Here is a 57,671-nt window from a genome sequence, read left to right as displayed (position 1 = left end):
TTGCTTTGCAGGGTTCATTCTACCCCTCCTCTTGTTAATGTTACTTTTCATTACATTTTCAGATTTTTCAACAATTCATGTTACGTTATATGCCATATCATATCGAAATAATCGATCAATCACCCCATCCACCTCACGTGTTTTTTTGCCATCCACCGCTATCCTCCTCATCCATCCACTAATTAAGCCTTCAGAAAAGTATTGATACATACGATTATGTGAGTTAATATGACACATATAAGAGTTGTTTGGAGGTGTATGATGAGTTGGTTACCAAACAAATCAAACGGAATTCCTGTTTATAAGCAAATCTCGAACTATATGGAATCCCGAATTATGAACGGCGAATACCCTTCTGGCAGCACCTTACCCTCTGAACGTCATTTGGCTGCAGAACTTCACGTTAACCGCAGTACGATCGTTTCTTCTTACGATGAACTGCACGCGATCGGACTCGTTAAACGGGTCAAGGGGATTGGCACCGTTGTTAGTAGCGACAATAAAGCGGGAGCTTCCTTTAAACGCATTCCAAACTGGGAAGAGTATGTGAAAAGCGGGGTATTTCAATCGAATAATCCTTTAAATCAGCAAATATACAAGATTATCCAGTCAAACGAACATTATATTAACTTTGCCATTGGCGAGCTAAGCCCCGATTTACTGCCGATTCGATTACTGCAAGAGGTTCACAAATCCATGGAAATTAGTGAATTTTTGGGCTATGAACATTTGCAAGGCAATATTAAATTGCGGGAAGCGATCTCGTCTCATCTCAAGTCCTATAGAAACGTGGAAACGAATGCCTCTTCCATTTTAATTACCTCCGGTGCCCAACAAGCTCTGCACTTGATTATCCAGTGTCTTCTAAAGCCAGGAGATTCTGTTGCTATAGAAGACCCTTCATATGCCTATTCTCTGCCTATTTTCCAATCTGCTGGTCTTAAAACATTTCTGCTGCCGACCGAACAAGAAGGAATAGATCCCGAGCAAATTGTTTCTTTATACAAAAAACACAGAATTAAGATGGTCTTCCTAAATCCCATTTTCCAGAATCCAACAGGGACTACGATGTCTTATGAAAGACGGAAAAAAGTGTTGGAAATTTCCACCCAATACGGAATTCCAATTGTTGAAGATGATCCCTATAGTGTAACTGGGTATGACAATGAGCCCATAAGCTCGCTAAAATCCATGGATCAAGACGGGTCTGTTCTCTATATCAGTTCATTGTCCAAAATTATCTCCTCAGGACTGCGAATCGGCTGGATTGTAGGACCCCAAGCCGTGATTCAACGATTGACTGATGCTAAACAGCAGATTGATTTTGGCCACCCGAATTATCCGCAATGGATAGCCGCCCAACTGCTTACCTCCGAAGGATTCGAAAATCACGTCCAACATTTGCGAATGGGCTTGAAAAGGAAACGAGATTTGACTATGCAGGCTTTTCAAACAGCATTTAAAGACAGCATTGAGTTCGGAATTCCAAGCGGAGGGATACATCTCTGGTGCAAATTGAAGGAGGAGTTGAACGAGCAACATTTGTTTAAAGAGTGCGTCCAGAACGGGGTTGTATTCGCTCCAGGCAGCACACTCGGAACTAGCACTAGGTACATGAGGTTTACCTACAGTCGTGTTGATGATCACTTAATCGAGGAAGGAATTCGGAGATTTGCTGAAGTCATCAAGTTTTTTATAGATAAGTAAGAACCGAGAAGCCCAGAAACCGTAAAGACGTTTTCTGGGCTTCTTGGTCCTTAGCCATAGATCGCTAATATCTAGTTACCCTGTTTTTTCACAATTCCCATTAACCCGTGTAAGGTTCTAACAAAATCGTTTCCAGATAAATGCCCTAATCCCCCATAAGCACAATCCAATTCATTGTACGCCATGGTTCGATCTCTACGGATACTTGGCCCGTAAATGAGAATTGGAACCGGATCACCCGTGTGTTCACCGACTTCGCAAGGTGTAGAATGATCGGCGGCTAAGGCGAGATAGGTATCATCAGGTAACTCGTTTAAAATAAACCCTACCATCCGATCAAACAGCTCGATAGCCTTTGCTTTTTCAAACGGTAAGTTGTCATGACCTTTAACATCTGGTGCTTTCATATGCACATATACGATGTCATTCTCAGCTATTTGTTCAATTGCCAATCTGGCTTTCAATTCGATATTCGTATCTATATTGCCTGTCATACTGCTATCCGTGATCGTCTTAAAACCGGCTAATTGAGCAACACCTAATACCGTGCTTTCTCCAGCAATACAGCTCCCCTTAATATGAAGCTGATCTACAATGGGTTCAAGATCTGCTATTTGCCCAGCGCCTCTTGTCAGGATGAAATTTGCAGGCATCTTCCCCTGCTCAAGACGTTCGGCATTAACTGGATGATTTCTTAATATTTCATGTGCCTTCTTAAGGAAGAGATTTATAATGACAGCTGTTCTCTTGGATTCCTCAGATTTGTCCATTGGCTCTACCTCATGATAGGGTACTCCATCATTTGGAGCTTTGGGATCAGAATCGCTGATCTTATCACTCAAACCATCTCCCCGCAGAATCAGAACAGCTCGATGTTCGGTAGCCGCTCTATAATAAACTTCAATGCCATCGATCTCCATACCGTTAATAGCCGCCGCTAATTCATCTGCCCCTTCTCGTATCCGGCCAGCACGACGATCAACGACGATCCCTTTATCATTTACGGTAGCAAAATTACAGCGAAGGACAACATCCCCCTGCTTAATGTCCATGCCAATTCCTAAAGCTTCAATTGGTCCACGTCCTGGGTAGTGATGTGGCTGATAGCCAAATAAAATCAGATGACCCATATCCGTGCCAACCGGAATTCCGGAAGCAATTAAATCCATCATTCCTGTCGTACCTTTTGAGGCCAGTAGGTCTAGATTTGGCGTATTTGCGTATTCCAATGGTGTTTTATGATCTAGTATAGGATGGGGCCGGTCCCCTATTCCGTCAGCAATAGCCAAAATAACTTTTCTTCTAAGCATGGTTTCCTCCGTATATGTTTATATTCCCAGCAGTTTAAACCAGGTGAATATTGATAAACTGATAACGCTAGCTCCAATAAAGCAAGTAACAATCGCATACTTCACTTGATCCAATACGGAAAAATAACCGGTTCCAAAATAAATGGTATTCACCTTGGAATGAGGAGGAAGCGTTATTGTATATGTCATCGTCATAGCAGCAGCTAATGCAAGAGGTACTGGATCCATCCCCAATGATTTGGCCAAAGCAATAAATGCTGGGATTAAAATCGTCACACGTACGGTTTTACTCGTAAATATGAGATGACTGTACATACTTAGGAACACAACCACCACGTAAACCAAGGCATGACTCATATGCTCCAATCCCAAAAAGCTAACTACATTCTTGATAATCCATTCCGCACCTTTCGATTTATCGAGCGCATTACCAACAGCATAAGCGCCAGCAGCGAATATCATGAGTTCCCATTTAATGTTTGCTTCTTTCCATGTAAGAACCCCTACTCTAGGAAGTAGGCAAAAGAGCGCAGCAAGAACCGCAGTCTGTTCTGTGCTGATTTCAAAACCAAACCAACCTTTTTGATAATCACCTGTGGCCCAAAGAATAACCGTACAAACAAAGATAACTAAGGCCTTCTTCTCATTTAGTGAAAAGGAACCTAATTTCTTCAGTTCATCCTTCAGCGTATCCATTGCATTTTGGAAATTGGACTCGCCCTTTAATGAGAAGAGCTTAAACCCAATGAAGAATGTCAGAAGCATTGTGATGATAGCCGTAGGCATAGAAGCTAACAACCAATCGATATAACCAATGTGGCCACCCGCTTGTTCATTGATAAAACCAACGGCAATGATGTTGCCCGAAGTGGCAGTCATAACGCCAGATGTAGCAATAGCGTCGGCTTGAACGCCTTGCAGCATCATGACTTTTCCAAGGTTGCTTTTACCTGGTATAGCTTTATAAACTTCTAACAAAATCAAGCAAATAGGCACCATTAGCGTAGCTCTTGCGGTTGTCGAAGGTACGAAAAAAGCAAGGACAAAGTTAATAATGATAAGTACGAGCAGCGTCCTTTTGGGTGTTTTCCCAAAACTAGTGACCATCCATAACGCAAATCTTCTACCCAAATTTGACTTCATCATAGCTGAAGTGAGGATAAATGCAGCAACCATTAACCAAATTACGTCAAAACCTAACGTTCCGAATGCTACTTCTTGATCTTTAACAGCTCCAACTAAAGGAAGCAGCAATATGGCAATGATGGATGTTAAATAAATGGGAATGGGTGTGGTTATCCATAGGATTAGCGACCCCGTAAAAATAGCAATTGATTTTTGAGCTTGTACGCTCATTCCTTCCGGTGTAGGCATAAAGAATAGAAGTAGTGCAACTATAACAGCAAGGGGAATTCCCCACTTTTTCATGATTTCTTCCACTTTACTTTTCTTTTGGAGAGGCGGCTCCTTACCATCCTTTTCGGCGGTTGTCAGGGCATTTGTCATCTTTCATTCTCCTCAATGTAGTGTGTTGTAATCGCTTTCAACATAAGCTTACTCTTCCCTTAGTTTAAGACAAGTTTCGTTTGTACATACACTGTAATAAATGATGACTTTTTCGGTATCTACAGTTGCAATTTCACTACCGCAGTACTTGCACAAAATTACTCCTAATTCTAGTGATGACCCCTTGTTATCCGTCATAATTAAATAAACACTTCCCGCTTTTTGTTAAGAACCATACTTATTAAATCCAAAACTCTACTAACATATCCCCATTCATTGTCGTACCATGCCAAGAGTTTGATTTGATCATCCCGAACAGCAAGAGACAACCCATCTATGATGGCCGATTTATCACAACCTACAAAATCTATCGAAACCAATGGAGCTTCAACAAAATCTACATACCTGCTATATTCCCCATTAACAGCTTTGAGCAGTGAATCACGCACCTCATCTCGCGTTACCCGCCCTCCTACACGAATAGTTAAATCTAGCAACGATACATTAGGTGTAGGAACTCTTATGGATAAGCCATTGACTAATGGCGCAAGTCTAGGCATGATATCCTTAATAGCCTGACCTACCCCTGTACTGGTTGGGACAATAGATTGTGTACATGCACGTGCTCGGCGTAAGTCTTGGTGAGGATTATCCAGATGTTTTTGATCATTCGTATAGGAATGAATCGTTGTAACCCACACATCGTTCACGTAAAATGACTGATCTAATATGTTTAGTATTGGCACCAAACAATTGGTCGTACAGGATGCAGCTGAAAGTAAAAAATGCTTCGATGGATCATAGTTTTGTTGATTTACACCCATGACTATTGTCTGGTCTACCTGATTCCCCGGAGCGGTTAATACGACTGTGGAGGCTCCTCCAGAAAGGTGCTTTTGTGCCCCATACCGATCATTAAACTTACCCGTCGCATCAATGACCACATCAACTCCCAGACTTTTCCAAGGTATTCGTTCTGGTTCATTCTCAAAGACGACTTCCACGCGTCGACCGTTAATGATAAGATAACTTTCCCCAGCGGTAATGTCGACGTCCCATGTCCCGTGCACGGAGTCATATTTCAATAAATGTGCAATGGTCTCGGCTGGATAATTCGTGTTAATTGCTTTTAACGGAATATGACTTGTGTTGTCTTTGAATATTTTTCTAATTAATAAACGCCCGATTCTCCCTGTTCCGCTTATACCAACCCCATCGATCAAATACATCATCTCCAAAACGAATATTAGTATTTAAATTTGCTCAATAACTGATCCACTCTTTCTGCAGTTTCTGATAACGACTTGGCGGAAGCAGATATTTCCTTGACCGTTACAGATTGTTGATTAATCATCAATTGATTGTCCAGGCTAGAGCGGGTGTTATCCTCAACTACGATTTTGACCTCTTCCGTCGCCATCAATATGTTATCGCTTTCATTTTTAATATGTTCCAAGCCTTCAAATAATATTTTCATCTTTTCCGATACGTCTGTCGCTTTAGCTTGAATCATCTCTAATACGATTTGGACTTGATCGGATTTGACACGCCCCAAGTTAGCTTTCTCGGTTACGACTTTCATAGATTTCTCCGCAAGCCCAGTATGATAACGAATATCCACGATGACTTCACCAACGATTTGGGTTGATTGTGCCGACCTCTCAGCTAACTTTCTAACTTCTTCTGCTACAACTGCAAAGCCTTTTCCATGATTGCCGGCCCTGGCAGCCTCTATGGTAGCATTGAGCGCTAGCAGCTTTGTTTGGTTGGCAATCTCACTAATGATAGACATCATATGACCAATCTTTTCTGAACTTTCTCCCAGTTGAAGGATTATAGATGAGGTCTCGGTTACCGCGTCATCAATATCTTTCATTTGATTCACAATATTTTGCGCAGAGGCATGACCTTCCTGTGAAGCTAGTAGAGCTTCTTCCGATGAACGAGCCACGATTTGACTATTATTTTCTACCACCCCGACATACTCTGAGATGTATTTAATAGCTTCAAATGTGTGACTGACCATTTTATTTTGTCTTACGGTACCTTCTGAAACGCTTTTGTAACCCTCGCGGATCTTGTCTGCGGCATACTCTTCCTCCTCCACAGCGCTTAGCAACTGTTCTGATGATGCAGCCAACATTTCGGCCGTCTCGCTTGCGTTAAGAATCAGTTGACGAAGGTTATCTGTCATCCTATTGACGGATTGAGCCAGCTTACCAAATTCGTCTTTACTCTTTACTTCGATAGGCTCGACAGCTAACTTCCCCTTAGAAACTAGTTCGGAAACATGCACAATTTGATGGATTGATTTAACCATATAACGAATTACGTACCAACCTATTATGAAAATTATAATGAATAATATCATTGCAATAAGGATAACTGTAATTAGAGTTTCCTTGGTTAACAAATGTGCTTTCTGAACCTCTTCTTTAGCTAACGAATCCATTAGGTACCGAATTTCTTTCAGCGTATCCCTAGCCAATTCAAATTTGTTATCGTACGTTACGATTTCATTCAAAACCACTTGACGATCTTTGGTTGGCACCATGTATACCTTTTCCACCAGACTTGTGGTGCTATGTTCCCAATCATCGAACTGCTGAAAAAAATCATCCAAGTTGTCGAAAACGTTTTTCCTTGAGTTTGCTGTTAGGATGTTCTCGTATTTAGCACGGTTGTTTTCAAATATTTCTTTGCCTTGCAGCATGCGATTACGAATATTCATCAGATTGTCTTTATAATGCTGAATTTGAATCTCGTATTCCTCTTTCGACATTTCAGACTGAACGATCGTTCTTTGATTTAACAATTGTTGATACAAATCCTTATCGGCACGAAGAATAAGTGTGCTTACTTGGTAGCCTTCCATATACAGGGTCTGAATCAAATGACTGGATACATTCCCCATTGATCGTAATGACAATCCCGTTGACAAGGTTAAAGCCATGAAACTGACGACATACAAAGCAAGCAATTTAGTGGCTAATTTCCAATTAGTAAACATCGCTTTTTCCTCTCAAGATCTATCGTTGTAATCCTCCTGTCTAAAAAAATTGACATCCTCCTTATTTCAACTGATTGCACTTTCATTATATTCACAGTAGTATTATTATACAATTTGATTATATTTAGATAATAATAAGATAATGTTATAGTAAATCGAAACTTGGATGGTGGTAAATGATGAACGTAAACAAACTGCAGACCTTTATTACACTTTCGGAATGCCTTAATTTTACCGAAGCAGCTGAACAGCTCTATTGCTCCCAACCGTCTGTAAGTATGCAAATCCAAAGTATGGAAGAAGAATTGGGGGTTCCCCTTTTTGATAGGATCGGAAAAAAATTATATTTAACGAAACAAGGTGAACATTTCAAGCCATATGCTGAACAAATTATTAACTTACTTTACTCGGCTAAGGATCATATTAGGCAGCTCGAGGATTTATCCTTTGGAACCTTATCCATAGGAGCAAGTAATTTTGTTGGAGTTTACCTACTCCCAAGAATGCTGCGAGAATATTCCATTAAATTCCCAAATATTAAAATAAATATGAATATTACATCTTCCAACCACCTGATTCACATGTTGGATTCCAATAAAGTTGATTTCTTGATTCTTTCTGATCGTGTACGGATTGATGAAACTCGTTATCAACGGACAACATTTTATCAGGATGAACTAGTTCTTATCGTTAATCCATCACACAAACTGGCACAGAAGCAGGATTGTTCGCTAGAGGATTTGGTTAACGAAACATTAATTTTAAAACCAGATAAATCTGCTACACGAATTTACTTAGAAGATCAATTTAAAGAGCACGGGTTCACCCCTCCCAAATATATGGAAATTAGTAATCTGGAAGGCATCAAACAAGGCGTCATCCATAACCTCGGAGTATCTATTGTTTCTAACTTTGCTATTCAACAGGAAATTAATCATGGTTTGCTAGTTAAGGTCCCTATCCAAGGAATCAAATTCCTTAGAGGAATCAGTTATGTTTATCATCGCAATAAGCATTTCTCACCTGCAGCCAAGCAGTTCATACCTTTATTGGATCAAACTGTATTATAGCCCTCTCTAATCTCAAAAGGACTTACGAACCCCCTAAACAAAACCGATGTATATGCCTTTAGACATGGTATATGGAATTTCCTTACTGCATTCATAGGCTTTTTGTTTTATAATTAAGGCTAAATATAGCGAAATATGTCGAATTTAGTACAAAGGGGGCAGCCAGTGCCTATGCTAAACGAAATAAAAGCAAACCAAAGAAATAAGATTAGCTTGGCCACACTTTTAATAGGGCTGGTCTCCCTATCCGTTCTTCTGACTTTAACCATTCTGCTCGTTGCTTCCTATCAATCGAAAAAAAAATCACTGATCGACACAACACTCACTTTGAATTATTCAAGTGCAGGTAAAATGAGCCAGACCATAGACTCTTTGTTTAAATCCATGCGTAGCAGCTTGTACTATTCTGCAAGCATTTTTTCAAATATAAACTCCATGAATGCAGATGAAGTATATTCTAATCTAGAATTAATGCGTCATAGCAGCAACTACTTTAATTCCATTTCCGTGGTGGATGAAACGGGACTTGTTCGAAATGTGTCTCCGGAATCCATCGGCTCAGCTGGAAAATATATTACAACGGAAGCGGCCAAGGCCGCATTGGTATCGCAAAAGCCCTACCTCTCCAGACCTTACATTACTGCAAATTCCAAGCGCCTCATCGTATTTATGAGCGAACCCATATTCGACAAGGAAGGTATATACCGAGGGTTTATCGGAGGAACTCTTTACCTTGAAGAATACAACATATTGAATATGATCTTCGGGAGTAACCCGACAGATAAAGTAGGTTCATATTTTTACATAGTGGGATCCGACGGTCATGTGCTCTTCCATCGCGACACAACTCGGTTAGGCGAGGATGTCAGCGCCAATCAAATCGTTCGAAAGCTTATTCAAGGTCAAAGCGGATATGAACAGATGATCAATTTGGAGGGAGAGGCTTTACTAGCAGGATACGTAAAGGTTCCGGAAAATGGTTGGGGTGTAGTTGTCGTGTCGCCTATAAGTGTCGTTTATGAACAATTGAGTCGTCATATAACAGCCATTCTGTTGTATGCGATACTTCCATTTTCGTTATTAATGCTAATCGTCATAGGGCTTGCGCGCAGATTGGCGAAACCTTTTGTATCCTTGGCCGACCTGGTGAGCAAAATCGGTAGAGAAAAAGTCGAACTCCCTGAAGGAAAACAGCATTGGAATAGAGAGCTCGATTTGTTATCAAAAGCAGTTAGATATGCATTAACGGCTATAAAAAAACAGACCGATCAATTGACACATGATGCAATGACAGATCCATTGACCGGGTTAACAAACCGAAGAACACTCGAATTAATCATGCATAAATGGATTGAGGAGCAAACTTCGTTTTCTATTATTATTATGGATATTGATAGATTCAAATCTATTAATGACACTTATGGTCATCAAGCTGGGGACGAAGTGTTGAAGCATTTCGCAAAAATTATCATTTCAGCTGTTCGACCAAGTGATGTGTGTTGTCGTTTCGGAGGTGAAGAATTCATTGCACTTATTCCTCAAGCTGCTGCTGAGGAGGCTTATCTTGTTGCCGAACGAATTCGCAATACACTAGAAAATAATGCAAATCCTGTTGGACAGCCTATTACTGTCTCCCAGGGCATTGCACACTATTCTTTGCACTCAGATTCGGCTGCAGGGCTGATTCATATGGCCGACCAGGCCTTGTATAAAGCTAAGGAATCTGGAAGAAACCAGACAATTATAGCCCAAATGTCAACGAAATGAGTCGTTAGAAGTTCGCAAGTAGAAACAAAACCAAGGGCAGCTTCCAAGTCAGCATTCGACTTAAGAAGCTGCCCTTTGTTTCAGTTCTACAAGCTGACAACAATGGAAAAAAGGGGAAAATACAACTTGCGACAGCCTAAACCCAATAAGGTCATGGGATTAGGCTGTTTTTTGTACACACTCCGAATAAATAGAAACGTTTCTATTTATTCTAAATATTCGATGAATTCACAATAAAAAACAGCATTCATGTGAATACAAGCGTTTTTACAGGTATTTTTACGTTATTCAATTGTTTATTGACTCCAAAACTAATGCTATTTATAATGATTTAATAACAATCGAAACGTTTCGATTTAATTATCAAATACATTGTCTGAACAAGAAAGAGAGTGAAGAACATGACAAGACCTAATGACACAGACATCTGTATCCGATCTGGAGAGTTGGCGTTCACTTTTATGAACAGCGGGGATATTAGAAAGATCACATATAATCAGACGATGATCAATCAGCTGATAGCTAACCCAATTGACGGTTCGATGAACAATATTTATCTGCGTATCCACCGGGAATCATCGCTATCCTTTGTGCCGTTGCTCGGCATCCGTTCTTCAAGCCGGATCAGTCGCAGTGACTGCCAGATTTCTTGGAAGGGTCATGCCGAGGAGCTCGAATATGAAGTCATATTTACTCTGACTCCTCAATTGATCTGGTTCTGGGACGTACGGGTCCATGGTCATGGAGCGGACATCGACCTTGTCTATGGGCAAGATGTGGGCATTGCGGATCAAGGTGCTGTCAGATCAAATGAAGCCTATCTGTCTCAATATATAGATCATTCTGTCTTTCATGACCCTATAAAAGGCTGGGCCGTCTGTTCTCGCCAAAATATGCCGCAGCAGGGGCAATTCCCGTATTTACAGCAGGGCTCATTAACAAATGCAGCGGAATACGCAACGGACGGGTTCCAATTCTTCGGTTTATCCTATAAAGCAACGAACAAGCCCGAGGCGTTGACTAAGATCAAGCTCGCCAGCGAGATCTATCAATATGAATTTGCCTATACAGCTCTGCAATCGCAGCGCGTGATCGTCGATGGTATGGCACGATTTGTTTTTTACGGTCTGTTCAAGCCGCACCATCCGGATGCAGTTGTAAGCTTGGCATACGAACAGGAAGTACAAGAAGCATGGGCATTTGCGGAGTCACTGGATACAAAGTGGGATGAAGATTTGGATTCGGTCAGCCTTCAGCCCAGAATCGGCGATCCTCTTCAGGTTGAATCTATGACAATCGAAGAGATCGGGCGCGACTTTCCTAGCCGTCATCAAGAGGAATGGGACAACGGGGTTCTGTTGTCTTTCTTCACAGAGGAGCACGAACATGTTGTATTAAAGGAGAAAGAGCTGCTTGTGGAACGTCCGCATGGACATATCCTCATGACGGGAGATAACGCTCGCATGAACGAACAAGTGCTCACTACCACATCTTATATGTACGGCATATTTAACTCACAGCTCGTGGTGGGGAACACGTCCTCCAACAAGATGATGACCAATGCCCGCAATGCGCTGAATGTGCTGAAGACTTCAGGTCAAAGGATATTTATTGAAATGCACGGTGAATTCCGGATGCTCACGATGCCATCGATGTACGAGATTGGCTTTAACTACGCGCGGTGGACCTATAAGACGGCGGAAGACACGATTGTAGTCACGAACCACACTGTAATGGACACACCGGAGGTTCATCTGACCGTACAATCCGTAAGCGGAAAGCCCTACCGTTATCTGATTACGAATCAGGTGTCAATGAATAACAATGAATACGGAGTGCCTTTCCTCATGGAACGTGAAGGCGATGTTCTGGTATTCCGTTCGTGTGAAGGTTCGGATAACGCAGGAACTCTTCCAGACCTGTGTTACCGTATGAAGCTTACGGGAGCGGATGTGACCGTGACCGACGAGACAGCCCTAGCCGATCATGCTAATCCGGGATCATCTTCGCTCGTTGTGCTCGAATTAAACGCTTGTTCAGAATGGAGTTTGACGGTTCAAGGACTTATTCATGGCGGTGAGCTGCCGTTCGAGAAGCCGAATACAGCTGCAGAAATAAAACGATACCGCGACTACTTTAGAAAAGTAATGAATGGCTTCCAATTATCGCACAGGGGTGAAGCGACGGAATCACTCAATAAGGTTAATGCTCTTGCATGGTGGTACACCCATAATATGCTGGTCCATTATTCAGTGCCGCACGGGCTGGAGCAATACGGAGGAGCGGCTTGGGGCACGCGAGACGTATGCCAAGGGCCTACGGAATACTTCATGGCAACGCAGAAATACGATCAAGTGCGCGAAATAATAAAGACCGTATATGCCCACCAATATGAGGATGATGGGAACTGGCCGCAATGGTTTATGTTCGATCATTATTACCGTATCCAACAAGAAGAAAGCCATGGCGACATCATTGTATGGCCGCTTAAGGTTATCGCCGATTATATCTCGGCTACGCACGATTACAGCATTCTTCAGGAGCGAATTCCTTATACGGAGCGGGAAGGCTTCGAGTTCACCGAAGAATGCCCTACCCTGCTTGAGCATGTACAGAAGCAGTTGACGTACATGAAGAATCATTTTCTTCATGATACTCACTTGTCCGCTTATGGCGACGGGGACTGGGACGATACGCTCCAGCCAGCCAATGCGCAGCTTAAGCAATATATGATCAGCAGCTGGACAGTCGCATTGACCTATCAAGTGCTGAATCAATTATCCGCCGCTTTAACAGGTGAACACCAAGAGCTGTCAGCGGAGCTGTATAAGCTAGCATCTGGCATTCAAGCCGACTTCAATCGATATATGCTGCAGAAGGATGTCATTCCCGGCTTCGTCTACATGGAAAATCCGGGAGAAGCGGAGCTTATGCTTCATCCGACCGATACGAAGACGGGCATTCAATATCGCCTGCTGCCAATGACGCGCAGCATGATCGCCGAGCTGCTGACCGAAGAGCAGGCTGAATCGCATTACCGGCTTATCAAGCAGGAGCTGATCTGCCCTGATGGCGTCCGCTTGATGAACCGCCCGGCACGATATGCTGGCGGCGTAAGCACGCACTTTAAACGTGCGGAGCAAGCGGCGAACTTTGGCCGTGAAGTCGGGTTGCAGTATGTGCACGCTCATATCCGCTTCGTCGAAGCGATGGCGAAGCTCGGCAAGGTGGACGAGGCTTGGAAGGGTCTTGCCATGATTAATCCGATCGGCATACGGGAAGTCGTGCCGAACGCCGAATTGCGCCAAAGCAATGCCTACTTCAGCAGCTCAGACGGGAAATTCAATACACGTTATGATGCTGGGGAACGATTCCAAGAGCTGTTCGAAGGAAAAGTTCCGGTCAAAGGCGGCTGGAGAATCTACTCCAGCGGACCAGGAATCTACATGAACCAGCTCATCTCCAACTGTCTCGGCATTCGCCAAGATGGAGGAGACCTGATCATTGATCCCGTGCTTCCGCATGAAATGGATGGGCTTCGATTCGATTTTGCCTGGAATAACCGCGATGTCAGATTCGAATACCATATCAGCGGGTCATTGGAATGCCGTATCGAGATTAATGGCAAAGCAGTAGAGACCGAAGTCATGCCAAACCGTTACCGCCATGGCGGAACAAGAGTGCGGCGTGAGCAATTAGAGATTTTGTTAAGCGGTGAAGATAATGTTATTGCGATTTACATCTAATGGAATCAGTGATCTTTCGGTGGCACCGATATATTGGTATAGTAAGGGGAAATGATGCATTGATCGTTAGGAGCGAGTTATGGTGGTTAGTATTAAAGATATCGCTAAAAAAGCGGGGGTTTCGATCTCCACGGTATCCTATGCATTAAACGGGAACCCCAAAGTGACGAAGGAAACGAGCAGCCGAATATTGGCCGTGGCCAAGGAATTAAATTACATGCCCAATGCGGCGGCCAGATCACTGAAGAAGCGGGAAACTAAGATTATCGGGGCTTTTCTTACGGATTTTAACGGAGCGTTCTACGGGGAACTGCTGCAGGGGATCAAAGAAGTGCTGAATAAAAAGGGTTATGACTTAATCGTATGCAGCGGCGCGCAATCCCACCGTCTGCTGCCAGAGCGGAATATTGACGGCGCCATCGTGCTCGACTCATCATTCTCAAGCGAAGAGATACTTCAATATGCGGAGCTCGGACATAAGCTGGTTGTGCTCGACCGTGAGCTGAACCATTCGAATGTGAATCAAGTACTGCTCGATAATAAGGCGGGGGCCGCATTAGCTATGGAGTATCTGATTGAAAAAGGGCATCGTAAGATCTATGTCATAACGGGGCCTGAAGCCTCGTTTGATTCGATGCAGCGCCTTCAGGCTGTCCGTCAGGCCGTGGAACGCCATCAACCGCTTGCCTATACGCAGATTCAAGGCGACTTTAACAAGTCGGCCGGCGAAGAAGCCGCCGAACGAATCATTCGCGAATATACGGAACCTGTCGCTGTCTTCTGTTTGAACGATGAGATGGCTATCGGCTTATATAATGCCGTCAAGGAATCCGAGTATAAGATTGGCACGCACATTCACATTATCGGTTTCGATAATATTGAATTGACACAGTATACGGAGCCCCGTCTTGCGACGATTGATTACTCGAAGCGAAAATGGGGAGCTCTAGCCTCCGAACAGCTGTTAAAGCTGATTGCGGATGAAGAGATCGATCACGAACGCATCTATGTGACTTTGGTCAAAGGCGATTCTGTACATGCGGTATGAGGAAGAGGTTATCCCTTAGTCATTCAATGACTTCTGGGACAACCTCTTTTTACGTTCTTACAATCTGCGCAATTGCTTTGAATAGTGCGTCAAAACTTCAACTTGCCCGTTTGGCTGCACATACACATCGTCCTCGATTCGAACGCCACCAAGCGACGGTAAGTATATGCCAGGTTCGATCGTGAATACATGTCCCGGCTCAATGAGCATCTCGTTTTCGCCGTTAATTGAAGGATCTTCATGCACATCCAGACCTAAGCCGTGACCGATCCGATTATTGAAATACGCGCCATATCCCTTTGCTGCTATGACACCTCTCCCCGTTTGATCGATGACTCCGTATGGTGTGCCCACTTTGACCGCCTGAATGGCTGCCAAATTCGCGGTCAGAACAGTTTCATAAATCGTTTCCTGCTCTTTGGTTCCTTCCCCGATTAAAAACGTACGGGTGATATCCGAGCAAAACCCGCCCGCATAAACACCAAAATCGAAGAGCAAAAAATCATTCTCCTGGATCGAATATGCGCCTGGTTTGCCGTGAGGCAAGGATGATCTTTTTCCGGTCAAAATGATCGATTCGAATGCCGGCTTATCGCCTCCGAACATCCTCATCTTATATTCCAGTTCAGCCGCAAGCTCCTGTTCCATCATGCCGACTCTAACTTTTTGCACGGTACTTTCAAGCACTTTTTCGGCAATATCAACCGCCCGGCGGATACTGACAAGATCTTCTTCTGACTTAACCAGCCGCTCTTGCCTAATAAATGGTTCGATATCCGTATAGTGCACATCGGGAAACAACGTCTGCAGCTGCTCAACCTGGTAAAGACTGATCACTTTTTTTTCCAAACCCAACGTACCGATGCGTGTTCTACCCACTTTGTCTTTCAATAGATCGTAAGGATTCTCGCTGTCTGAACAAGGGATCAAATCGCGAACGAATGAATGCTGCTGCGCAGCTTCCAAATCCAAGCCGGGAACAATCATGCTTTCACGAGCGCTGCCCATGTCGACGATAAGCGCCATGAATCGCTCATGCGGATTCGAATGGAACCCGGTAAAGTAATAAATATTCGTTGGATTCGTAATCAATGCGATTTCGATTTGCTTTTTCTCCAAGTAACTACGCAATTTGTGCAATCTCAATTCATAAATGGAACTCATATATACCCTCCCGTTTTCGTATCAGTCGTACTTAGATTAGCAAAAACCGTGCCAGTATTTCCAGTTTTACGTTTTTCTGAACAGATTGGAGCGATTATTGCTGGAAATGTGTAAGAAGGAATCGTACTAAACCGAAAAGGAAGGAACACCATGAACATGACATCTGTTATTATTTGCCGGTGCGAAGAAGTGCACGGGATCATTGTGGGAATCAACGTGCTGTCCATTGCCATTGCACGCGAACTGCAATTAGCTGGCATCGATATTGCCGCCATGGTGCTTCCCGCCAAAAACATCATAAATACAGATGCGGGAGATCCCCAAAAAGTGATGCAGACGATGCTGCGCCTCGGGCACCTTACACCGTCCCCTATTCTTCGTCTTGGCAGCGGCTTAATGCGTTATTCCCCGCTGCAAACATGGGGACTTCGTCTTTACCCAAAGAATGGCTATCGTCATTTTCATGGTGCCCGCCCTTTTTATTTGACGGTACTGCAGTTACACTATGCCCTACTGGTACTTTGATTTCTGCGTAGCTAATAGCAATACCATTTACGGTTTTCGTTTCTGCCTTTATAGCTGCCCCATTCACTTGAATATAACGGTAAGAACCCGCAAACTGTGCTTCCCAGTTGATCCCTTTTGTACCGGAATTGTTTCTTAAAGTACTCTTTGTCGCACCATCGTGTCTCAAGTAGACATCGTGATCTCCCAAAGAAATATGGTTGAGTTCAAGCCACTGAATGTCTTGCGGCAAACGGGATAGGGTAGACAATTTATTATCAGGCGCATTCGGAGTTATCCCCATCAATCCTTCAACCGTTTGACTGATTAATGTATAAGAGACTTCCGGATAATCGCCGTTTGTTCCTTGGCTGCTTATCTCATGCGGTTCGTTTAATCTGTCGATGATATACTTCATCCACTTCCAACCGAGTTCATTTTTTCCATAAGGGAAAAATGTATCTGGCAAGTACGTGAATGCTTCTATATTTACCGGTGCCTGTCCGGGCGTTTCACTCATGCTGTCGATCAGCCCAAGGAATTGATCTGTACGCTCACCAGCTTCGGTAATTTGCTTCATAGGCATGAACCAACTCGCTTCTTTTCCGAAGCTGCTGTAAGCTTTGCCGCCTGCTTCATAGCCACGCACATAACCGGACTCAATTCCTTTTACTCCCCAGTCCGTGTTAAAGTATTTTTTTAACGCTCGTGCCTTTTCTTTAAACGTCTGGTACTTTTTCATGTCGCCTTTTTCTTTGGACAAATTGGCATAAGCAAGCAGCGCTTGATACTGGGATGCGATTCCATCCCCTGCCTCCACGACAGCCTCACCGTTGCGTTCATCATAGGAGGCTGCGCCATCGAAAATGCCTTTCCCTGTTCCTTCAGCGACTCCGTTCTTTATTTGTCCGTCATGCAGCGTAATAAAATCCGTCATTGCTTTATCGTAGTAGGTCCAAAGCGTCTCATCGGTCAAATAGTTCTTGTCGCCGGTCCATAAGTACATGTTGTATGCTTTTTCAACAAGCTCGAACACAGCGGGAACTTCTCTGACAAAACTATTTGCGTTACGATAGTCCAATTTGAAAATCGAGCCATCGAAATTGAGCGCCCATGCCGGGTACCATTTATGCGTTTCGTTCGCCGTTCCGGCAAATACCTTCAACATGGAGAAATTTTCTCGATCCAGTCCCAATAAATGGGCGCCCGCCATCTGATGAGCCATATCCCTGGAATAGAAGGCGTATCGGTGTGCATACCCCGCCCAGTAGGATGGCATGTATTCCTTGATTTCCGGTGAGTTTCTAAATGTTTCATCCCGATTAATCAGGCCTTGTTTACCCGTTCTTACATAAGACTTTGCTTTTGGCTTCGCCCAATTGAAAGCATCTTTTATTTTCGCATTGGAGGAATCGATCGTGATTTCTTTGTCAGCTACGGAACACTCCACTGTCCACAGCTGTGTCGTGCCGTTCTTCCCTTTGACCGTGTAAGTAACCGGATTGGTAAAGTCTTTCGCCTTACCTGTCGACGGAGTAACAGAAGCTCCCTCTGAAACGGCGATTTGCGGGGCAATTGCATTCACTTTCGATCCGTAAGGCACTTTAAACGTAACCTTCTTAGCAGATCCATCTATTTTCGTAACACCAACCTGATCCAAAACTGCGAAGGAGACGATATTGGCAAGCTCAGGCAGAGGATTCGTATTCCCAGAGTCATATAACAAATAAGAGTCGTCAATTTCAACCCATTTGTCGTTAGCGTTAATGCCAGTGAAATACACTTCAATTTGAGCGCCTTTTTCCAGTAATATGCCATTAAGCATCTGTGTCGCAGGTACACTGCTCTTAGGTACGTCGCCGCTTTTGATATCGCTACCCTCAGGGAACCTGATGCCGAACTTTGCACCAGTTTCATCAGCTATGTTGAATAAGGCCTGTAATTTATAATACCCTGTAGTAGGCACCGTTACGGTTTGAGACAAGTAAGAAGCCACCCCAGGATCCAAGTAGGCAATAACATTATCGACTGTCTTGTATGTAAATGCACCGTCATAACGCCAAAATTGTTTCGCAGCATCAAAATTCGAGTTTCTGATCAAATTCTCAGCTAATGGTCCTATCGGATTGCTCATGGCTGCTTGCCCCTCCTTACCAAACAAATCTACGGGAGTTACTTCAAATCTCACATATTTCCCCTTAAGTCCAACAACTGAAACAAACGTTTTGCTTACTTGTCCATTAATCTCATTGTATACGCCTTCCCAAGTATCTGAAACCAACCATCTAAAACGGGTAGCTCCCTCCTTATGCCCATCTGGATCCGTGAAGGTATAGCTGCCAGCTAACTTCTGTTCGGTCCATGCGTTACCTGAAACTGAAACATTAGAAGCTAAAGGAGCCGTATTGGGAAAGTTATCAAAATCAAATTGAAAATCGAAGTTATCCACCTCCATTCTTTTATTTGCTGATGATAAATAGATTTCGACCTCATCGTTTGCCTGAAGCTGGATGCCAGTTACAACTTGTTGTTTGTACACACTTGTCGTCACAGACACGCTCTTTAGATCCGTACCGTCTGTTCGTTTCACGCCAAAGCTGCCTCCACCCTCTTCAACATGGAGCAATGCTGAAAGTTTATAGTTTCCTGTTAAAGGGACTTTGATTTTTTGGAAAACGGTGCTGCCCGCCTCGATGTATACAGCGTTCGATACCGTATTATTATAGGCGATTGTCGTAATTCCTACCTGGCCTGAATGCGCCCAATCGCCCAGTCCACTTTCAAAACCGGGATTAACCGCCAAGTTCACACTTTTGGTATCATCGCGAAGAAGTTCGAAGTCATCGACATTAACCCAATTCGTTTGAGCGTTACCGCCGGTTACATAAACCTCCACTTGATCGCCTGCGTTGAGAGTGATGTTCGGTATCTCGTATCGCGTATAACTGGATTTAGCTATTGTTGTAACACTGTTTATTTCGCTTCCACCAACTTTTTTTACGCCTAATTTACCTCCGGGTCCCCCTGTAGAAAACCAAACAGATAAGTTATAACTTCCTGTAACTGGGATGGTCACCTGTTGGAAAATTGTATTACTGCTGCCCGGATCTAACCAGGCTTGGTTTTTTCCAGATTTAACATTATTAGAAGCAACACCGGCACTTCCACTTTTTGACCAGTCAACAATCCCCGATTCAAAACCAGCGTTTATAATCAGATTCTCCGCGTCTGCATGTACGTTAGAAATAGGAATAAATAATTCATGAAATGTCGCAAACAAAAAAGATAGAACCACAAGAAGCGGCATAATCCTACTGTTTTTTCTCATAACTTCCCTCCTACGCTCGAAGATAGCTCCAATTATTAACCCTTCACCAAGTAAAGACCCAGCGGTTGCCTGATTGCGAAGTCCGATCATGGTTCCGCTGTCATAAATCTTCACGCCATCTGCAAATGCTTGAAATATAACAGAGCCGTAAGGACCGACCTCGTCGTCGACACCTTCCATTGCGGCAAAACTCTTCACCCTCTTATTTGCTACTAAATCCATAATGTTCCATACCATCACACAAGATAAACCTAGCCTGCGACTAGGTCCTTTAAGATAGCGGATTTAATTCTGGCGTGTAAAAAGAGGGGGAAATCCCCCCCCTTTTTTACTTGAACGAGGGAAGCCAACTTCCATGTGCTTCGATGAGTTCGTCGCATAGCGCAACGGTATCGTCGATAGACAGTTCAGCAGCCGTGTGCGGATCCAGTAATGCAGCATGGTAGATATGTTCTTTCTTCCCAGTCATAGCAGCCTCAATTGTAAGCAATTGCGTATTGATATTCGTTCTATTAAGCGCAGCGCATTGAGGAGGCAAATCCCCCACATAGGTTGGATTCACGCCACTGGAGTCAACAAGACACGGCACCTCTACGCAAGCTTCCTTCGGCAGGTTGGTAATCAAACCTGTGTTCATGACGTTTCCGCCAATTTTAAATGGATTGTTCGTTTCCATCGCTTCAAAGATGTATGACGCATATTCAAGTGTCCTCTTATGTGTCAAGTTTTTATTGCTGACAATCTCTTCCCGCATCGTTTTCCAACGCTCGATTTGGTTTACGCAGCGGCGAGGATATTCGTCAAGAGGAATATTAAATCTGTCTACAAGTTCCGGATACTGCCGCTTGATGAAATACGGATGGTATTCGGCATTGTGCTCGGACGACTCCGTAATGTAATATCCGAAACGAAGCATCATTTCAAAACGAACCATATCATCATGCTTCTCTTTTTGTTTCTCGCGCGCACGTTGTTTGATTTCAGGATATAAATCGACGCCATCCTTTTTCACTTCAAGCAGCCATGCCATATGATTGATACCCGCAATTTTCCACTGCACTCCACTGTGATCCATTCCTAAATGCTCGAAGATATGTGGAACGCATACTTGAACGCTGTGGCATAAGCCAACCGTCTTAACGCCGCCGTAGGTGTTCATGACATTGGTCAACACAGCCATCGGATTCGTATAATTCAGAAACAAGGCATCAGGACACACTTCCTGTATATCTTTAGCAAAATCCAGCATGACCGGAATCGTACGCAGGTTGCGGAAAATCCCTCCAATTCCGATCGTATCCGCGATCGTTTGGCGTAAACCGTATTTCTTCGGAATTTCAAAATCAGTAATGGTACATGGATCGTATCCACCCACCTGAATCGCATTGACAACATAAGCGGCTCCGCGTAACGCTTCCTTACGATCTGAATAGGCTTTAACGACACACGTGCTCCCCATTGTCTGTTTCAAGTTATTGAGCATATTTTCCGAATCCTTCAAACGCTCCGCATCGATGTCAAACAGCGCCAATTCAAATCCTTGCAGCGATGGCGTAAGCATGCAGTCCCCTAAAACATTTTTTGCGAAAATGGTGCTTCCTGCACCTAAGAAAGTAATTTTTGACATGTAAGGTTCCTCCAAAATGATCGTTTTATCTTTTTATTTATCGAAACATAATTATCCCTTAACAGCGCCAAGCGTAAGCCCACCGACAAAATATTTCTGCATGATCGGATAGACGAAAAAGATCGGTAATGTAACAATCATCGTTAATGCCGCACGCAGTGTAGTTGGCGATAAATTTCTCAACTTTTCGCTGAGTGCTAACGGATTCCTTAACTCTTCAAACGCTTCTACTTCCAGAAGCAGTCTTTTCAAGTAAATAGGCAGCGTATCCCAGTTCCCGTTTGAATTGTAGATCACCGTATCCAGCCAATAATTCCAGTGGCTTACCGAACTGAAAATAGCGATTGATGCAAATACAGGAATCGAAACTGGGACCGCAATACGGACAAATATGCCGAGTTCGCTTGCTCCATCAATTCTTGCCGATTCAAATAAGGAGTCAGGTATACTTTCCATATAAGAAGCCATATACAGCATCCAAGTCGCATTAAACATGGCCGGAATCCAGTACACATTGAACGAATCCGTTAATCCGAGGCCAAGAAAAACTAGATAAGTTGGAATTAAACCGCCGGTGAAATAGATCGTAATAATGAAGATGACTTTCATCATCTTTCTTCCGGAGAAATGTTTGATCGTAACGATATAAGCCAAGAGTCCAGTTGAAAGCACACAGGTAAGCGTGCCGATAACTACCCGCATAATGGAAATCGATAAACTGGAAAGTAGTCTCTGATCCTGAAACAGAAACTGATAGGCGCTGAACGATAATTTGCGTGGCCACAAATAGATGCCGCCTTTCAATGCATCGGTTCCATCATTGAAAGAAAGTGCAAGCAAGTTTAAAAAGGGATACACCACAAGTAAGCCAAAAATGAGCAGAATGATTACATTTATCACATCGAATATTTTACCGCCGAGCGATTGTTTAGAAAATACAGTGACCATCGTATGCTTCCTCCTAGTAGATTGACGTATCCATCACTTTTTTCGTAAAGCGATTGGCCCCGAATACTAAGCTGACCGCGATGATTGATTTTACTAATTCAATAGCGGTTGCAAAAGAATAGTTTCCGAGTTGAAGTCCATAAGTAAAGACGTACGTATCTAGGACTTCCGAATAGTCTCTGGTTTGCGAATTTCCGATCAAGAGAGGGGCCTCTAACCCTGCCGTAAAAATACTACCCAAGCTCAGAATCCACAGTACAACAATCGTGGGGCGAATAGCGGGCAGTGTAATGTGCCACATGCTTTTGAATCTGCCGAGACCATCCACTTTTCCTGCATCGTACTGCTCCGGGTCAACGCTTGTAATTGCCGACAAGTAAATGATGGAGTTCCATCCAACATTTTTCCACACGCCGAGCCCCGTGATAATACCCCAGTAATATTTGCCGCCTTCACCCAAGAAGGAAATAGGTTGATCACTGAATCCGAAACGCAGTAAAAATTCGTTAAAAACTCCTTCATTACCAAATAAGGTAAAAGTAATACTGGCTATAACAACCCATGAAAGAAAATAAGGCAAGTAAGAAGTCGATTGGATAAACTTACGAAAAGGCTTGCTGCGAACTTCATTTAGCAGTAATGCCAAAATAATCGGCGCCGGGAATCCAAACAAAATATTCAGCCCACCGATTGCCAGCGTATTACGCATAATCATTGGGAAATCCGGCGATGCAAAAAACGTTTTGAAATGCAGTAGACCTACCCACTCACTCTTGAAAACAGAAGTTCCGGGAATGTAATTCATGAAGGCTGTAATTACGCCTAACATAGGTAAATACTGCATGATAGCAATAAAGATGAGAATGGGGATGCAAAGCAACCATATTTGACGCTCTCTATAAAATCTTCTCTTAAACAATTGAAACTTTGTCTTTTTCGTCTTAGAACTTGTTCTATAGTCATTAAGTTCATGTACAGTGCTGTCCATAAGTACCTCCATATCCGATTGTATTGATTTACTGAGACAATTCGGACAAAGGAAAGGAAGGAGTGACCCTTCCTTTCGTTATTGTTATTTCCACTCTTTTAATCTTCTTTGGTATTCATCGGTTTTATATTTCTCGATCTTATCCAAGCCTGCCGAATTCAGCTTTTCTTTCAGGGCTGCGTAATTGGTCCGGCTCTCTTCTTCCGTCTTGCTCATAACCGCTTTAGCCCACTGCGACTCAAGCAAATCTTTCACTTGCTTATCGGTTATTGCCAGCGGGTCGTTGGCAGGAATTTTGATATCCCCTACTGTATTGTCATAAATCGTATCTTTCAAATTATCGTTCATCATCTTTTTCCATTTAGCATTATCATTGAAGTTTTGATCAAACCAATATGCGCTCTTACCGTCATCCTTTGTAATGCCTTGGCTAGTAACCAGATTATACAAATCCATGCCGAGCAGATCACCAGCATCGTAATCAAATTTGGAATCGATAATCGCTTGTTTCTGTGATTCAACAAAACTGGCTTTCCCGTCTTTGAAGTTCCAGATCGATTTGTCGGTATTCGGAACTCCCCAGCCGATTAATCTTGTACCGGTATCTGTCACAGAGAAGTTTAACCATTTCATAATTTCTTCCGGATTTTTGGCTTTATTCGTTATCACCGTCATACCTGTGCTTCGCGAATTCTTCCCTGACAAGTAAGCTTTATCCGCACTCGCAGCTTTTGCGCTCACTTGCATAAAACGCTTCTCTTCATTCCATTTCGGATCGCTCTTCTGCCAAACTTCGTGCCCTGCGTTCCAGCCAATCCACCATGCGCCAATGAAGCCCATAACACGATCCGTTGACATTTTAGCTTTCATGTTCTCGTACTTGTTAATAAAAGTATCTGGATCGAGCAAGCCATCACGATAAATCTTGTTCATGAAAAGCGTAAGTTCAAGTCCTTCAGGTGTGTTAATCCAATGCGTAATCTTTCCATCAGCGCTGATTTTATCCCCGTTTTTCAGTCCCCACATGCCAGCCAGTGTCGGAACGACCTTTTCCGTAACCGGTGCAAAACCAGAGAGCGCGTACGTCTTTTCACCTTTATCATTCTTCGGATGCTTCTCCTGAATTTTCTTCAGTACATCATAGTATTGATCTGGCGTTTCAAACTTCGGAGTTCCAAGTTCTTTCCAGTAGTCATAACGAATATGTGCGGAGAAATCCGGGATTGGCAGTGATCCCCAATAACCTGGAAGGGCATACAATTTACCGTTCGTTAAGTATGTTTTATACAGATCACCCAATTGCGACTTTACATTCGGTGCTAACTTGTCGATAGTTGGACCAAGTTCAAGTACTTTTCCTTGTGCGACCCACTTCGCTACTGTCGCCTCATCCATATTCGCAATCACTTCGGGATAATCGCCTGAAGCAAGCATCAAATTCAGTTTATCTTCTTTCTTCACGTCAAAAGTAATTTTATTAACGTTGACGTTGAACTTCTCCAATAAGTATTTATGCATCAAATCGCTATTCTTTTTGGTCTTGTCTGGGTTGATCGCATCTGCATAATAGTAACTAAACTCAATCGGCTTACTAGGCACTTCCCAGCCAAACTCGTTCGTTGCAGCTTTTGCTGTTTCCACTTTTGATTCCGTAGTAGCTTTTGATGTTTCTGTTGCTTTGTTATCAACCTTCTGTGTGGAGCATCCAGCAACAACACTCATCGTTAGCGCCGCAGATAACATAACTCGCAATGTCTTTTTCAAATACGACCCCTTCTTTCATTTGAATTAGTTTAAAATGATTGCGCTTTCAAAACCGTCCTTTAAGATTTCCTCCTGCATTCCAGCATCACAATTCTGTGACCATACATTCTGTTGTTAGCAAGTTGTCTTTGCAAATTTGATTGTAGAATCCTTCTCTACATTTTTATTTTACTAATTATTTTCTAAAATTACAATAGTTTTTACTAAAATATTTTAATTATTCTCTATAAAATTGATTTTATTTACTAAATAACTATTTTATTCGTAAATATTTTCAAAAAAAGTAAAAATGGTAAAACGAAAGACTCACCTATTCGCTTTACCACGCCTTACCTTTTATGCGCCCACCTAACACTTTGCTGTTATTCGTTCTATTATGCTTCCGCACCACAGCTTTTTCTCACCATTAGTTTCGTTGGAATGGTTACATGCAGCGGCAATTCTCTACCTCTCAGACGGTCGACCATCAACTTAACGGCTGTTTCCCCCATCTCTTCCATAAAAACTTTTATACTCGTTAATGGAGGAGTCACAAATGAAGCTAGTTGAATATCGTCAATACTCACGATTGCTATATCGTTAGGCACTTTATAATCGGATTCACTCACTGCCTTAAGCGCAGCTATCGCCATTGGGTCGCTGCCAATCACGAAGGCGGTAGGCACATCTTCTGCCTCTAACGCTTGCTTCATTAGCTCATACCCAACTTCGGCGCGCCAATCACCGACAAACATATAATTAGGATTGAATAAGTCCATTTCTTTCAAGATATCTTCAAACTCTTTTTGGCGAGTATCCGTATTGAACATTTTGCCTTCCGATGTTCGGATATAGCTGATTCCGCCTATATAACCAATCTTTCGATGACCTAGTTGAAGTAAATGATCCAAAGCTTGCCTGGTCGCTTTGGATAAATCGAACATCACGGAATCAAAGTCATCACTCAGCACATAATCAATGGAAACGATGTTTGGCGTGCGGGTCGATTTATTGATGATATCGATATGCACTTTTCCAATCACGATTAATCCGTCTAACTGATGGGCATCAATGTTAATATTGGATTCATCCATGAATCGGAACACCCTGCTAATGTTAATCCCGTGCTTTACGCACTCCTTCTCAATGCCTTGACGGATAGACAAATAGAAGGGATCCGAATATTCCATCTGCTCGGAACACCAGATCAGTAAACCAAACTTCAACTGTAACATGTCATTTGGCTCATCTTTCTGTTTCCGCTCATTTCTGCGATAGTTCAACTTACCTGCAGTCTCCATAATTCGATGCCTTGTCTCATCTGGTACATTGAACGTCGTATCGTTGTTTAGCACCCTTGAAACCGTAGCAGAAGAAACTCGAGCGATTTTGGCGATATCTTTAATCGTGGCTATCATCATCACATACTCTCCATACATTTTTGAAGCTATTCGTAAACCGTTGCCACACCGCAAGGGGGAATATCCCAACGATGAATGCCAGCTTTCAGTTCCAAACGTTCCTTAGAAATCAATTGCCCCTTACAATCTCGAACCTCTACCCATTTTGCGCCCCAATCCTCTTCAATCTCCACATAGATACGCGAATTCAACGTTCCGTTCACGAACAGAACAAGCTCGGGATGATTGCGACCTGGTTTGACAGTTACATCGCCATAGGCGCAAACAATCCTTTTATGCCCGTTATCAGCGATGACTAATGGATAGAGAAAGTCTGGATGCTGAGGTTTCAACTGGCCGTCTAACAACACATCGCGATGCTCTCTCCAAAAAGATAGCCAATAACGCACCATTTGAAGATGTTCTTCCGGTAGGCGATCCAACAGAACAGAAATTTGCGGAACGGAAAATAGCGTGTTAACGATCTGCAGCGCAGAGCTTTCAACTGGTTCTTGCGGATGCCACATCACCATATCGGAATGAACAACCGTATCTCCGCTAATTAACCGGACATCGAGCGTTCTGATTCTATTTTCGATCGCATCATTCGGACAATCCGTTGCCCTAAACATGTTCCCGTATTTTCTCATTAAGGGGCCGATATAATTTTGACGGAATTCGATCATGACATCAGGCTTTATGAGTCTCAACCTGTCGATGATATTGCTCATTAAGCAGTCTACAGCCTCAGGAATTGAGATGTAATCCATCGAGCTATCTTCCTTATAAATCGTCTCTTCCGTTCCAACGAAGCTATCTACAAAATCAAGCTTAAAGCCATCAAGATCCCACTCCACCAACGCTGTTTCATACAAGTTAATAATAAATTCTCGTACATCAGGATACCGCGGATCCAGCACGCCTGTTTGCAAGCTGTCAATCGCCTTTAGCAATTTGTCTTTAAAGCGATCCCAATTCTTACTCCTGAATCCAACAAAAGGAACCGAATACCATAACAGATATTTCAAACCCATTTGATGTACACATTCAACATGAGCTTTCATATCGGGAATTTTCTCTTCACAAACTTCCCAGTCTCCGCAATAGGCATAGCCACGCGTGTTATCAGACGTTTGCCAGCCATCGTCAACAATGACGGCTTCGCAACCTAATTGTTTGGCTAGCTTACACTCTTGCTCTATCCCTTCCGAAGTAAGTTGCTGATGGAAGCTGTACCACGTTGAATACATGGGAAGTTTAGCTGATTCAGGTACAATAGCAGGCGTATAACCGGGAAGAGAAACCCACCACTTTTGAACATCATCCAAGCATTCATAATACGCCATCTCTCTCGTGTCCAAGCGCAAAGTCGCTTCGTAAACAGACATTGGTGCACTAGGTTCAACAAATAACTTGACCCCGCAGCGAAAAGTGGCTGTCTCCTCATTGACACCTGCTGACAAGGCTACGGAATTGAGCGCATCAGAGAAAGCGAAAGTGAGTCGGTTGCTGCCCTGTATGTTAAATAAGCTAAAGACTGGCGCCGAATACGTTGATTTAGAAACGACTCCTTCTTCCCAATCCACACGAAGTCTCTTGGAACGATATGCGCTAGGGTACCAACTGCCCTGAATATCTATGCCTGGATGGTGCCAAATTAACTCGATCGTAGGCGGTTGTTGTAGGTTCTCCCCTTCCAACTTGATGTGAATAAGTTCTACACCTTCCTGAACGTTCGCCCGAGTCATCGAGCCGCGAAACTGCTCGTTGCAGCCCGATAATTGAAAATGGTAAGTACCTACCTGTAACGTGCAATTGTTCAAAGCTTCATCTTTCATGTTGGTTCCTCCATCACAAAATAAATATATTTACTAAATGTTTACTCGATTTTAGCATTTAAATGATACTTTCTCAATTGTTTTTTATTCAGTATTCAGTAAATTTCAATTAAAAAAAGCCATCCCTCAAATCTTTACAGATCTGAGTGAACGGCTTCTTGATTCTTTTCTATTCAATTTTTGTTCCACAACTTTCACGTATGATAAGTTTTGTTGGAATGGTCACATGGAGAGGAACATCACGGCCGTTGAAACGGTCAACCAACAGCTTCACAGCCGTTACCCCCATATCTTCCGTAAGCACTCTTACGGTTGTAAGAGGAGGGGAAACGAACGAAGCTAGGGGAATGTCATCGAAGCTTACGATGGCAATCTCGCCCGGCACTTTAATATCAGATTCCTGCAATGCTTTGAGCGCGGCTATAGCCATTGGATCACTGCCAATCAAAAAAGCAGTTGGCAGATCATCCAATTCTAATGCTTGCTTCATCAAAAGGTAGCCCTGCTCTGTGCGCCAGTCGTCCACAAACAGGTGGGCGGGTTCGAACCATCCTTTTTCCCGCATGATCGCTTCGTATTCTTTTTGACGTACATCAATGTTATGAACTTTGCCCTCTAGCGTGCGAATATAACTGATTCCGCCAATGTATCCGATTCTTTGGTGACCAAGCTGAAAAAGGTGATCCATAGCATGTCTAGTCGCTTTTCGCAGATCGAACATAACGGAGTCGTATTCGTCATCTAACACATAATCTATCGAAACTATATGCGGTATCTGAGTCGATTGTCTTAGCAAATCTATATGCACTTTGCCGATGACGATTAAGCCATCCAATTCCTCTGCGATATTCATATCGAAGTCATCCATGAACATCACCTTGTTAACGGTAATACCTTGCTTTGCACATTCTTTACCGATTCCTTGACGAATAAACATGAAATACGGATCTGAGGACTCCAACTGTTCCGAGCCCCAGATAACTAATCCGATGATTTGTTTTTTTTCAGCTTCTACTTCAAGGTTCTTATTTGCGCGTGATTTCGTTTTTTTATAGTCCAGTTGCTTGGCAACTTCAATAATTCGCTGCCTAGTTTCCTCAGCAACTTGCAAAGTCATGTCGTTATTTAGAACGCGTGAAACTGTGGCACTTGAAACTTGCGCTTTATTCGCGATATCCTTTATCGTTACCATGCTATCACACACTTTCGCCATTTAAATAAACAGATATTTACTAAACATTCTACAGACTAATGATAGCAATGGCAATAATTTGACATTCCAAAAAAAACTGTGGGTTTCAGCATGATAAGTTAACCTTTCCCCTTTTGACCATTCAAACCTCTTCCCCTAGTGGCGTTCTAATTTCGTTAAGTCTGATTTTATAAATCTCCCCCCATTCTTTCATAGATACTATGATCGGTACTAACGTCTTTCCAAAATCAGTAAGTGAGTATTCCACTCTGGGCGGTACTTCTTTATAAACTTCTCTATGAATGATCCCATCCCGTTCAAGCTCCCGTAACTGCAGTGTAAGCATAAACTGTGTAATACCCGGATTGAGACGTCGAAATTCATTAAATCTTTTCGTTCCGTCAATGAGATGATAGAGAATGATCCCTTTCCATTTCCCCCCGATGACATCCAGAGTTGTCTCTACAGGACATCCTGCCATGTTTGGACTAGCACCGTATTTGTTTCTGCGATCTCCCATTACGCTATCTCCCTCCAATGGTATGATTTTTAATACTATATAATAAAATTATGCCTACTTCCTAAAAGTAAGTATACAACATATAATTCAAACGTACGATATACCAACTTGAAAGGAAGAAGAAAATATGAGTAATCACCAAAAAATGAAAGCAGTCGGCGCTTACCGGTATCTCCCTATATCCGATCCGGAGAGCCTTGTTGATCTGTATATTGAAAAACCGGTTCCTACAGGACGCGATCTACTGGTTAAAGTAAAAGCCATCTCTGTCAACCCTGCCGACTTGGGTGTGCGAGAGAAAAACAACTATGAAGAAGAATCACCCAAAATTCTAGGTTGGGATGTAGCTGGTATCGTGGAACAGGTTGGACCTGAATGTCAGTTGTTTAAACCTGGAGATGAGATATATTATGCGGGGAGTGTGGCTCGCCCAGGGTGTAACAGTGAATTTCACTTGGTAGATGAACAAATCGTGGGAAACAAACCGAAGAGTTTGGATTTTGCACAAGCAGCCGCTTTACCGCTTACCTCGATTACTGCCTGGGAGGGTTTGTTTGATCGTTTAGGAATTCATCATAGCGTAGAAGAAAACAAAGATAAAAGCATACTCATTATCGGTGCAGCAGGAGGAGTAGGGTCGATTGCTACTCAACTTGCCAAATTTGCAGGTCTAACTGTAATAGGTACTGCTTCACGTCCAGAGTCAATCCAGTGGACCAAAAATCAAGGGGCAGATTTTACAATCAACCACAATAGCCATTTTGCGTCGCAACTCAAGAATATTGGATTTGAAACCGTGGATTATATATTTTGCTTAAATGACACGGTGCAGCATTTTGCGAATATGGCAGAGGTCATAGCCCCCCAAGGTAAGATATGTTCAATCGTTCCTGCAGATAAGGCTTCTTGGGCGGGAAGCTTGGATATGGATCTGCTTTTCTCTAAAAGTGTCACGTTTGTATGGGAGCTCATGTTTACCAGATCAATGTTCCACACCAAAGATATCATCAAACAACACGAGCTACTGAATGAACTGGCTGACTTAATCGATAAGGGTAAGTTAACAACCACTTTAAATGAACGCCTAGAACCAATTAATGCAAAAAACCTACGTGCCGTACATGAAAAAATGGAAGCAGGTAGGTCGATAGGAAAGATTGTGTTGGAAAATTTCTAACAAAGCTTACTTCACTAATATAGGTTAGATTATGAAGGCATCTTACTGTTCGCATATGCAGCCGCCCCGATCATACCAGCTTTTCCACCTAATTTCGCTTGTTCTATCTTACAAGCATGGGAAGAAAGCTTTAAAGCATGATTTCGGGCGGTATCGCGTACTGAATTTAGCAAGCGATCACCAGCTGCCGACATTCCACCACCAACTATAATTACTTCTGGATTTAATAAGTTGATTACATTCGAAAGACCAAATCCAAGAATCTTTCCTGTTTCATGCATCACCTCAATTGCAAGTGAATCTCCCAGATCGTATGCCTCTGAAATCATCTGGGCAGTAATTGCCGTCCGATCGTCTCCCACCCATTGCAATACGGTACTTGACCGACCTTCCTCAAGCTTGTCTGTAAAGGTTTTAACCATTCCTATCGCAGACGCGTATCTTCCAAGACAGCCTGAGCTTCCACAACGACAAGGGCGACCTTCCCGGAACATATTCATATGCCCAATTTCGCCCGCGCTAGATGTTGTACCGTAGAAAACCTTTCCATCATTTACAATACCAGATCCTAGACCGGTACCTAACGTGATCAATACCAAGTTTTTGTAACCGATGCCTGCACCAAACAGCCATTCACCATACATATTTACCCGCACATCATTGTCGATAAAAACAGGAAAGTCAAAATTGTTTTTCATTTGATTCACAACATGAATGTTTTCCCAATCTGGAAAATTTGGTGAAAATATGGATAGACCTTCATCTGGATCAAGTAAACCAGGGATTCCCATACCCATGCACTTAATAGATGTTTGATTGATTCCTACGAACGACATCATCTCTTGAACAATTTCTTTAATCTTGTTTAATACATGACTAGGTCCTTTTGCTGCTTCCGTGGGGTCACTTCTTTCGTGAATGCTTTGAAACTCCGTGTTGAAAATTGCGGACTTAATATTCGTTCCACCAAGATCAATTCCAATAACATATTTACTCATAACTATCTCCGCTCTCCTATTTCCGAATGCTTATAAATCAGTCATTCTTAAGTTACTTTGATTTTCAATAGTCTGGTTTTAGTGACCATTCCCGCACTCTCCAGAGTCCTCTTAGAAGCTTCGTTATAGTACCAACATCCACTTATGGGCTTAATTTCCTGCTTATCACACCAATTCCTTAATTGTAAAATGATGACTCTCCCAATTCCTTGCTTTCTATATGCCTCATTAGTTAACATACCAATGCTTGCTAACCCTTTGAACATTTTAGACTTCTCAACTACTCCGATTCCAAGCAGTACAGCACCTCTATAGTAGGTGAAAAGTTCTCCACTAACAATCCGCCGTTCGTATTGGTCAAGAAAATCTCCACAGATTTGTTGTATTTGCTGCAGATCTTCTAAATTAGCAGGGCGAAATGATTCATCACCTGAAACATTACTCTCTATTATGTCTGCTTGATTGTCTTGGAAAAAGTAAGCTTGTTTGTTGATCGTGAAGTCCTTATCTACCGCTAGGCTTACGAATAGTTCATCGCAGGTCGGAACGAAAAGAGAGTTCACTGTATTATTACGTTCAAGCACTTGGCTAAACATCTTCTGCGAGTACATTTGGTAGGGGCGCCTGATGTAGAATTGGGTAAGAAGTTCGTTATTGTGAATAGCATAGTAACCCACTACTTTTGATCCCACTTGGATATTGAATTTCGTTGATTAGGCATTCTTTTGTAATCATCCCAAGCCGTCCTTTCATGAGAGGCTATTATTAATTCCATAGTAAATGATGCATTTCATAAATTAAAGGGAAAGTATTCGTTAAACTAACCTCCCGTTAGCTCTGCCCGACGAACACACTGCGTCCTCCATAACGCCAAAAATAATAAACGTTCACCCAATAGAGTGAACGCCTAATTACTATCTGGCATCGTTAACGCTTCGCCCCAAACGACCGCAAAACGTAGATACCGCCCTCATCCGTATCGAATTCAATCCTATCAGCATCAATCCTACGACAATCGATGATAACGCCATCCGACACAACGGTATCAACGGGCTGCTTGCTTCTTACTCTGCATAAACCTCCGTGTCGGGACCGCAGGCTCACTTCTGTCCATTCCCCCTGCTCCCACCGGATCTCAACCTCGAATCCACCTCTGGCCAGCAAGCCTTTCACGAACCCGTCAGCCCACGGTGTGGGTAATGCGGGAAGTAGGCTAAGTTCATCGGCATGACTTTGAAGCAGCATCTCGGCGATACCAGCCGTCCCGCCAAAGTTGCCGTCAATTTGAAAAGGAGGATGCGCATCGAATAGATTCGGGTAAACGGATGTCTCCAGCAGCTGTCGTACATAGCGATAAGATGATTCGCCTTCTTCCAGCCTCGCGAACAAATTAATGATCCAGGCACAGCTCCAGCCCGTGTGCCCGCCACCTTGCTCCAGTCTTCTCCGAAGTGAGGTCCGCACCGCTTCCGCCAACTGAGGATGCTTATGAAGCAAAATTTGATTCCCCGGGTAAAATCCGTACAAATGAGACATATGCCGATGCCTCGGTTCATTTTCCATGAAATCTTCTATCCACTCCTGGAGTTGTCCATACCGCCCAACCTGTAGCGGATAAAGCCGTTCCCTTGCCTGGCTCAGCGCAGATTGGAAGTCTTGATCAACCTCCAATACTTCGCAGGCCTGCATACAATTATTGAATAAATCCCAGATGAGCATGAGATCCATCGTTGCCGCTTTGCTGACAGCCGAGACATAGCCATTGGACGAAATAAATTGATTTTCCGGCGAGGTGGACGGATTCGTAACCAGAAATCCTGAGGCGTCCTCCACTAGCCAGTCAAGCGCAAACATTGCGGCTCCTTTCATCAAGGGATAAGCCTCGTTGCGTAAATAGGAAGTATCTTGGCTAAAAACATAATGCTCCCATAGATGCCTGCAAAGCCAAGCTCCCGACATCGGCCAAAAAGCCCAATGGATGCCTCCGTCCTGCTCGCCAACCGGATTGGATAGCTTCCAAATATCCGTATTATGATTAGCAGCCCAACCGCGGCAGCCAAATGTTTCCGATGCAGTAGCCGCTCCTGTAAGGGCCAATTCTCCGATCATCTTCAGCAGAGGTTCATGGCACTCGCTCAAATTACAAGTTTCAGCAAGCCAGTAATTCATTTGAACGTTAATATTGGTCGTAAAATTGGATGACCACGGCGGTCGGAGCTCCCGATTCCAGATGCCTTGCAGATTTGCCGGCTGGGAGCCCGGTCTTGAGGAAGCGATCAATAAATATCTGCCGAATTGAAAGAACAACTCCACCAATCCATGGTCATCTGCGCCTGTGCGAAATCTTTCCAATCGCTTGTCTGTCGGTAATTCAGACTGCTCTGAGCCGCCAAGCTTTAGTTCCACTCTATGAAACAAGTGTTGGTAATCTTCTATATGCCGCTCAAGCAGCTGGGCATATCCTCTGGAGCTTGCCGCTTCAATTCTGCTGAGGCAGGTGTCTCTTAGCTTCTGCTGCCGGTTCGGGTCCTCAACTGACGGATACGTCGTTGCAGCAGTGATCAGCAGAACTGCGTTCTGCGCCCCCTGCACCGTAAGCTCCCCTTGATGGGTAACCGAAACCTCACCTTCATCGGCAAGCACTGCCAGATGCAGCTCAAACTCAATGCTCGGCCGTTCGTCGTAGAGAATAGGAGACTCCACTCCGATACTCCTGTAGTTCGGCTCCACGTGACTGGGGCATTGCCCCTTGTACACCAGATGGTTGTCCGTCAGCCTGATCACTTCTCCCTGCAGCATGCCCTGCAGCGAGGCTGTAAAAATCAGCTCCTGCTGATCCGCTTCGAGCCGAACAACCATCACATGATCTGGGCTACTGCAAAATGCCGTCTGCAACAAGCTCCGCTCACCGCTGGACATGTGCACTTGTGTAATGGCGTTATCCAGCGACAGCTCCCTCTTATATGCCGAAATCTCTCCCAGATATTTGCGATTGATGATCAGGTTTCCTAGAGGCAAGTACGACTGCGCATAGGAGCTCAACGCTTCTTGGTGGATCAACTGCTCTGCTTCTTGATAACTGCCTAGATCAATGAGACTTCTGACTTTGGACAGGCTCGGAAATGGCCGCGGCCGCTGAGCGTCATGCGGAGTCCCTGACCACAGCGTATCTTCGTTTAATTCAATTCGATCCACAGTTTGTCCGCCGAACACCATGCCACCCAATCGCCCGTTACCGATCGGAAGCGCCTCTTCCCACTGTTCCGCCGGTTGCTCGTACCAAAGCTTCAATTCTTTTTCACTCACTCGCTTAACCTCCTCCTGATATCCCACTATCAGACATGAATCGTTTGCTATAAAAGTCCATCCAACGATTTTTTATTAAGGCATGGCCAGCCGGTGTCGGGTGAATCCCGTCCCAAAGCCAATAAGCCGCGGGCGCCAGCTCGCAGGCGTCAGTAAAGCTTATCTGCAAATCGATATAGTCTAGGCTGTATTCATCCGTAAGCTTCCGAATCTGCTCCTGTTTCCGACTCATTTCGGAATGCCATGCTTGCCAATCTTGCCCCACATGACCTGCTGGAAGCAGAAACGGCTCGCAGATCACAATCGCTGATGAGGGCAGAAGCTCCTGCGTATCCTCAATCAATCTGCGATACGTTCGCACAAACCTGTCCTGAACCAAATCCTGCATCCCGTTCACGCATGCATGAACATCGTTGACCCCGATTAAAAGACTGATAAGATCAGGATGCAGCGAAAGCGCATCCTCCTCCCAGCGTCCGTACAAATCGGCGATGCGGTTCCCGCTGCAGCCGCGATTAACAATATGCGGCGCTTGTCTGGCTGCCTGCAAGCCCAGCTCCGCAGCAAGCAGAAACACATACCCGTGACCCAAGATATGATTCAAGTCATCGTTTCTTCCGCGATTACCGTCGGTAATCGAATCACCTTGAAACAATATGGATGAAACCCCAAATTTATTCATATCAAACCTCCTTTAGATCGCAATTGTTCCCATACCATGACAGGAAAGCATCGGCTATAGCTAAGCCCGCCTCCCCGTTAGGATGCGGGTCCAAACTTGAGGCCATGTAGGCAGGCTTTAGCAGATTATCGTTTGGTGCTGCTTGGGAAAGCACCTCTGCTATATCAAACACGTGATCGGCACCAAGGATGGCATGTTGGCGTATTGAGTCATTGACCTGTCTCCAGGCTAATTCCTGCGAATCGGTGAAATTAAATGTAGGAACTGTACACAGGATAACTGTCTTTGCAGCATCGTCCTTCTTAAGCTTGTCGACAATGGTTTGCAGATCGTCCAGTACTTGAGCCGCTCTTCGGTCTGCAGTACCAATATCGTTAACTCCCAATGCAATGACGACTTCATCGCTTTGCTTGGCCTTGTACAGCCAGGCTCCGTCGCTTGCAGCGTCATACGCTCTCGCCCATCCTGAACCGATGTTCCAGACGCTAGCTGAATTCGCGAGCCCCTCCGCAATGCGTGCAGCCCAGTATTCATAAGCATCCAGACGGGTCCGTACGCCTTGGGTAATTGAATCTCCCAGAAAAGCAATGCGTTTCGCACAGGCACACTCATAGCCTATAAAATCCGGCAGCACCAGGCAGTTTACAGACTTATGGTATAAATCGGGTGACGCTTGAAAAGCAACATGTCCCGGCGCATCATAGGCAGACACCAGCAAGCCCTCCGTATTAAAGGGAAAGCTGTGGCCCGCAGCCATAGACGTAATCGTCCATGTAAAAGCCAAATAATTTCCTTCCGGGATAGCTAAAGTTACGGCATCACTCCAGAATGACTCCCTTGGTTGGACGAGCTTGGAGAACGAAGAATCGTAAGTTATCGGAACCTGAGTGCCCGAAACGACACTTCCATCAGGAAACTTTCCGCCGTCAGCTATGTAAGCCGCCTCAATTCTCCATGAACCCCCTTGCAGATTTGCCCTGGAAACTGACCCGTCCGCCCATGTGGAGTCCACGTTATTGCTGCACCAGAATTTCATCTTCAGCTTTCCGTATTCCCTCGGCTTGATGTAAGTTCTGTATGAGTGCGTAAAGGTTGAATCGCTAGTCATGATAAAATTTTTTGCCGTTGAAAGAACAGTGGCTGAAATATAAGGAGCCCTCATCTCTGAAATGACATCCTTTCCTTAACCTTTGACGGCTCCGGCCGTTAAGCCGCTGACGATATATTTCTGCGCCATTAGATATAAGACAAGTACAGGTAATGAGGTCAGCGTCAAGTCGGCGAATACGAGATTCCAGTCCCTGCTGAATTTACCGTAAAAGTTATATACGGATAAAGGCATCGTCCAATTGGAGCTATCCGTCAAGAAATAAATCGGGATCGTAATGTCGTTCCAGACAGACATAAATACCATAATCGCCACAGTGGCATTTACCGGAATAATTAACGGGAAAATCACTTTTAAAAATACGTCGAACATATTGGCGCCTTCCAGAAAAGCTACCTCATCCAGCGCTCTTGGTATCGACCTCATGAAACCTGTGTATAGAAAAACGCTAAAAGCGCTGTTCATCGCCGCATAAATAAAAATTGCGCTCGTAATGGTGCCGTAAAGGCCCAACCATTGGACAACACGAATCGTCGTAATAATCGAGACCGGAGCAATTAGCCCCATAAAGAAAAACAGATAGATCAGATTGGAAAGCTTTGTATCCCGGCGCACAATAATAAAAGCAGCTGCAGAAGTCGTGATAATGTTCAACACGGAAGATACACCGGAAATCAGGATGCCATTCCAGAAAGCACGAAGCAGCCCTCCCTGTTCAATTACTTCCTTGTAATTGGAAAACATCCATTTACGAGGCAGCTTTAATGAGAAATCCAATACCTCTGAGCTTGTTTTAAAGGAACCTAACAGCATAATGAGCAATGGAGCTATTATAGCGAGCGCAAGGATCAGCATGAGAGCTTCCACAACTAACGCCTTCCAGTCAGTTTTACGCAATGAAATCATTATTCCTGTACCTCCTTGCGACGCATATACATGAGCAGCGGAATGGAAATGAGAGTTACGGCTATAAACAGTACGGTATTCACGGCCGTTCCAAGCCCCCAGTTGCCTTCACCGAATGCTTTTAAAATCATGGTCCCAATGACCTGAGAAGAATTCCCGGGACCTCCTCCTGTCAGAACGAACACCTCGGAGAACACCTTCAAGCCGCCGATCAAGGTCAGCATGACATTGATATTGATAGCAGGCCACAGCAACGGGAGCGTAATGTGAAGGAAGCTCTTCCAGCCTCCCGCTCCGTCGATTCTGGCCGCTTCGTAATAATCTTTCGAGATGGATTGCAGCCCTGCCAAATAAATAGCCATTTGAAATCCGGTAAATTGCCAGATCGCTAGTCCGCTAATCGTCAGCATAATAACGGAGGGATCCGTCAGCCAAACTTGCTTCAGAACACCCAACCCTACGGTATCAAGGATTTGATTAATTAAGCCCTCCGAACGAAGCATAGGGATGAACAAGAGACTGATGACCAGTACGCTTATAATGGAAGGTGTGTAAAATATGGCTCTTAGCCAATTTTTGGTTTTTAAATTCATATTCAGCGCAACTGCAAGAAGGATTGCCAGCACATTTTTGCCAATGACGGTTACAATAGCGAAGATAATCGTATTCTTGATGGCCAGAAGCAGCGTCTCGTCCGTGAAAATACGTTCAAAGTTATACAGCCCGTTGAAGTGGATCTCTTCCGTGTCCAACCGCCAATCCGTAAAGGAATAAAACAAACCAATAACCGTAGGCAGCACATAAAAAACCAAATAGAGAAGAAGAGCCGGCAAAATTAAATAGTAAGAATAAAGACGTTTCGTAATTCTCATGTTATCACGCTCCATAAAAAACTTCGGCAGAATAAAGCCCTGAAGCTTCATTCTGCCTTTTGGCGAAACCTTTTGAAACCTTATGCTTAGAAGCCCGGCATTTTCTTGTCTTTCATCAGCTGAGCGAATTTTTTATCCCAGGAAACATAAACGTCTTTCGGAGTCTTACCGCCCGCATACATGTCTTGGTAGCCTTTCCATAGCTCTGAGATGTCGACTGAAAGGTAAGCGTCCATTGTCATCGTCGTTTTATTCGATTTCATATAGGTATCAACGATCGCCTGCTTATATGGAGGCAGTTCCGGCGTTTGGATATCTTTGAAATTGGAAATATATTTGTTCGCTGTTACAATTTTTTGCCCTACGCTTTGGGAGGCAAGGTAATCAAGGAATTTCTTGGTTTCTGCCAGATGCTTAGCTTTTTTAGGGACGAACAATTGGCCGCCCAGCGGGCTTATTCCCAAATCCGCTCCGTCTGCATACGGGATAGCAAAGAGTCCAAGATGAATAGATGGATCTTTTTGATAGGCGTCATTAATGAGCCAATCCCCCATAGCCATCATAGCAACTTCCTTCTTCAGGAATTTATTAACCGCCATGTCATAGCTATCGCTTAATACATCCTTGTTCGTATATCCTTTCTTAAACAGGTCCAGCTGCTGCTGCGTAACGGTTTCAAAAGCGGGAACTTCAGTCCATTTGCGCTTATTCGCGTTCAAATCTTCCCACAATTTAGGATCGTTTTTCTTCGCATAATCGGCCAAAGCGGCTGCGGTCCAAATATTAGTAGCCCAGGAATCTTTAAAAGGCATGAAGATCGGAGTGACACCGTTTGCTTTAATTTTGTCACTAACAGCCAGCAGTTCAGTATAATTCTTTGGAATAGACAATCCCAGTTCCTTGAATATATCCTGGTTGTAAACCATTCCCTGCTGCCCTGCGTCCTGATTCAGGTGAAACGCGTAAATATGCCCGTTAGAAGAAAGTACATCCTTGTTAAGCAATCTGGAAGCCCACGGCTCATTATCTAGCTGTTCAAAATTCTTATCCAGATTTAGTTCTCTTTCAGCACTGACGAGGTTATATAGAATCAGGTCAGGCACTTCTCCCACAGCCAGCTTCGTCTGCATGATCGTGGAGATTTGCTCGGAAGGAAGCATCTGGATGTTGACGTGAATATTCGTCTGCTTTTCAAACTCCGCCAGCATTTCTTTATTCGCATAAGCTGCGTTCTCAGAGCTTTTCCCCAATGCAAATTCAATCGTTACTTTTGCCGACTGCGAGGGAGCCGCTTTATCAGTGTTGCTTGGCGTGCTGCTTCCGCCCGAATCTGGATTGCTTTTGGATCCACAGCCTGTCAGGGAGAGCGCTATCATAAGCGCAAGGGAACTAAATAATATTCTTTTATTTATTTGTTTCAAACTGAACCCCTCCATCATGTTTGTTTGATGAAACCCGTTGCAACTGGTTACAACTACGATTATAGGTCGCTACTCCTGCAAAGTACATGTTCGTGGTTGACTCCTCCTGTGTAATATTATGAACCAATTTGGGGGTATTAACGATTTCATTCCGGTGTTATAGTAGGGATATTCATGACACTACAGGAAGGAAGGTGCGCCGAGGTGAATAACTTGATCGGCAAAAAGCCGCTGCAGATCAACCTCCAGACCAAGCTATTTGCAACCTTTTTCATTCTGCTTATCTTCATTCTCGGCTGCTTTCTGATTTATGTGAATGTGCTGGTCGTCAAGCCGCTCAAAGAAAGGACCATCCAGGACACTCTCTTGACGGCCACCAAAGTTGCTAGTCAACTGGACAGCTACATCGCTATGCAAAACCAGCTATCGCAGCGCGTATTGTCCAATCGGGATATTTTCTCTTTTTTGTATGAGTCCTTGAGCAAAAAGTCAACGTACACGATTGATGATTTGAATCAAAAACGTGTGCTTAGCGATATTATGTTTCGAGCCGTCGGCCCAAGCCTAAATATCCATGATATGATCATTTACAGCCTTCAAGGCGATGAGTTGGCTTCCTATATCGGATATACGGACTTGCCTTCGCTTGAGCCCGTATTAAGTGACGAGACGGCAAGAAGGAAATTGGAAAGCAGCAGCTACATTCTCTATGCACCCAAGGGCCAGCCAATCTCCTTTATACGTTCCATCGTGGATGTGAATGGCACCGTCTTCGGCTATCTGTCCATTCAGATGGATAATCGTGATTTACAATCCTTGGCTGACGCCGGTAACATCGGAAACGTATTTGTAACAGATGGCAACGGTGAGGCGGTTATTAAGTCCTCAGACACGGAATACAAGACACCTGACGGAAGCAATAACATACTTTCAAACACGAACGGTATTTATAAAGATATGTCCGACAACTATGTTGCCTTCCAGAAATCTACGTATACAGGATGGACAGTATATGTGATCACACCGAGCAAATCTGTTCTTGGTTCTGTCAACTCCGTTAAGAATATTGCGATAATCATCATTGTCTCACTAACGTTATTCTCGTTTTTGTACATCTATTTCACGTCCAAAAGTCTAGTGCTGCCGATCAGGAAGCTTCGCAGTCAAATTCTTCGCATCAACTACAGCAACTTGAGTATGAACATGGATAGCCGGCTGTATAACAATGAACTGCTGCTGTTGAACGAAGCGTTTCGCGAGCTTTTTGACCGGCTGCAAGAATCGATCGAAAGAGAGAAGATGGCGGTTCACAAAGAGGCAATGGCTCGGAATTCGGCGCTGCAAGCGCAGATCGCTCCGCATTTTATTCATAATGTGCTTTATTTGATCAGCATAGCGGCTCAAGAAAACAAGACACAGGTCGTCAGTGAAATGTGCAAGCATTTGTCTGAAAATCTGAGATATGTCGTTTCTTCTCCGTATGAACATGTCACTTTATTGGATGAAATCGAGCATACCAAGCATTACTTATCGTTGATTGGGCAGCAATACGAGGATGATCTCATGTGGGAAATAGACATCGATCATTCATTTGAATCCATACTGCTGCCACGCCTGGTCATTCAACCATTTGTGGAGAACTGCATCGAACACGCCTTCGATCGATCTGATCCTCCGTGGAAAATCCAGATTAAGGCCAAGCTGTACAACGGGCTGTGGGCTATTGAAATCACGGATAACGGCGGGGGGTTTGAGGAATCCAAGATCAAAGAAATTCTAAGCCATATCGACGACATGAACCCCGACTCCCAGGAGCAGGAGAGTCTTGCAGCGGGAATTGGCAATATGGGGATAGTGAACACCGTAAATCGCCTCAAGCTTATGTACAGGAACCGGTTATTTTTCAATTTGTACAACAATTCCGGCAGCCAGGGCGCTACCATCCAAATTATTGCTTCGTTAACCAAAGACTTTTACTAGATTCATGCGGGAGGGACAACGATGTTTCAAGCTCTCATTGCAGAGGACAGCAAACCGATTCTGCGGAACCTCAAAGCGCTCATTCAAACATCCGGTCTTCCTATTCAAGTCGCAGCCGTCGCAACGAACGGCGAGGAAGCGCTGGAGATTTGTCAGCATAACGCAATCGACATTCTCATTACGGATATCAGAATGCCCAAGATGGACGGTCTTACGCTGATCGATCAAGCCAAAAAAATAAACGACAAGCTGAAGGTCGTTCTCATCAGCGGGTATAACGATTTTGAGTACACACGAAAAGCCATTAATTTGCAGGTATGCGACTACTTGTTAAAGCCCGTAGAACGCAATCAAATGATGGAGGTTATGGAACGAGTCGTCGCCCAACTCGAAGAGGAACACCATACAGAAAGCTCAGTATTCGATGGAATTCTGGATCAGTCTTCCAGCCGTCTTATGAGACTGGAACCGGCTTTCTTTGAGCAATCCAAGTTGTTATGGGTGGTTCGCAAGCAAATCTTTACGCCACTTTCGGAAGACTGGAATTCGGAAATTATTAAGATAAGACTCATGGAGGCTTTTGAGGGGCATCCCTTCTGGCTTTTTCCAACTCAAGATCCCCTGCAGCTTCTTATCCTGACGAATGCTTATTTCATTGAGGGCCACAATTACAAGTTGAATATACTGGAAATAATACACAATTGCTTTGTTACACTGGGCCTTGATGTCTCTATAGCTTGCAGTTCCAGATCGGTAGTGCCCAAGAAGATCCCCGAGTCTTACAGGGAAATTTCACAGACACTCAAGGAGCAATTAAACTTCTCCAAGCCGGTCCTACTGGATGTCAGCCTTCCTCTGCACATACAGCAAGCTTCCCAAGAGGAAATAAACCGATTAGGCGACACCTATACAGGCATGATACAGAGACTTCAGAAGGACCGCTTTCTCCTGCAGCTCTCCGAGCAGTTGAGTAAATGGCAGCAGGCTGACCTCCCCGTCGTCCAGTTGGAACGCTTTGTATCCCGGCTTGTAGGAGCATTCGAAACCTCCGCAAACCAGCATACCGAATGGAAAAACTGGGCGGTGCTTGTACAAGCCAGGAAACTATTTGAACAATCAAGCTATGCCGTTTTTTGCTCTGAACTTCTTGCATTATCGGGCGAATGCTTCGACTTTTTGCTGACCTCTAACAAAAAAAGCGGCAATGAGTTGTTTATGAAAATCGATGAGCATCTCAAAACGAACCTGTATGCACAGGTGTCCATGAGTGATCTTTCCACGAAATTTCATGTAAGCTCTTCCTATATAAGCCGGATTGTAAAAAAATACTCTCAAAACACGTTCGTACATCACTATCTGGATTTGAAAATTCGTGAAGCAAGAAGACTTATGGAAACAAATCCCGATATGAAAATCAAAGAATTATCGGATGCGCTCTGCTTTCACGACCAGCATTACTTTTCGAAAGTGTTCAAGGAATATGTCGGATGCAGTCCATCGGAATACAAAGCAGCAATTCCCTTTAAGCCTCAAGATGTATAAAGAAGCAGGGGAAAGAATTGGACAATTGAAACGAAAAAATCCGACTTGCCTTTTTAAAAGGAAAAGTCGGATTTCTTAGTCTCAATCTATCTTTGCACCGTATGAACGCAAAAAACTAACAGCTTGTTCTCTGTCCATCCGTGCGCCTTTGACAACAAGCGATTTAAAATCGATTCCGTCCATATTAGCGCCACGCAAGTCCGCACCCTGCAACTTTGCTTTTCCAAAAATTGCACTTGTCAGGTCGCAATCTCTTAGATCGGCCTTCTCCAGATTAGCATCAGAAAGATCTGCTCCATGAAAACGAACTCCTCGCATAACCTGTTTTGCTAATCTGGCTTGTCTCAAATTGGTATAGGACCAATCCCCTTGAACCAAGGTAACACCATCCATTTGTGCGCCTGCAAAGTCTGAGCCTGTCATTTTACAATGGTTAAATTCTGAAACGAAGAGATTAGCTTCAGCAAAATTGCAGTTTTCAAAAGCTGATTCTGTGTGAATCGAACCATTCAACAAAGCTCCGCGAAAATTGCATTCTATGAACCGGCATTGGTTTATCGTGATTTCCTCCATCGAGCTGCTAGTAAATGTACAACGTTTAAAGGTACAGCGAATGAGTTCGCCGTATCTTAAATCCCGCCCGCTATAATCAACTGCCTCGTAGTGTTGATCAATATACTGAAACATATTACCCTCCCTCAAACAAAAAACAATTTAATAACTATAAACTCCATTATATATTTTTTTAATATATCATACGCGTGTCAAGTACCTGCCTAAACTCAATCAAAGGTCAAGCATTTTATTTTTGTATTTAGATAGGAATGAAAAATTGGTTGAGAGGGATAATTAGTCCCTACTCAACCAATTTTCTTTGTTTTCACCGATCAAAGTACGTCGAATGGAGCCATCATAGCAGGTGAATATTGAATTCAAACGCTAGGTCTTGATCGGCTTTGATCAGATACTCATCATGTACCGGCGCGCCCCAGCTGTCGTCACCACCAACGCCCATCTGTCTGCCCGCTACCGTGACGACCGTGTAATGAACATTCGGCAGCTCGTAATGATGGTAGGCATTTTCCAACTCGAATGCCGTAAACGGCGAAATGTTACATTCCACCGGCTGAGCAGCTGGTGCGGTTATCCGAATACCGTGGCCATCGTCGTTCGTAATGTTCACACGGCGGACACCCGTGCGGTTCCCCGACTCTTGCGGTACGACATATCCAGACACATTATCAGCAGCGTCATTCTTAAACACCCCGAGCCTAGCTCCGAAGGCGCGATCGATATAGTTCTCCTCCGGTCCCATCGCGTACCAATCCAAATGGAAATAATCAGCTGGAACCTTGAACGACAACGCGAATATCGGCAGTTTCGGAAGACCGGTTGCTCCCTCGTAGCGAGATTTGACGTTCAAACTGCCGTCGGCATACACCGTATATGCAACCGTCACTAGAACGTCCGCGCTGATGCTAAGCTTGTAACGAAACGTTACCGTGGCGATTCCCGGTTGCTCCGTCAATTCGACTCCTATGCATTTGCGCGTTAAGCTAGCCGCGAACCAAGCGCCTGAATCAAAGCCAAGCGAGAATCCTTTATCGTTATCCGTTGTCGCACGCCAGAATAACGGCGCTGGCGGAATAGCGATCATCTCTCTGCCGGCATAGTTCAGTGAAATCAGGCTTCCCGCCTGCTTCGAGAACATGATACTAAAATCTCGTCCATGAACCCCTATGTTTACATCGCCATCCACGACTCTGAATGATCCTTCAGGTTGTGCAGACGAAGCCAGATCATCAACCAGCATTACGTACTGCCCGAACGAAACCTCATATCCAGCTTCAGCCCATAGGGTGCTCTCCTTCAAATTGAGCGACGCATGTACGACATACTCACCTGGCTCATCAACAGTCGGCAGCTCAAGCGGCACATAAGCCTCGCTTTGCGCCGGAACGTCGATATTCCTCTTGCCTCGGAATATCTCCTTGCCTTCTTTATGAAGGACAACTAGGAGATCATAGGCCTCAGTACCTTCGAACAGGTTCTCGTTCGCCACCTTCACACCTTGGCGATCCAACACAAGCTTAATGTTCTGGTACAAGAACTTCACTTCCTGCATCTTTGGCGACACCTTGCGGTCCGCGTAAACGATACCGTTCGTGCAGAAATTATAGTCGGTGGCGCGGTCGCCGAAATCGCCACCGAATGCGAGAAACTCTTTGCCGTAACGATCTTTCTTGACGATCACCTGATCGATATAATCCCAAATAAATCCACCTTGATACATAGCATATTTCTGTTCGAGCTCTGTATATTTATGCATACCACCTACCGAATTACCCATCGCGTGCATATATTCGCAGCTTATATACGGCTTCTGTGGGTTATCCTTTAAATAGGCCTCGATGTCCAACGGCTTCGCATACATACGGCTCTCCATATCGCTCGTATCGTTATACTTGCGGTTATGAAAAACCCCTTCATAGTGAACTAGCCGACTAGGATCCATCTTCCGGAAATAGTTGGACACGCCCAGCAGGACTTCACCCGCATAGGCTTCGTTACCGACCGACCAGATCAGAATAGACGGATGGTTCTTGTCTCGCTCGACCATCGAAATTGCCCGGTCCATCACGATATCCTGCCATTCTGGCTTATTCGCCGGAATATTCCAAGACGGCTCTACTGCGCCCATCTTCTGCCATGAACCATGTGTTTCCAAATTCATCTCATCAATGACGTAGATTCCATAGATGTCACACAATTCGTACCATAACGACTGGTTCGGATAATGTGACGTCCGGACGGCATTTAAGTTGTTACGTTTTAGCGTAGCAATATCCCACAACATATCTTCCTTCGTAATGGCCCGTCCTCTGCGGCTGTTGAATTCATGACGGTTCACGCCCTTGAAGACGATCCTTTTGCCATTGAGGTGCATGATTTTATTCATCATCTCAAATTTGCGGAAGCCAACCTTCTGCGGAATAACCTCAACGAGCTTGCCTGTATGATCATAAACGCTGACATACAGAACGTACAAATATGGCTTCTCTGCACTCCAAGTAGTAACTTGCCCCGCATCGATAGACAACGATATTGCTTCGAGGGTTGACACTTCGGAGCGAGCTGTTGCAACAGTGTGCCCCATCGCATCCTTCAATTCGAGCAAGAAGCTTGCTGACTGCACGCTCGTCAGCTTCAAATCCGCACGAAGACTGCCATTCTCATATGCAGCATCAAGATCAGTATGGACAAAAAGATCGCGAACGTGAATGCTCGGTACGGTATATAAATAAACGTCACGGAAAATGCCTGAGAAACGCCAGAAATCTTGATCTTCCAGCCAGCTGCCTGTGCTTCTTTGATACACTTGGGCAGCAAGCTTATTCTCACCCTCCTGCAGGAACGGCGTCAGGTCAAATTCCGCCGGCGTAAAGCTGTCTTCGCTATAGCCGACAAATTCTCCGTTCAACCACAAGTAAAAGGCTGACTCCACACCTTGAAACGATATGTAGACGGGCCTGCCCTTCATATTATCAGGTAGTGTGAAGTACTTCACATAACTACCGACCGCATTATCATTTTCCGGAATAGCTGGCGGACGAATATCGTGATGTCCATCCCATGGATACATCGTATTTACATACTGCGGCTTTCCGTAACCCTGCAATTGAATGTGTCCTGGCACTTCAATATTGCTCCAACTGCCGCACTCGTAATCGAGCTGGTGGAACAGCTCGGGACGGTCAGCAGGCTTCACGGAATAGTTGAATTTCCAACTGCCGTTCAGGTCATGCCGCAGCTCCATTGGCGCTGTCGCTTCTGCTTCTTCAAATGTTTCGTAATAACGGTGATCTGAGTGCGCCGGCAGACGGTTCACGGCAAATACGCCTACATCTGTGAGCCAGCTTAGGTTTGGCTTCGTCAATTTCATTACATTTCCCCCGTAAAGTTATTTAAAAGCCAGGTGATATGCGCTGTGTGCGTAATCACCTGACTTTCTTTTTTTCTATTTCACCGAGCCTGTCATACCTGCTACAAAATGCTTCTGCATGAGGAAGAAGACTAGCGCAGTAGGAATCGTTGAAATCACGATAGCCATCATAATAATTCCATAATCAGGTGAATAGCTTGATCCCAAATTCGATATCAGCATGGGTATTGTTTTTTTCTCCGGTGATTGCAGAACAATGAGCGGCCATAAATAGTTGTTCCAGCTCGACATGAACGTAATAATACCCGCTGCGGCGTATGTCGTCTTCATCGTAGGCATGAAAATACGGAAGAATAGGCTTAATTCATTCAACCCGTCAATTCGACCAGCCTCCAAGAGCTCCCTCGGAAACATCTTCGTATTTTGACGGAAGAAGAAAATCAGGAATGCCGTAGTGAATGTCGGCAGCACAACGCCGGACACCGTATCCAGCCCGATAAATGGAATAACGCGTGAAATACCACCGAACATTTGAAACAACGGTACCATGATAGCCGCGAACGGAATCATCATTGACAGTAATAGAATGTTAAATACGACGTCCTTCGCCTTACTTCTATAAATTTCAAAGCCGTACCCGGCTAAGGAGCCGATTAACATGGCTAATACGGTCGTTGTAATCGAAATTTTTGCGGAGCTCAGCAAGGCTGGTACAAAATCTACGGAACTAAACAAGTTTGTTATATTTTCCACAAGGTAGCTTCCCGGCAGCAATCTTCCTTTGGTTACATCGGCCGACTTATTCGTAGCGCTGATAATCATCCATAGAAACGGAAATATGGAAATAAACGCAGCGACACTCAGAAATATATAAATAAAAAGACGTTTCCATTTATCCATTTTTATCACCTGCTGCTTTAAACTGAACAAACGCCAATATAATGATCATAATCACGATGGAATACGACACGGTTGCCGCATATCCGAAATCCGCTGAATATTTAAAAGACAAATTGTAAATATACTGGGAAATGGACATCGACGAGTTCCCCGGTCCACCCTTCGTAATGTTAACAACCTCATCAAACAACTGTAGCGTACCAATTGTGGATGTAATGGAAGTAAATAAAATGATGGGCTTGAGCAATGGCATCGTTATTCCGAAGAACTGTCTCGTTGATGAAGCTCCATCAATTTTTGCAGCCTCGTAAATCGATTGATCGATATTTTGAAGCGCGGACAAGTAGAAGATCATATTATAGCCTGTCCAGCGCCATGTGATTGCAAGAATAACCGTCACTTTCGCCCAGAACGGATCCGTGATCCATTGAATCGGACCTGCTATAAGATGAATCTTGATCAGAAGTTTATTAACCAAGCCCTCCGTAGCAAACAAATATTTAAAAATAACGGAATACGCTACAAGTGAGGTAACAGCCGGCAAGAAAATCGCCGTACGGAAAAAGCCTTTAAATTTTAACTTACTATCGTTCAGTAACACAGAGATAAACATAGCTAGAACAATCATCACTGGAACTTGGATAATCAAATAAATAAACGTGTTCTTAACCGCGGTTATAAACGTTTTATCGCTAAACAGACGAGCGTAGTTATCGAAGCCGACGAAGGATAAATTCATTCCCTTACCCGATTTAAATGATAAAATAAGAGCTTGAATCATGGGATAGAAATAGAACGCTGCAATCATGATGACCGCCAAGATAATAAACATCCAACCAGTCAAGTTAGCTCTTGTGCGAATATTTACGCCAGGCCGCGCTGCTTTCACGTTAGCCTAACCCCTTTCTTTACGGAAATAAAACCATGGAACTTCCTCCAACTCCTGCTGCTGGAACGTTAACTTAGGAATCAGGAGAAGGCGAAGCTCCAGGTTTTATTAATTGCCGTATGATCTATTTAACTTGTGTTTCTGCTTGAGCTTGAGCGTCGCTTAACACTTTGTCGATATCCGTACCCTTTAAATAATTTTGCATTTGGACGACAAGGATATCTTCAATCGCATACGTATGCATACCATAGTTCACCTTTGGAATTTGCTCTGTCCATTTGGCGAAATCGGCAATTACTTTTTGACCACCGAAGAATTCGTCAGCTTGCGTGTACGCTGGACCTGATGCCGCGGCTTTTAACGTACCGATTGCCCCAATCTCCGTAACAAGCTTCTGATACAATTCAACGTCAGATCCAAATGTCTGTTTCAAGAATTCCGCCGCAGCTTCTTTTCCATCGACGTTCATGACGTACCACGAGCTGCCACCAAGGTTCGATGCATGAACGGATTTTGGGTTGTTTGTCAATTTAGGAAACGGTACGACAGCCCATTTGCCGGACTGCGATGCTTCTTTTTTAACCGAAGCCGTAATCCAGTTACCGGTTGGAATAGTAGCTACTTCGCCACTGTTGAATGCACCAACGAATTGGCTCCAATCCGATGTGGCTTTCACAATGTCCGCTTTCATTATTTCTTTATAGGTTTCAGCCGCTTCCTTCAAGGCCGCGTTGCCTGCCAAGTTAGGCGTCGTTCCATCTTCTTTTAAATACCACGAGCCTGCAGACTGAATCATCATGCGAATAAGCCCAAGATCGTTCGGATCTTGCGTTAGCAGTTGTTTGCCCGTTTTGGCTTTCACTGCTTTACCGATCTCAATCATCTTCTTCCAGTCGATATCCTGCAGATCCTCAACCTTGTATCCCGCTTGCTCTAAGTAATCTCTTCTTACATACAATCCAGCAACGCCGGAATCAAATGGAACCCCATATTGTTTGCCATTTACACTTGTAGGTCCGATTTTGTAATCGGCGAAATCAGTCGGTTTAATCACATTTGTTAATTCAAAGAACGAATCAGGATAAGCTTGCAGGAAGCTTTGTGCACGATAATCTTCGATCAATACGATTGTCGGCAAGCTTTTTGTCGTGCCTGCATTCAATCCTGCGTTCAATTTCTGAATGATATCGGCTTGCGCGTTTTCCACAATGTTGATCTTCAAACCGGAATTGGGATTTTTCGCCTCGTAAGCTGCTTTTGCACGTTCCATAGCACCAATATTAAATACTTTATCCCACGCCCATACTGTAATTTCCTTCGCAGCTGCAGGCGTAGCTTCAGCGGTTTTTCCACCCGTATTCGGCACATTATTCCCTTTGCTCGAGCATGCCGTCAATAGTACTAAGCTGGCCAATAGGATGGCGAGTACCTTTTTCACAAAAATTCAGCCCCTTTTAAATTACTATAAATTAGTTTTGAAAGCGTTTGCCCCGCTAACAATAGTCATTATAACAATTCGTTAAAATGACCCGTTAGTAATATATTTGTGTGGATTTGTCATTCTATTGTTAGCTTTCTATTGGTTGTTTATGTAAATAGCAATTAATTTGTTTATTGGTATTTTTTTTAGGTATGAAGGAGTGGAAGCTTTATTTTCACTCTCGTTCCCTCGTCGATGTTACTCACAATGGTAACGCCGTATTCCTCTCCGTAAAGCAGTGCTACACGGTCATGTACATTTCGAATTCCAATACCGGAGAAAAAACGACTGCTGCTAACGGAGCTCTGCGAATTATTCCCATTATCAAAGCCTTTCATTCCAATACCATTATCGATGACCTCGCAGACCAGCGCATTTGCCTCGCGCGACACCAGTACATAAATGTACCCTTCGTTCCTTTCATGAAAGGCATGAAAAAATGCATTTTCGATAAAAGGCTGGATGATGAGCTTGGGAACATGATAGGACATACAATCTTCTGCTACAAAATAATCGACTTTAATCTGCTCTCCGTAACGCACGTGATTAATAAATACATAATTTTTCAAATTAACAAGTTCTTGCTCTACTGTTATCGTTTCACTAATGTTGCTGACGGTATTCTGGAGAAGGGAGATAAGGGAGTTGATGGTAGCGGCGGCTTTCTCCTTATTCCCCTGCTGGACCAAAATTTTCACGGATGCCAGCGTATTGTATAGAAAATGCGGGTTAATCTGCATTTGCAGAGCGGATAGCTCCGCGTTGCGCTGGTCCTTCTGTGTCTGAATCAGCTTCTTTATATAATCGTTAAGCTCATCCAGCATGTAATTGTATGCATGTCCGAGCTCCTTGATTTCGTAGCTGCCAGTAACCGTTATATAATTATCAAAATTATTTTCCGTAATGCCCGACATTTGTCTGGCTAGCAGGGTCAATGACTTTGTCAAACGTCTTGAAATAAGAAATACAATAAGCAGAGCTGCGAACACGATAGCCATACAGATAAGCGCAACCCTTTTGACATCGACCGTCTGGCTAAGCACCATTTGTTTATCAATGAGATTGACTAGATAAAAATCATACGTAGGAAGGTACTCCGAAAGAACTAGACTGTTTTTCCCCATTATACTTACATCTTTGACATTTATTTTTTTTTGTTCAATTTCTTTTGCATAGCCAAGTAAATCATGTGCCTCTTCGCCAATTAACTCATGGCGGTTACTTGATACGACGTTGCCCGAACGATCCAATATGATAACGTCGTTGCCATCGCTTGTGAAGTTCGTGAAGAACCGCTTAAAGTCACTTTCTCGTATGGCAAAATAAAGAACACCATATGGATTGCCGCTCGTTCTCTCCATAAGTGCCCTAGAAGCGACAATCACCGGGTCAGCTTCAGACGAATTAGTTATGCTTTCTTTATCCAATTGATAGATAAGCCGCTTTGGCGTGACTAGGGTATTAACAGTTAACATGCTGTTTCTCAGCTTTTCCAATGAGCTCGGCCAATAATAGCTATCCGTCGAGTGGCTTTTCTTATTCATTCCGCTGATCGTAATTGTAACTGGGTAGGCGGCTACATTAGACTGAATCCGTTTCATCTGTTGACTAGCCTCATAATGACTTCGCACCGTAGAAAGTGTGTCCATATCAGGGTTCGTCAGAAACTCTTTAATAGTGCCGTTCTGCAGCACATTATTCGATGCCGTAACGATAGAATAATTGAACGATTCGAAATTCGCTTGAATCTGGCTAATGATTTTTGAGTTCGTAATCCCGAACGTATTCATGAAGAGTCGCTCCGACATTTGAATCGTAACAAGTGAAGTGAAGAGCGACACGGAAATAATACTAACCACCGTGACGATAAACATTTTAATAAAAAGACCATGATATTTAAATTTGTCCAGAAGTCTCCTCATAACCTAGTTCCTTTTCTTGTTGAGATGAATTTTTTTGTATTGGCTCGGTGATATACCCGTTAATTTCTTGAATACTTTTGTAAAATAACTATGGTCCGAATAACCTACTTTTCCGCTAATTTCGGATATAGATGCGAAATCCTCCTTCAGAAGATCCGCTGCCTTCTCGACTCTGATCTTGTTCAAATATTCGCTGAAGCCTTCTTTATTATGCGATGTGAAATAACTCGACAAATAAGAAGGATTAAAATGAAAATGCTTAGCTATTTCCGTTAGGCTGAGTGGCTCAGCGTAATGCTCGTGGATATAATCAAGAAGCATCGTCATATTCGGATTTCCGCCCGTTGACCGCTTCGTTTTTATAACAGCATTTGTTTCCTGTATAAATGTCTCAAGAAGCCTGATCGCTTCGCTGACATGCGACGCTTCGCCTATCGATTTGAAATAAGCATATTTCGCTTCTTCCAAATTCTTCATATCCAATTCCAAACGGCCAAGCATAATTGTTATATTAAAAATGATGTTTCCCAAAAAGGACTTGAACTCAAACACATCCGTTTGATAATGGTTTGACGCGGCCTGCACGTATCCCAACAACTCCTGGAAGGCCTCTTCGAACTGTTGTCGATTCATTTGTTCTGTAAAGCGAGTCATATTAAATTTCGCAACCTCTTCCGAATGTTTCGGCAGTTCCCCATATACAATTAAATTGTTGGAGGTAGGTAAAAAAAAGCGATAAGCATTTATTTTCAGGAACCCATCCCTGAAGTTCGTACCGAGCTGTCTCAAATCGCTAAATGCCTCACCGACCGTCCAGCCAATCTCCGGCTGCTGATTCCTTGTCCAAGCGGCAAGCTTCCGAACGATAAATGTGAAACGATCCCACTCGCTCTTGTCCATGTTTACCAGCACAACAACCATATTAGGATCAGTGGGAACGGGATAATAAACCGCATGATCGAAGCCACTATCAAACTCAGCAGCAATTTTCGCCATCCATTGTGAAGCAGTATGTTGATTCTTGTTCTTGCTCGGCAATTGCTTGAGATCAGCCCCCAGCAGGATGTAACTAGGATATGGAAAAGCAGCGGTGATATCTTTAAAATCGTCATCGACCTCATAACCGGAAATAAGCTTATCGATGACAATCTTAATGGACAAGCTGCCATCGTCATTTGACTCTTCCAGCTTTAAAGAGGGAATCTTACGCGCGGTGCGCTTCAATATGTCGAGCAGCTGCTCAGCTTCAAGCTTTGGCTTTAATATATAATCAGCAACCCCGCTTTGAAAGGTGGACCTCACATAATCAAACTCACCAAAACTGCTTAATATGATCACTTCAATTTCCGGGAACTGCGACTTTATCACACGAGTAAGCTCCGCTCCTCCCATTACAGGCATCACGATATCGGTAATAACGATATGCGGCTGTATGCGCTCTATTTGTTCAAGAGCATCTTTGCCGTTGGAAGCCTCTCCTACGATCTGAAACCCCTCTTGTTCCCAGTGCAACAAGTGCTTTATACCCTGTCTGACTAAAATTTCATCATCTACAATAAGTACACGACAAGAACGAGCCATCCCTTTACCTCCGCATTGAATATCTATTACCTTCAACAAAATCACTCGTAATAACTTCGAATCACGATGTCTTGATCGTAATTGCCGAATCCCCTACCGAATAAGGTTAATCCACCTCGACCTCGAGCGGTATCTTCAGCACTTATTCGCAATGTCCACTGCGTGTTATCCCATTGTACATCCTTGATCGTGACATCAGAAATTTGCTGACCATCTATGAATGTACCGTTTGCATTTATTCGAAGTACTTTCATTAATCCGTATTGGTTGACGTCAGAATGCCACCAGTCTGGTGACAATCTACCTCTCATTCGACCGAAATCTCCGGGACTCGTCCACATTCCCAGTAATTTATCATTGATTGTAAACCGGATGTCCGAAGGCCAGTTTTCATTAATATGGGGAGCTTCGGAACCGATTTCCATTGAGATTTCAATTTCTTGTACGATTTGATCTTTGAAGAGATAGTTCGGTAATTTATATTCGACAAACCCTCTAGCAAACCACAAAATGCCTGCATGAACGCGTTCAGGATCCAAAAAATAGGTCGGATTATCGTAATAACCGATCATCTTTTCTGTTGTTGCAATTCCACACGTAGGGGATGCCGCGAAATCCGTGTATTGGCCGACAGGCATAGCAACCTCAACGAATTTTCTTTTCAAAATAGAAGAACGGGATAATTTTATTTGTAGGTACTCCGTTGACAACGAACAAAACTTATAGGTCCCGCCGTTAACCCTTTTCATTTTATAGCTTACAAGCCCTGCTCTCTGCAGTTTGGTAACGTGCGTACTGACAATTGCACTGCTTAGGTAAAGCTCAGAAGCCAATTCTTTAATATGCATCTCCTTTGTATATAATAAATCAATAATCTGCAGCCGCACCTCGCTCGCCAATGCTTCGTAGACCCGAAGCGATTCCGAATCCGTTGTTAAATACATGATTACACACCCATTCTTGAATTAGTAATTTAGTTAATTCTAATGTTTTTCACATCCAACGCATTGAAAGTATTTATCTATTATGATAAATATTATATACAATATCAACAATTATGATTTAATCATTTCATTAATTCAACTAGGAGGATTATATGCTATGTCCATGAAATCGACTATGCTTATTGATAAGAATTTCACCATTTCAGAAGTAGATCCAAGGCTCTATGGGTCATTTATCGAACACCTAGGACGTGCCGTATATGGCGGAATTTACGAGCCAAACCATCCAACCGCAGATGAGAACGGCTTCCGACGCGATGCTCTGGATGCTATTCGTTCACTGAATGTTCCAATCATTCGCTATCCAGGGGGAAATTTTGTTTCCGGCTATAACTGGGAGGACGGTGTTGGTGCAAAGGCTGAGCGGAAGCGTCTATTGGATCTAGCGTGGTGGACAACAGAAACCAATGAGATGGGAACAAATGAATTCGCGGATTGGGCTAAACTAGTCGGTTCAGAAGTCATGATGGCCGTTAACCTTGGTACCCGCGGCGTTGACGCGGCTAGAAATCTCGTCGAATATTGTAATCATCCTTCTGGTTCTTACTGGAGTGATCTGCGAATATCACATGGTTATAAAGATCCGCATAATTTCAAAACGTGGTGCCTTGGGAATGAAATGGATGGCCCTTGGCAAATCGGAGCAAAAACGGCTGTCGAATATGGCAGATTAGCGAATGAAACGGCCAAAGCTATGCGGTGGGTCGACCCATCCCTAGAGCTTGTGGCATGTGGCAGCTCATCAAGTGGAATGAGTACATTCGCTGATTGGGAGGCTACCGTACTCGATCTTACCTACGATCAAGTGGATTATTTATCCTTGCACACCTATTACAATAATAATGAGAATGATTCCTCTAATTTCTTGGCGAAATCGCTTGATATGGATCAATTCATTTACAGTGTAACAGCTATTTGCGATTACATGAAAGCGAAGAAACGGAGCAAGAAAAAGCTCATGCTTTCTTTAGATGAATGGAATGTTTGGAATTCCATTGGAACAAGCCGTGCTACTGAACGCTGGCAGGTTGCACCGCCGGAATTCGAAGATGTTTATACGTTGGAGGACGCTCTTGCAGTTGGCTGCTTCCTGATTACACTGCTGAAACATGCGGATCGTGTTAAAATGGCGTGCATAGCCCAATTGATTAATGTGATTGCACCGATTATGACTGAAAATGGGGGCCCTCTTTGGCTGCAAACCACTTATTATCCGTACCTTCATGCTTCTTTGTACGGTAGAGGAACGGTGCTTCACCCCATTACTTCATCACCTAAATACGATTCAAAGGATTTCACCGATGTTCCGTATCTAGAGGCAATCAGTGTTTTCAATGAAGAGCAAAGTGAAGTGACGATCTTCGCTGTTAATCGTCATTTATCAGAGGGACTCGAGCTTACCGTTGACGTCCGCAGCTTCGGCGAAGTCAGCATTATCGAGCATTTAGTGTTGGAGCATGTAGATTTAAAAGCCACCAATACAAAAACGAAGCCTGATAATGTCGTCCCTCACAAAGGCGGTAACGCCAAAACAGACGATGGAT

Annotated in this window: 39 protein-coding genes and 1 pseudogene (2 of these 40 only partly in view); 9 read left to right on the top strand and 31 right to left on the bottom strand. The window is 43.8% G+C overall.

What is annotated here, in order from left to right; genetic code table 11:
- Window positions 1-18 carry the 5' end (the start) of an MSMEG_0568 family radical SAM protein gene (locus AC58UU_RS17470; protein ID WP_497317683.1) on the bottom strand. It extends 1,122 nt beyond the left edge of the window, so only the first 18 of its 1,140 coding nucleotides appear in the window; it begins with the start codon at window positions 16-18; the stop codon falls past the left edge of the window.
- A 243-nt stretch (window positions 19-261) separates the two neighbouring features.
- Here AC58UU_RS17470 and pdxR point away from each other — a divergent pair, with 243 nt between their 5' ends.
- The gene (gene pdxR / locus AC58UU_RS17465) at window positions 262-1,707 is read left to right on the top strand and encodes a MocR-like pyridoxine biosynthesis transcription factor PdxR (RefSeq protein ID WP_497317681.1); all 1,446 of its coding nucleotides are present in this window, start codon (window positions 262-264) and stop codon (window positions 1,705-1,707) included.
- A gap of 71 nt (window positions 1,708-1,778) precedes the next feature.
- Here pdxR and AC58UU_RS17460 read toward each other — a convergent pair whose 3' ends face one another.
- From AC58UU_RS17460 to AC58UU_RS17445, 4 genes are all read right to left on the bottom strand, one after another.
- Window positions 1,779-3,017, bottom strand: a complete 1,239-nt coding sequence (locus AC58UU_RS17460; protein WP_497317679.1) for a 2,3-bisphosphoglycerate-independent phosphoglycerate mutase — start codon at window positions 3,015-3,017, stop codon at window positions 1,779-1,781.
- An 18-nt stretch (window positions 3,018-3,035) separates the two neighbouring features.
- A complete protein-coding gene (locus tag AC58UU_RS17455; RefSeq protein WP_497317677.1) occupies window positions 3,036-4,523 on the bottom strand; it encodes an SLC13 family permease in 1,488 nt (495 codons plus the stop codon).
- Window positions 4,524-4,723: 200 nt separating this feature from the next.
- On the bottom strand, window positions 4,724-5,752 hold the full coding sequence (locus tag AC58UU_RS17450; protein ID WP_497317842.1) for a type I glyceraldehyde-3-phosphate dehydrogenase: 1,029 nt from the start codon (window positions 5,750-5,752) through the stop codon (window positions 4,724-4,726).
- A 17-nt stretch (window positions 5,753-5,769) separates the two neighbouring features.
- Window positions 5,770-7,533 (bottom strand): methyl-accepting chemotaxis protein, encoded by a 1,764-nt coding sequence (locus AC58UU_RS17445; RefSeq protein ID WP_497317675.1) that lies wholly within the window; start codon window positions 7,531-7,533, stop codon window positions 5,770-5,772.
- Window positions 7,534-7,709: 176 nt separating this feature from the next.
- Here AC58UU_RS17445 and AC58UU_RS17440 point away from each other — a divergent pair, with 176 nt between their 5' ends.
- The 4 genes from AC58UU_RS17440 to AC58UU_RS17425 all read left to right on the top strand — a co-directional run bounded on the left by AC58UU_RS17440 (window position 7,710) and on the right by AC58UU_RS17425 (window position 15,164).
- Window positions 7,710-8,603, top strand: a complete 894-nt coding sequence (locus AC58UU_RS17440; protein ID WP_497317673.1) for a LysR substrate-binding domain-containing protein — start codon at window positions 7,710-7,712, stop codon at window positions 8,601-8,603.
- Window positions 8,604-8,774: 171 nt separating this feature from the next.
- Window positions 8,775-10,370 (top strand): sensor domain-containing diguanylate cyclase, encoded by a 1,596-nt coding sequence (locus AC58UU_RS17435; RefSeq protein ID WP_497317671.1) that lies wholly within the window; start codon window positions 8,775-8,777, stop codon window positions 10,368-10,370.
- 401 nt (window positions 10,371-10,771) lie between these two features.
- Window positions 10,772-14,116, top strand: coding sequence for a GH36-type glycosyl hydrolase domain-containing protein (locus tag AC58UU_RS17430; protein WP_497317670.1), 3,345 nt, complete (start codon window positions 10,772-10,774; stop codon window positions 14,114-14,116).
- A gap of 82 nt (window positions 14,117-14,198) precedes the next feature.
- On the top strand, window positions 14,199-15,164 hold the full coding sequence (locus AC58UU_RS17425; protein ID WP_497317841.1) for a LacI family DNA-binding transcriptional regulator: 966 nt from the start codon (window positions 14,199-14,201) through the stop codon (window positions 15,162-15,164).
- Between the two features lie 57 nt (window positions 15,165-15,221).
- Here the strand turns inward: AC58UU_RS17425 and AC58UU_RS17420 are convergent, their stop codons facing one another.
- From AC58UU_RS17420 to AC58UU_RS17375, 10 genes are all read right to left on the bottom strand, one after another.
- Entirely contained in the window at window positions 15,222-16,328 is a 1,107-nt protein-coding gene (locus AC58UU_RS17420; RefSeq protein WP_497317668.1) for a M24 family metallopeptidase, read from the bottom strand.
- Window positions 16,329-16,698: 370 nt separating this feature from the next.
- On the bottom strand, window positions 16,699-20,397 hold the full coding sequence (locus tag AC58UU_RS17415) for an SGBP N-terminal domain-containing protein (RefSeq protein WP_497317666.1): 3,699 nt from the start codon (window positions 20,395-20,397) through the stop codon (window positions 16,699-16,701).
- A 91-nt stretch (window positions 20,398-20,488) separates the two neighbouring features.
- Window positions 20,489-21,787: an alpha-glucosidase/alpha-galactosidase gene (locus AC58UU_RS17410; protein WP_497317664.1), complete on the bottom strand. Its 1,299-nt coding sequence runs from the start codon at window positions 21,785-21,787 to the stop codon at window positions 20,489-20,491.
- A 51-nt stretch (window positions 21,788-21,838) separates the two neighbouring features.
- On the bottom strand, window positions 21,839-22,735 hold the full coding sequence (locus AC58UU_RS17405; RefSeq protein WP_497317662.1) for a carbohydrate ABC transporter permease: 897 nt from the start codon (window positions 22,733-22,735) through the stop codon (window positions 21,839-21,841).
- A gap of 13 nt (window positions 22,736-22,748) precedes the next feature.
- A complete protein-coding gene (locus tag AC58UU_RS17400; protein ID WP_497317660.1) occupies window positions 22,749-23,723 on the bottom strand; it encodes an ABC transporter permease in 975 nt (324 codons plus the stop codon).
- 84 nt (window positions 23,724-23,807) lie between these two features.
- Entirely contained in the window at window positions 23,808-25,487 is a 1,680-nt protein-coding gene (locus AC58UU_RS17395; protein ID WP_497317658.1) for a type 2 periplasmic-binding domain-containing protein, read from the bottom strand.
- Between the two features lie 374 nt (window positions 25,488-25,861).
- Window positions 25,862-26,887: a LacI family DNA-binding transcriptional regulator gene (locus tag AC58UU_RS17390; protein ID WP_497317656.1), complete on the bottom strand. Its 1,026-nt coding sequence runs from the start codon at window positions 26,885-26,887 to the stop codon at window positions 25,862-25,864.
- A 26-nt stretch (window positions 26,888-26,913) separates the two neighbouring features.
- Window positions 26,914-28,704 carry a glycoside hydrolase family 36 protein gene (locus AC58UU_RS17385; protein WP_497317654.1) on the bottom strand — a complete coding sequence of 597 codons (1,791 nt, stop codon included), beginning with the start codon at window positions 28,702-28,704 and terminating at the stop codon, window positions 26,914-26,916.
- Window positions 28,705-28,873: 169 nt separating this feature from the next.
- Window positions 28,874-29,896, bottom strand: coding sequence for a LacI family DNA-binding transcriptional regulator (locus AC58UU_RS17380; RefSeq protein WP_497317652.1), 1,023 nt, complete (start codon window positions 29,894-29,896; stop codon window positions 28,874-28,876).
- Between the two features lie 142 nt (window positions 29,897-30,038).
- Window positions 30,039-30,416 carry a winged helix-turn-helix transcriptional regulator gene (locus AC58UU_RS17375; protein WP_497317651.1) on the bottom strand — a complete coding sequence of 126 codons (378 nt, stop codon included), beginning with the start codon at window positions 30,414-30,416 and terminating at the stop codon, window positions 30,039-30,041.
- 127 nt (window positions 30,417-30,543) lie between these two features.
- Between AC58UU_RS17375 and AC58UU_RS17370 the strand changes: the two genes are divergently transcribed.
- Entirely contained in the window at window positions 30,544-31,593 is a 1,050-nt protein-coding gene (locus AC58UU_RS17370) for a zinc-binding alcohol dehydrogenase family protein (RefSeq protein WP_497317649.1), read from the top strand.
- Window positions 31,594-31,622: 29 nt separating this feature from the next.
- Here the strand turns inward: AC58UU_RS17370 and AC58UU_RS17365 are convergent, their stop codons facing one another.
- The 8 genes and pseudogenes from AC58UU_RS17365 to AC58UU_RS17330 all read right to left on the bottom strand — a co-directional run bounded on the left by AC58UU_RS17365 (window position 31,623) and on the right by AC58UU_RS17330 (window position 40,841).
- Entirely contained in the window at window positions 31,623-32,591 is a 969-nt protein-coding gene (locus AC58UU_RS17365) for an ROK family protein (RefSeq protein WP_497317647.1), read from the bottom strand.
- A gap of 47 nt (window positions 32,592-32,638) precedes the next feature.
- A pseudogene (locus AC58UU_RS17360) lies at window positions 32,639-33,292 on the bottom strand (GNAT family N-acetyltransferase); the annotation flags it as partial.
- A gap of 226 nt (window positions 33,293-33,518) precedes the next feature.
- Window positions 33,519-35,897, bottom strand: a complete 2,379-nt coding sequence (locus AC58UU_RS17355) for a glycoside hydrolase family 95 protein (protein ID WP_497317645.1) — start codon at window positions 35,895-35,897, stop codon at window positions 33,519-33,521.
- 4 nt (window positions 35,898-35,901) lie between these two features.
- Window positions 35,902-36,579, bottom strand: a complete 678-nt coding sequence (locus AC58UU_RS17350) for an SGNH/GDSL hydrolase family protein (protein ID WP_497317643.1) — start codon at window positions 36,577-36,579, stop codon at window positions 35,902-35,904.
- Window position 36,580: 1 nt separating this feature from the next.
- Window positions 36,581-37,687, bottom strand: coding sequence for an SGNH/GDSL hydrolase family protein (locus AC58UU_RS17345; RefSeq protein WP_497317641.1), 1,107 nt, complete (start codon window positions 37,685-37,687; stop codon window positions 36,581-36,583).
- A gap of 75 nt (window positions 37,688-37,762) precedes the next feature.
- Window positions 37,763-38,593: a carbohydrate ABC transporter permease gene (locus AC58UU_RS17340; protein ID WP_497317639.1), complete on the bottom strand. Its 831-nt coding sequence runs from the start codon at window positions 38,591-38,593 to the stop codon at window positions 37,763-37,765.
- A complete protein-coding gene (locus AC58UU_RS17335) occupies window positions 38,593-39,465 on the bottom strand; it encodes a carbohydrate ABC transporter permease (protein ID WP_497317637.1) in 873 nt (290 codons plus the stop codon). Before AC58UU_RS17335 ends, AC58UU_RS17340 begins: the two co-directional genes overlap by 1 nt.
- Window positions 39,466-39,551: 86 nt before the next feature.
- A complete protein-coding gene (locus AC58UU_RS17330) occupies window positions 39,552-40,841 on the bottom strand; it encodes an ABC transporter substrate-binding protein (protein ID WP_497317839.1) in 1,290 nt (429 codons plus the stop codon).
- Window positions 40,842-41,060: 219 nt separating this feature from the next.
- On the opposite strand from AC58UU_RS17330, the gene AC58UU_RS17325 reads away from it, so the two are divergent.
- Entirely contained in the window at window positions 41,061-42,866 is a 1,806-nt protein-coding gene (locus AC58UU_RS17325; protein WP_497317635.1) for a sensor histidine kinase, read from the top strand.
- A 21-nt stretch (window positions 42,867-42,887) separates the two neighbouring features.
- Window positions 42,888-44,408, top strand: coding sequence for a response regulator (locus tag AC58UU_RS17320; protein WP_497317633.1), 1,521 nt, complete (start codon window positions 42,888-42,890; stop codon window positions 44,406-44,408).
- 81 nt (window positions 44,409-44,489) lie between these two features.
- Here AC58UU_RS17320 and AC58UU_RS17315 read toward each other — a convergent pair whose 3' ends face one another.
- The 8 genes from AC58UU_RS17315 to AC58UU_RS17280 all read right to left on the bottom strand — a co-directional run bounded on the left by AC58UU_RS17315 (window position 44,490) and on the right by AC58UU_RS17280 (window position 56,067).
- Entirely contained in the window at window positions 44,490-45,095 is a 606-nt protein-coding gene (locus tag AC58UU_RS17315; RefSeq protein ID WP_497317631.1) for a pentapeptide repeat-containing protein, read from the bottom strand.
- A gap of 223 nt (window positions 45,096-45,318) precedes the next feature.
- A complete protein-coding gene (gene lacZ / locus AC58UU_RS17310; protein ID WP_497317629.1) occupies window positions 45,319-48,351 on the bottom strand; it encodes a beta-galactosidase, LacZ type in 3,033 nt (1,010 codons plus the stop codon).
- A gap of 75 nt (window positions 48,352-48,426) precedes the next feature.
- Window positions 48,427-49,251 carry a carbohydrate ABC transporter permease gene (locus tag AC58UU_RS17305; RefSeq protein ID WP_497317627.1) on the bottom strand — a complete coding sequence of 275 codons (825 nt, stop codon included), beginning with the start codon at window positions 49,249-49,251 and terminating at the stop codon, window positions 48,427-48,429.
- Window positions 49,244-50,083 carry a carbohydrate ABC transporter permease gene (locus tag AC58UU_RS17300; RefSeq protein WP_497317837.1) on the bottom strand — a complete coding sequence of 280 codons (840 nt, stop codon included), beginning with the start codon at window positions 50,081-50,083 and terminating at the stop codon, window positions 49,244-49,246. The genes AC58UU_RS17305 and AC58UU_RS17300 overlap by 8 nt, the downstream gene beginning before the upstream one ends.
- A gap of 181 nt (window positions 50,084-50,264) precedes the next feature.
- On the bottom strand, window positions 50,265-51,578 hold the full coding sequence (locus AC58UU_RS17295) for an ABC transporter substrate-binding protein (RefSeq protein ID WP_497317625.1): 1,314 nt from the start codon (window positions 51,576-51,578) through the stop codon (window positions 50,265-50,267).
- A gap of 188 nt (window positions 51,579-51,766) precedes the next feature.
- On the bottom strand, window positions 51,767-53,542 hold the full coding sequence (locus tag AC58UU_RS17290) for a sensor histidine kinase (protein ID WP_497317624.1): 1,776 nt from the start codon (window positions 53,540-53,542) through the stop codon (window positions 51,767-51,769).
- A gap of 3 nt (window positions 53,543-53,545) precedes the next feature.
- On the bottom strand, window positions 53,546-55,123 hold the full coding sequence (locus AC58UU_RS17285) for a response regulator transcription factor (protein WP_497317622.1): 1,578 nt from the start codon (window positions 55,121-55,123) through the stop codon (window positions 53,546-53,548).
- Between the two features lie 41 nt (window positions 55,124-55,164).
- Window positions 55,165-56,067: an ArsR/SmtB family transcription factor gene (locus tag AC58UU_RS17280; RefSeq protein ID WP_497317620.1), complete on the bottom strand. Its 903-nt coding sequence runs from the start codon at window positions 56,065-56,067 to the stop codon at window positions 55,165-55,167.
- Between the two features lie 157 nt (window positions 56,068-56,224).
- Between AC58UU_RS17280 and arfA the strand changes: the two genes are divergently transcribed.
- Window positions 56,225-57,671 carry the 5' portion of an arabinosylfuranosidase ArfA gene (gene arfA / locus AC58UU_RS17275; protein WP_497317618.1) on the top strand. The gene runs 65 nt beyond the window's last position, so only the first 1,447 of its 1,512 coding nucleotides appear in the window; it begins with the start codon at window positions 56,225-56,227; its stop codon lies off the right edge, out of view.

Source organism: Paenibacillus sp. JT22N1, assembly GCF_059692155.1.
This window is presented reverse-complemented; position numbering and strand designations above follow the sequence as displayed.

Coding starts and splice junctions, on each gene's coding strand:
- AC58UU_RS17390 (WP_497317656.1), bottom strand. CDS start 26,887: ATGATGATAGCCACGATTAAAGATATCGCCAAAATCGCTCGAGTTTCT.
- AC58UU_RS17320 (WP_497317633.1), top strand. CDS start 42,888: ATGTTTCAAGCTCTCATTGCAGAGGACAGCAAACCGATTCTGCGGAAC.
- lacZ (WP_497317629.1), bottom strand. CDS start 48,351: ATGAAATTGACGAAGCCAAACCTAAGCTGGCTCACAGATGTAGGCGTA.
- AC58UU_RS17380 (WP_497317652.1), bottom strand. CDS start 29,896: ATGGTAACGATAAAGGATATCGCGAATAAAGCGCAAGTTTCAAGTGCC.
- AC58UU_RS17315 (WP_497317631.1), bottom strand. CDS start 45,095: ATGTTTCAGTATATTGATCAACACTACGAGGCAGTTGATTATAGCGGG.
- AC58UU_RS17285 (WP_497317622.1), bottom strand. CDS start 55,123: ATGGCTCGTTCTTGTCGTGTACTTATTGTAGATGATGAAATTTTAGTC.
- pdxR (WP_497317681.1), top strand. CDS start 262: ATGAGTTGGTTACCAAACAAATCAAACGGAATTCCTGTTTATAAGCAA.
- AC58UU_RS17420 (WP_497317668.1), bottom strand. CDS start 16,328: ATGAGTTCCATTTATGAATTGAGATTGCACAAATTGCGTAGTTACTTG.
- AC58UU_RS17325 (WP_497317635.1), top strand. CDS start 41,061: ATGACACTACAGGAAGGAAGGTGCGCCGAGGTGAATAACTTGATCGGC.
- AC58UU_RS17335 (WP_497317637.1), bottom strand. CDS start 39,465: ATGAGAATTACGAAACGTCTTTATTCTTACTATTTAATTTTGCCGGCT.
- AC58UU_RS17455 (WP_497317677.1), bottom strand. CDS start 4,523: ATGACAAATGCCCTGACAACCGCCGAAAAGGATGGTAAGGAGCCGCCT.
- AC58UU_RS17375 (WP_497317651.1), bottom strand. CDS start 30,416: ATGGGAGATCGCAGAAACAAATACGGTGCTAGTCCAAACATGGCAGGA.
- AC58UU_RS17370 (WP_497317649.1), top strand. CDS start 30,544: ATGAGTAATCACCAAAAAATGAAAGCAGTCGGCGCTTACCGGTATCTC.
- AC58UU_RS17435 (WP_497317671.1), top strand. CDS start 8,775: ATGCTAAACGAAATAAAAGCAAACCAAAGAAATAAGATTAGCTTGGCC.
- AC58UU_RS17385 (WP_497317654.1), bottom strand. CDS start 28,704: ATGAAAGATGAAGCTTTGAACAATTGCACGTTACAGGTAGGTACTTAC.
- AC58UU_RS17460 (WP_497317679.1), bottom strand. CDS start 3,017: ATGCTTAGAAGAAAAGTTATTTTGGCTATTGCTGACGGAATAGGGGAC.
- AC58UU_RS17300 (WP_497317837.1), bottom strand. CDS start 50,083: ATGTTTATTATCTTGGCGGTCATCATGATTGCAGCGTTCTATTTCTAT.
- AC58UU_RS17345 (WP_497317641.1), bottom strand. CDS start 37,687: ATGACTAGCGATTCAACCTTTACGCACTCATACAGAACTTACATCAAG.
- AC58UU_RS17365 (WP_497317647.1), bottom strand. CDS start 32,591: ATGAGTAAATATGTTATTGGAATTGATCTTGGTGGAACGAATATTAAG.
- AC58UU_RS17280 (WP_497317620.1), bottom strand. CDS start 56,067: ATGTATTTAACAACGGATTCGGAATCGCTTCGGGTCTACGAAGCATTG.
- AC58UU_RS17305 (WP_497317627.1), bottom strand. CDS start 49,251: ATGGATAAATGGAAACGTCTTTTTATTTATATATTTCTGAGTGTCGCT.
- AC58UU_RS17450 (WP_497317842.1), bottom strand. CDS start 5,752: ATGTATTTGATCGATGGGGTTGGTATAAGCGGAACAGGGAGAATCGGG.
- AC58UU_RS17430 (WP_497317670.1), top strand. CDS start 10,772: ATGACAAGACCTAATGACACAGACATCTGTATCCGATCTGGAGAGTTG.
- AC58UU_RS17340 (WP_497317639.1), bottom strand. CDS start 38,593: ATGATTTCATTGCGTAAAACTGACTGGAAGGCGTTAGTTGTGGAAGCT.
- AC58UU_RS17350 (WP_497317643.1), bottom strand. CDS start 36,579: ATGAATAAATTTGGGGTTTCATCCATATTGTTTCAAGGTGATTCGATT.
- AC58UU_RS17415 (WP_497317666.1), bottom strand. CDS start 20,397: ATGGTATGGAACATTATGGATTTAGTAGCAAATAAGAGGGTGAAGAGT.
- AC58UU_RS17445 (WP_497317675.1), bottom strand. CDS start 7,533: ATGTTTACTAATTGGAAATTAGCCACTAAATTGCTTGCTTTGTATGTC.
- AC58UU_RS17410 (WP_497317664.1), bottom strand. CDS start 21,787: ATGTCAAAAATTACTTTCTTAGGTGCAGGAAGCACCATTTTCGCAAAA.
- AC58UU_RS17400 (WP_497317660.1), bottom strand. CDS start 23,723: ATGGACAGCACTGTACATGAACTTAATGACTATAGAACAAGTTCTAAG.
- AC58UU_RS17440 (WP_497317673.1), top strand. CDS start 7,710: ATGATGAACGTAAACAAACTGCAGACCTTTATTACACTTTCGGAATGC.
- AC58UU_RS17290 (WP_497317624.1), bottom strand. CDS start 53,542: ATGAGGAGACTTCTGGACAAATTTAAATATCATGGTCTTTTTATTAAA.
- AC58UU_RS17330 (WP_497317839.1), bottom strand. CDS start 40,841: ATGATAGCGCTCTCCCTGACAGGCTGTGGATCCAAAAGCAATCCAGAT.
- AC58UU_RS17405 (WP_497317662.1), bottom strand. CDS start 22,735: ATGGTCACTGTATTTTCTAAACAATCGCTCGGCGGTAAAATATTCGAT.